Raw genomic sequence first — 52,047 nt, 5'->3', positions numbered from 1 at the left:
TCGCTTCCTTTGTACTCACCCTCTCGGGCTTTCCTCCGGGCGCTTCCCTTCGGTCTTGCGTTTCCGACTCTATCAGATCTTTTCTCGACCCGATTCCCTGTCGGCGGGATTTGCCGATCGCCCTTGGCTTTCGCTCGTCGGCCTTTCGACATTCACTACGTTAACCGATTCGCCGTCCAACTCATAATCGAGTCCGTCGGCGCCGAATTCAGGCATGCGGGCACGCCGAATTCGCCCCTGCTGAGGGGAGTCGCTAGGTAGTGGGTTGGCCGCTTCCGGCTGCTGGCGTATGCCGTACCCGGGTCAAGCGGCTCGGGCTACATTACGCATCCTGCGGAGACACGTCAACTTCGGCGACGCCTCGGGACATGGGCCCGATAGGGGCTCACCGTCGGATCGTTGGCGATCCAGAAGCGCCAGGGGTGGATGTCGCCATTGCCCCCGGCGCCCGCGACTCCGGTACGCGGGCCGTTGCGCACCTGGTCACGGAGTACGGGCGTGCCCGCGAGAACCTTCAGGGGCGTGGCACCGGAGGTGCAGGCGTCCGTGCCGTTCAGGGAGCGGTCCACGTCGAGGGCCGTGGCCAGGCGGGCCGGCCCTTTGGCCAGTTCCTTGTCGTTGCGGGCCGAGAGTCGACGGGTGCGGGCCAGTTCGGCGCCCTCGATGATCTCGCCGGCGCGGAGCAGGACCGCGCTCGCCTTGCCCTCGGGACCACACACCAGGTTCATGCAGAACCACATGCCGTAGGTGAAGTAGACGTAGACGTGCCCGGGGGGACCGAACATCACGTCGTTGCGGTCCGTGCGGCCGCGATAGGCGTGGGAGCCGGGGTCGTCCGCACCGTCGTAGGCCTCGACCTCTGTGAGGCGCAGGGCGATCGGACCGTCCGGGGTGGTGCGTACCAGGATGCGGCCGAGGAGGTCGGGGGCGACATCGAGGACGGGCCGGTCGAAGAACTCCCTCGGCAGGGGCGTACGGTCGGGGGTCGCGATCATGCCGTCCGAGGGTACTGGAGACGGGTGGTGCGGCGGGGTGGCCTCAGGGCACCGGCCTTGCCAGGGTGAGGGCGTGGAACCGGCCACGGCCGGATCGCGTTTGTAGGGATCAGGGATTCACCCGTAGTGGGCGAGAGGGAGAGACATGGCGTTCAAGAAGCTGCTCGCGAGCCTGGGGGCCGGCGGGGCTTCGGTCGAGACGGTGCTGCATGAGGTCAACGTCGTCCCGGGCGGTGTCGTCCAGGGTGAGGTGCGGATCCAGGGCGGGTCCGTGAACCAGCAGATCGAGGGGCTCTCGGTCGGGCTCCAGGCCAAGGTCGAGGTGGAGAGCGGCGACCAGGAGTACAAGCAGGACATCGAGTTCACGAAGTCCCGGCTGGGCGGGGCGTTCGAGCTTCAGGCGAACGCGGTGCACGCGGTCCAGTTCGGGCTGGAGATTCCGTGGGAGACGCCGATCACGACGATCGACGGGCAGGAGCTGCGCTCGATGCACATCGGGGTCTCCACGGAGCTGGAGATCGCGCGGGCGGTGGACTCCGGCGACCTGGACCCGATCAAGGTGCATCCGCTGCCGGCGCAGAAGGCGATCCTGGACGCCTTCATCCAGCTGGGCTTCCGGTTCAAGAACGCGGACATGGAGCGCGGGGTCATCCGGGGTACGCGGCAGAAGCTGCCGTTCTACCAGGAGATCGAGTTCTACCCGCCGCAGCAGTACCGGGGGCTGAACCAGGTGGAGCTGAGCTTCGTGGCCGATGCCCACGCGATGGACGTGGTGCTCGAGATGGACAAGAAGCCGGGGCTGTTCAGCGAGGGCAGCGACACCTTCCGGTCCTTCCAGGTGGGTCTCAACGACTACCAGGGAACCGACTGGGTGGCGTACCTCAACCAGTGGCTCTCCGAGGTCGGCAGCAAGCGCAACTGGTTCTAGGACACCCCCTAGGCTCGGGAATCAACTGCAAGAACCGATCAGGAGGTACCGAGGTGACCGAGCTCAAGCGGCGGCCGCTCCCCCACGACTTCCATCCGCCCGTGCCGTCGTTCACGGTGACGAGCGAGGACGTCCAGGAAGGGGCGACGCTCAAGGACGCTCAGGTCCACGCGGCCGGCAACACCTCGCCGCAGCTGCGGTGGGAGGGCTTCCCGCCCGAGACCAAGAGCTTCGCCGTGACCTGCTACGACCCCGATGCCCCGACGGGCAGCGGGTTCTGGCACTGGGTGCTGTTCGACATCCCGGCGTCGGTGACCGAGTTGCCGGCGGGCGCGGGCAGCGGCAAGTTCGAGGGTCTGCCCGCGGGTGCGGTCCACGCTCGTAACGACTACGGCGGCAAGGAGTTCGGTGGGGCCGCGCCGCCGCCCGGGGACGGGCCGCACCGGTACGTGTTCACGGTGTACGCCGTGGACCAGGAGAAGCTCGGTCCGGACGCGGACGCTTCGCCTGCCGTCGTGGGCTTCAACCTGCGGTTCCACACGATCGCGCGGGCTCAGTTGATCGGTGAGTACGAGGTGCCCGCCGAGGGCTGACGAGCCGCCCCCGCGATCCCGGCGTTCACGGAACGTTTGCCCGCTCCTGGTCTTGGAATTGATCAGGAGCGGGCATTTTTGTTGCCGGGGGTCGCGGGGGTCACCCCCCGTAGGAGCAGCAGATATTGCGTTGTCCATCTCGGCGTGCCCGGCCAGAGTTGATCCCAGCCCGCCAGGGGGTGGGCCGGTGCACACGGGAGGTGGGCTGGTATGCGGGACACGCTGGTACTCAACGCGAGCTTCGAGCCGCTGTCGACGGTGACGCTGAACCGAGCCGTCGTTCTGGTGCTTCAGGACAAGGCCGTCGTCGAGCAGGCCCACCCCGAACTGCGGATGCGGGGAGCCGCGGTCGACATACCCGCGCCCCGTGTGATCAGGCTCTGCCAGTACGTACGGGTGCCTTTCCGAAGACGAGCGCCGTGGTCGAGGCGGGGTGTGCTGGTCCGGGACCGGCACCGGTGCGCGTACTGCGGGAGGCGGGCGACGACCGTCGACCATGTGGTGCCGCGGTCGCAGGGTGGTCAGGACACGTGGCTGAACACGGTGGCCTCGTGCGCTGAGGACAACCACCGCAAAGCGAACCGGACTCCGGAGCAGGCGGGGATGCCGCTGATGCGGCAGCCGTTCGAGCCGACTCCGGCCGACGCGATGCTGCTGGCGCTGGGGCAGGACGACTTCGACGCGCTGCCGGAGTGGCTGGCCCAGCCCGCGGCCTAGTTGTCTTGTGGTCGGTTGTCGTCGTGCGAAGGGGGCCCGCTTCCCTGGGAAGCGGGCCCCCTTCGTGCGTGCGGGGTCAGTCGTCGTGTGAGGTCAGTCGATGGACGGCTTCTCGCGGCGTTCCTGGGCGGGGACGACGCCTCCGGACGCGCCGCCGTTGCCGCCGGAACCACCGCCCATGCCGCCGAAGTTGCCCATGGCGCCGGAGAGGCCCTTGAGGGCGTCGCCGATCTCGCTGGGGACGATCCAGAGCTTGTTGGCGTCGCCTTCGGCGATCTTGGGGAGCATCTGGAGGTACTGGTAGGAGAGCAGCTTCTGGTCCGGGTCGCCGGCGTGGATGGCCTCGAAGACCGTACGGACGGCCTGGGCCTCGCCCTCGGCGCGCAGGGCGGCTGCCTTGGCCTCACCTTCGGCGCGCAGGATCTGGGACTGCTTCTCACCTTCGGCGCGCAGGATCTCCGACTGCCGGACACCTTCGGCCTGGAGGATCGCGGCGCGCTTGTCGCGGTCGGCGCGCATCTGCTTCTCCATCGAGTCCTGGATGGAGGTGGGCGGCTCGATCGCCTTGAGTTCCACGCGGTTGACGCGGATGCCCCACTTGCCGGTGGCCTCGTCGAGGACGCCGCGCAGGGCCGCGTTGATCTCCTCGCGGGAGGTCAGGGTCCGCTCCAGGTCCATGCCGCCGATGATGTTGCGGAGCGTGGTGACGGTGAGCTGCTCGATCGCCTGGATGTAGCTGGCGACTTCGTAGGTCGCGGCGCGGGCATCGGTCACCTGGTAGTAGATGACCGTGTCGATGTTGACCACCAGGTTGTCCTGGGTGATCACCGGCTGCGGCGGGAACGGGACGACCTGTTCGCGCAGGTCGATGCGGTTGCGGATGGTGTCGATGAACGGGACGACGATGTTGAGGCCGGCGTTCAGCGTCCGCGTGTAGCGGCCGAAACGCTCGACGATGGCCGCGCTGGCCTGTGGGATGACTTGGATCGTCTTGATCAGGGCGATGAAGACCAACACCACCAGAATGATCAGGACGATGATGACCGGTTCCATCGTCGTTCCCCGTACCCTTCTCCGCCTCGGCGACTTCGGCAGATCTTATGGTTGTCGAAGATCTTGCTGGTCGAGTCTGTCAGACCGTCGCGTAGCTGGCGAGGAGTTCACTCCAGTTACGTCTTGCGAGGTCACATGACGATCGCAGTGGCTCCCTCGATGTCCACGACGTCCACTTCCTGGCCCACTTCGTAAGCACGGTCGGTGTCGAGGGCGCGGGCCGACCAGACCTCTCCGGCCAGCTTGATCCGGCCGCCGGAGGCGTCGACGCGCTCCAGGACGACGGCTTGTCTGCCCTTCAGCGCGTCCACACCGGTGGCGAGTTGGGGTCGCTGGGCGCGATGTCGGTTGGCGATGGGCCGCACGACGGCGATGCCCGCGGTCGAGATGACGGCGAAGACGACGACCTGGGCGACGGCTCCGCCGCCGAAGAGGCCGTTGACCACCGCGGCGCCGATGGCGCCCACCGCGAGCATGCCGAGTTCCGGCATCGCGGTGACCACGAGCGCGATGCCGAGCGCTGCCGCGCCGATCAGCCACCACAGCCATGCGTCGATGTCCACAGGGGCATGGTAGGTCCGACGGCCCGGTCGCCGACAGGGCGCCCAGCGTGTAAATGCCCTTCTTGCTTTGGGATTTGTGGGGCGAGGTGCCGGATCAGGACAGCGGGAGGCCCTGGGCCGTCCAGCGCTCGCCCGCCTGTTCGACGACGAGGGGGAGGCCGAAGCAGAGGGAGAGGTTGCGGGAGGTGAGTTCGAGCTCCATCGGGCCGGCGGCGAGGACCTTGCCCTGGCGGATCATGAGGACGTGCGTGAATCCCGGGGGGATCTCCTCGACGTGGTGGGTGACCATGAGCATCGAGGGGGCGATCGGGTCGCGGGCCAGCCGGCCGAGGCGGCGGACGAGGTCCTCGCGGCCGCCGAGGTCGAGGCCGGCGGCGGGCTCGTCGAGGAGGAGCAGCTCGGGGTCGGTCATCAGGGCGCGGGCGATGAGGGTGCGCTTGCGCTCGCCCTCGGAGAGCGTGCCGAACTTGCGCTCCAGGTACTCGCTCATGCCCAGGCGGTCGAGGAAGGCCCGGGCGCGCTGTTCGTCGATCTCCTCGTAGTCCTCGTGCCAGGTGGCGGTCATGCCGTACGCGGCGGTCAGTACCGTCTCCAGGACCGTCTGGCGCTTGGGGAGCTTGTCGGCCATGGCGATGCCGGCCATGCCGATGCGCGGGCGCAGCTCGAAGACGTCGGTGCCGGGCCGGCCGAGGGTCTCGCCGAGGATGGCGGCAGTGCCCGAGCTGGGGAAGAGGTAGGTGGAAGCGAGGTTGAGGAGGGTGGTCTTGCCGGCGCCGTTCGGGCCCAGGATGACCCAGCGCTCGCCCTCCTTGACCGACCAGGAGACCTGGTCCACCAGAGCCCGGCCCTCGCGGACCACGGATACGTCCTGAAGCTCCAGAACATCGCTCATGAGCGCGTTGTCTCCCCTTGCAGTGTGGCCGGTCTCGGCTGTCGCGTAAGCCTGTGGCTCGGTCCGCCGCGCCGGTGGGCGCAGCCCTCCATGAAATCTACGCCACCGGTCGGCCCGGACATTCCCTCGGTCCGGTCCTTGGAGGGTCCTAGGGTGGGGACATGCTCACGGAACCACGCGCTGGACGTCTCGCTGCATGGGGAAATGCCCTTTTGGCCGGACTTGTCTCACCGGATGACGCCGTGCTCGCCATCGTCGGCGAGGACGCGGTGCATCGGGTGGAAGGGCTGCCGGGAGAGTCGGGCCAGGTCGGGCTGACGCTCGCGCTGGGGCGGCTGCGGACGCTCGGGGTGACCGGGCTGCGGGTGGCACTGCCCGCGCCGGGGCATCCGCTGGGGCTGAGCGGGCCGCCGGAGTTCAACGCGCGGGCGCTGGAGGCCGAGGAGGCGGTGGTCTGCTACGGGGCAGCCCTCGGGTTGGTGCCGGACGTGTACGAGGCCGGGCCTGAGGGCGTGCAGGACGAGGTGGTGTGGCATGTGCTGCCCGTGCGGGAGGCGCCGCCGGCGGATGTGCCGTCGCTCGGTGAGGCGGAGCGGGAGCTCGCCGAGGCCCTCCGGGACGCGACCGAGGTGCTGACACGGCTGGATGTGGCCGGGGCGGGGCCGATGGCGGAGACGGCGGTCGACGCGTATCGGGCGCGGGCCGAACGGGGGCGGGAGGTGCTGGCGCCCGGGTATCCGGCGCGGGCCGTGCGGGTGCTGGAGTTGGCGCAGCGGGTGGGGGTGCTCATCGCTGTGGCGACCGAGAGTGGGCACGGGGGTGCGGTGAGTGCGGGCGAGATGGCGGCGCGGGGGGAGGCGTTGCGGCCGGTGGAGCGGACGGCTCGGCGGGCGCAGGTCGCGGCGTACAACTCCGTTGTGGAGGAGCGGGAGCGGGGGGTGCGGTGACTGTCGGTTGTGTGGTGCTGGGCGTTGCTGCCCGGGGCAGGTGGGTGCGCGGCCCGGCGTAGCGGGGTGCCGCCTGCGCCCACCCGTGCCGCCCCAGCGGCACGACTGCCCGCAGGCTGGGATGACCGGCCTCCCGGGTGGGGCCGGGAGGCCGGTGTTACCTCCGGCTCGGAGACGGAGGTGGGGCGTCAGTGGTTGACGGCGAGGTTGCCGAAGGCGGGGTTCAGGACGCCCACGACGTTCACACTGTTGCCCGAGACGTTGACCGGGACGTGCACCGGGGCCTGGACGACGTTGCCCGAGCCGACGCCCGGGGAGCCCACGGCCTGGCCGTCGGCGTGCGCGCTGGTGGCGGAGGCGATGCCCGCGCCCGCGGCCAGCAGGCCACCCGTCACCATCGTCACGGCAGCGGCCTTCTTCAGGTTCTTCACTTCTGAGCCCTCCTTGCGATTGCCGCGGCAGGCGCCGCAGCACGCACTGGAGAACGGCGGAGGTCCGCCGAGGTTGCGCCATATGAGGGACGTTCCCACGACAGTATGAATCTCATCTGGGAATGGAACCCTCCGCGTTGCCGCGGGATGAGCGTGTCAGCCGGTCACGCCATGGCGAACGGCCCACAGAGCAGCCTGCGTTCGGTCGGACAGGTCGAGTTTCATCAGGATGTTCGAGACGTGGGTCTTGACGGTCTTCTCGGAGAGGACGAGGGCGCGGGCGATCTCCCGGTTGGAGCGGCCGTCCGCTATCAGGCCGAGCACCTCGCGCTCCCTGTCGGTGAGCGAACCTGCCCTTCCCGGGCCCGAGTTGGCCTCCTCCTGGGACAACAGGGCGTCGGCGACCTCCGGCTGGAGGAGGATGTGCCCGGCGTGGACGGAGCGGATGGCGCCGGCGAGGGCGTCGGGGTCGACGTCCTTGTAGACGTAGCCGGCGGCACCCGCGCGCAGGGCCGGGACCACCGTGCGCTGCTCGGTGAAGCTGGTGACGATCAGCACGCGCGCGGGGTTGTCCCGTTCGCGGAGTCCGCGCAGGGCGTCGACGCCGTCCATGCCCGGCATCTTGACGTCCATGAGGATGACGTCGGGCCGCAGCTCCTCCGCGCGGTCGACTCCCTCGGCGCCGTCCGCCGCCTCGCCGACGACCTCTATGTCGTCCTGGACCTCCAGGAACGTGCGCAGGCCCCGGCGGACGACCTGGTGGTCGTCGACGATCAGCACCTTGATTGCGTCAGCCACCGGGGACCTCCATCTCGATCGTGGTGCCCTTGCCGGGCGCCGATTCCACGGTCAGCGTGCCGCCCGCCCCGCTCGCCCGGTCCCGCATCGAGACCAGGCCCAGATGGCGCCCCGCGCGGCGGACCGCCTTCGGGTCGAATCCGCTGCCGTCGTCCGTGACGCGCAGAACGGCTCCGCTGCCGCGGCGGTCAAGGGTCACGGCGACGTGGTCGGCGTCGGAGTGGCGCAGGGCGTTGTGCAGGGCCTCCTGGGCGACCCGCAGGACGGCCTCCTCCTGGGAGGCGGGCAGGGCCTTCACACCGCGGCCCGCGAAGGTGACGCGGGCGGAGTGGGCGCGGTCGAGGACCTGGACCTGTGTCCGGAGGGTGGCCACGAGGCCGTCCTCGTCGAGGGCGGCGGGGCGCAACTCGACGACGGCGGCGCGCAGTTCGTCGGCTGCCTCGGCGGCGAGGGCCGCCACCTGCTGGAGTTCGCCCTTGGCGCGGGAGGGGTCCCGGTCCACCAGGCGGGCGGCGGCCTGGGCGGTCAGACGCAGGGAGAAGAGCTTCTGGCTGACCGCGTCGTGCAGTTCGTGGGCGAGGCGGGAGCGTTCCTCGGCGATGGTGAGTTCACGGCTGCGTTCGTACAGGCGGGCGTTGGTGAGGGCGATCGCCGCGTGCTGGGCGAGGATGCCGAGCAGTTCCTCGTCGTCCTCGGTGAAGCCGCACGTGCCTTCGGGCTTGGGGCAGTTCTTGTTGGCGAGGAAGAGCGCGCCGATGACCTCGTCGCCGTCGCGGACGGGCAGGCCCAGGAAGTCGACCATGTCGGGGTGTGCGCTCGGCCAGCCCTCGAAGCGGGGGTCCATGCGGACGTCGGCGAGGCGCTCGGCCCTGGCCTCGTGGAGCATCGCGGCGAGGATGCCGTGCTGGCGCGGGAGCGGGCCGATGGCCTTCCACTGCTCGTCGCTGACGCCGTCGACCACGAACTGGGCGAAGCCGCCGTGGTCGTCCGGGACGCCGAGCGCGGCGTACTGCGCGTCGAGCAGCTCGCGGGCCGAGGCGACGATCGTCTTGAGGACATCGCGCACCTCTAGATGCCTGCTCATGGCCAGCAACGCGGAGCTCACCGCGGCGAGGCCGGACCGGGGACCGTGGCTCATGACCTCACGGTACCGGCGGGCTGTGACAGCGCGGATCGGACCGGTGTCGGTGGACGCCTGGGCCTGTGGGCCTAGGTCGTGTCCGCAAAGTCCCGTCGTCCGCCCGGAGGGCGGGCGCCGCGGCGTCTGGTGCGTGCTCTCGGTGCGCCGGGCGGAGTCCCTCGTACTGGATGTACTCGGGGCTTCGTCCGGTGCGGCGAGAGTACGTGCCAGGCGTCGCGGGGCAGGCGGGACTTTGCGGACACGGCCTAGGTCGCGGGGCCGACACGCCCTCGGTCCTGGGGCGCCGGGCCGGTGGCGTAGGGCGAAGGGACCCGGTGGGCTGGGGCCCGCGTCCGAGGCGATCCGGGTGTCCCTGTTCCTACGTTGAGGGCACACGATCAGGGCGAGGGAGCGGATCATGCCGGTTGCGATCATCACGGGAGCCTCGAAGGGTCTGGGCCGGGCACTCGCGGAGGCACTGGCCGGGCGGGGCTGGGATCTGGTACTCGATGCCAGGGGCGCCGAGGCACTGCGGGACGCGGCAGAGGCCGTCTCCGCGCACGGCACGCGCGTGACCGCCCTGCCGGGGGACGTCACGGACGCCGCGCACCGGGCGGCCCTGGTGTCGGCGGCGTCGCGGCTCGGCGGCGTCGATCTGCTGGTGCACAACGCGAGCGCGCTGGGCGCCGAGCCGCTGGTACGGCTGGAGGAGCTGTCCCTGAAGGGGCTGCGGCGGGCGCTGGAGGTGAACCTGGTGGCGGGTCTCGGCCTGGTGCGGGAGGCGCTGCCGCTGCTGCGGGCCTCGCGGTCCGGCACCGTCATGGCGGTCAGTTCGGACGCGGCCGCCGAGGCGTACGAGACCTGGGGCGGCTACGGGGCGTCCAAGGCCGCCTTGGACCAGCTGATGGCGGTGCTCGCCGTGGAGGAGCCGGGGTTGCGGGTCTGGGCGGTGGACCCCGGGGACATGGCCACGGACCTGTATGCGGCGGCCGTACCGGACGATCACGACCCGCGGCCCGAGCCGGCAGCTGTGGTGTCGGGGTTCCTGCGGCTGCTGGACGAGCGGCCGGAGAGCGGGCGGTACGGGGCCCCGGCTCTGGTGGACGGGGTCCGATGACGCCGGCCGTACGGGTACCGGAGGAACTGTCGGCCCGGGTGCCGGTCGAGCAGCGGGGGCCCGGGCTGGACCGGGATGCCGTGCGGATGCTGGTGTCCCGGGGTGTGGAGGTGGCGCATCACACGTTCACGGAGCTGCCGCGGCTGTTGCGGGCCGGGGATCTGCTCGTGGTCAACACCTCGGCCACGCTGGCCGCGGCCGTGGACGGGTGGATCGGGCACGCGCGCGTGGTGGTGCACTTCTCCACGCGAGGGGACGACGGCCGCTGGGCGGTGGAGCTGCGGGAGCCCGACGGGCGGGGCACCACGCGCGCGCGTGCGGGTGGGCCCGCGGGGACGGAGGTGTGCCTGCCGGGAGGTGGGTGGCTGGTTCTGGAGGAGCCGCTGAGCGGGCGGAGCGAGCGGCTGTGGTGGGCGCGGGTCGCCGGACCGGGGGTGCCGGGGCTGCTGCGGGAGCACGGGCGGCCCATTCGGTACGCGTACACGGAGCGCGACCAGCCGTTGTCCGTCTACCAGACGGTGTTCGCGCTGCCGTCCGCGGACGGGGCGGGCAGTGCGGAGATGCCGAGTGCGGCGCGGCCCTTCACGACGCGGCTGGTGGCGGAGCTGGTGAGCCGGGGCGTGCAGTTCGCGCCGGTCACGCTGCACACGGGGGTGGCGTCGGCGGAGGCGCACGAGCCGCCGTATCCGGAGCGCTTCGCGATGCCCGAGGCGTCGGCGCGGCTGATCAACGCCGCGAGGGCCGGTGGGGGCCGGGTCGTGGCGGTCGGGACGACGGCGGTGCGGGCCGTGGAATCGGCGGTGGGTGCCGACGGGAGCGTACGCGCGCGTGCGGGGTGGACGGATCTCGTCGTCACGCCGGAGCGCGGGGTGCGTGTGGTGGACGGGCTGCTGACCGGGCTGCACGAGCCGGAGGCCTCGCATCTGCTGATGCTGGAGGCGGTCGCCGGGCGGGAGGCGGTCCGGCGCGGGTACGAGGCGGCGGTGCGGGGCCGCTACCTGTGGCACGAGTTCGGGGACGTGCACCTCGTCCTGCCGTAGCAGGAGTGCGGCAGAGCCCTCACACAGAGCATCGCTTGTGCAACCAGCGGTGAGACCGCGCCCCGCCCGGTGTGAGCCCGCGCATAGGACCCACGTCACGTACGAAAGTGCATAGGAGACAAAGCCCCACCTTTTGAGCGGCACAGATAGTCCAATCTGCCCCGATTTACCCCTCCCTGATCCACTATCGGGCATCGTACGTCACACCTTTGCCACGCCATTTTGCGGCCGCTAAGAATTGCTGGCGTCGCTCAGCGCCGTGGGTTCACCTCCGCGGCGTTCGTGTCGGAAACACACCGAGTCCAACGCCGGACGCCGAGCGACTCCCGCGCTATTCGAAGAGGTCCAACCACCATGCCCAAGAACATCTTCAGCCGTGGCCGCAGTCGTACCCTGACCCGTCACCACAAGATCGCCATGGCGGGTGTCGCCACCCTCGGCGCCGCCGCCATCGGCTTCTCCGCGGTGCCGAGCGGTGCCTCGACCAAGACCACGACCGAGGCCGCTCAGCCGGCTGCGGTGGCGTTCAGCACCGAGCAGATCAAGGACGTCAAGGCGAGCGTCACCGACCAGATGGCCAGTGCCAGCCTGAAGGCCGAGCAGATCGCGGCGAAGAAGAAGGCCGACGCCGCGGCCGCCGCCAAGAAGAAGGCCGCCGCCGAGGCCGCGAAGAAGAAGGCCGAGGCCGCGCGCAAGGCCAAGGAGGCCGCGAGCCGCGACGCCAAGCGCGCCCAGGTCAAGAAGGCCGCCGTCAAGAAGTACCCGAACAACCTCGACGGCTGGATCCGCGAGTCGCTCGACGTCATGAAGAAGCACGGGATTCCCGGCTCCTACGACGGCATCAAGCGCAACATCATCCGAGAGTCCTCGGGTAACCCGAAGGCGATCAACAACTGGGACATCAACGCCATCAACGGCATCCCGTCGAAGGGCCTGCTCCAGGTCATCCCGCCGACCTTCAAGCACTGGCACGTCCCCGGCACCTCCTGGGACATCTACGACCCGGTAGCCAACATCACCGCCGCCTGCAACTACGCGGCTGACAAGTACGGCTCGATGGACAACGTCAACAGCGCGTACTGAGGCTGGCGCGGACCTCTCTGCTTCGCTGAACGAACGCCGAAGGGCGGCACCCTCCTGACGGGGTGCCGCCCTTCGGGCGCGGTGGAGCGGTGACTACTTGCGCATGACCTCGGGCTCGTGACGACGCAGGAAGCGGGCCACGAAGAAGCCGCAGATCACGCCGAGCGCGAGAAGCGCGCCCATGTCCATGGCCCAGGCCCCGACCGTGTGCTCCCACAGCGGGTCGGTGTCGCCGGGCGTCTCGGGCGGGCTGATCTTGTTGAAGTCCAGCGTGGCACCGGAGGCGGCGACCGCCCACCGCGACGGCATCAGGAACGAGAACTGGTTGACGCCGATCGAGCCGTGCAGCGTGAACAGGCAGCCGGTGAAGACGACCTGGATGATGGCGAACATCACCAGCAGCGGCATGGTCTTCTCGGCGGTCTTGACCAGCGAGGAGATGATCAGGCCGAACATCATCGAGGTGAAGCCCAGCGCCATGATCGGCACGGACAGTTCCAGCAGCGTGGCGCTGCCGAAGACCAGGCCCTCCTCGGGGATCTCCCGGCTGGAGAAGCCGATGACGCCGACCAGCAGGCCCTGCAGGACGGTGATCATGCCGAGCACGAACACCTTCGACATCAGGTACGCCGACCGCGACAGGCCGGTCGCGCGCTCCCGCTCGTAGATGACCCGCTCCTTGATCAGCTCGCGGACCGAGTTCGCCGCGCCCGCGAAGCAGGCGCCGACCGCGAGGATCAGCAGGACCGTGGTGGCCGTGCCGTTCGGGATGATCCGGCCGGTCTGCGGGTTGGCCGGGTTGGGCAGCAGGCCCCGGTCCGCGTCGATGAGCAGGCTCACCGCGCCGAGCACGGCCGGCAGGATCACCATCAGGGCCAGGAAGCCCTTGTCGGACGCGATCACCGAGACGTAGCGCCGCACGAGCGTGACGAACTGGGACATCCAGCCCTGCGGCTTCGGCGGCTTCATCGCCTGCATCGGCGAAACCTGTACGGACTGCGGCGCAACGGCGTCGATGTCCGCGGCGTACATCTGGTAGTGCTGCGAGCCCTTCCAGCGGCCCGCCCAGTCGTAGTCGCGGTAGTTCTCGAAGGCGGAGAAGACATCGGCCCAGGTGTCGTAGCCGAAGAAGTTCAGCGCCTCCTCGGGCGGGCCGAAGTAGGCGACCGAGCCGCCCGGCGCCATCACCAGCAGCTTGTCGCACAGCGCCAGCTCCGCCACCGAGTGGGTGACGACGAGGACCGTACGGCCGTCGTCCGCGAGGCCGCGCAGCAGCTGCATGACATCACGGTCCATGCCCGGGTCGAGGCCGGAGGTCGGCTCGTCCAGGAATATCAGCGATGGCTTGGTCAGCAGCTCCAGGGCCACGGAGACGCGCTTGCGCTGGCCGCCCGACAGGGACGTGACCTTCTTGTCCTTGTGGATGTCCAGCTTCAGTTCGCGCAGCACCTCGTCGATACGGGCGTCGCGCTCGGCGGCCGTGGTGTCGGCCGGGAAGCGGAGCTTGGCCGCGTACTTGAGGGCCTTCTTGACGGTCAGCTCCTTGTGCAGGATGTCGTCCTGCGGGACCAGACCGATGCGCTGGCGCAGCTCGGCGAACTGCTTGTAGAGGTTCCGGTTGTCGTAGAGAACCTCGCCCTGGTCGGCCGGGCGGTAACCGGTGAGCGCCTTGAGCAGGGTGGACTTGCCGGATCCGGACGGGCCGATGACCGCGATCAGCGACTTCTCCGGGACGCCGAAGGAGACGTCCTTGAGGATCTGCTTGCCGCCGTCGACGGTGACGGTCAGGTGGCGCGCGGAGAAGGACACCTCACCGGTGTCGACGAACTCCTCGAGCCGGTCGCCGACGATCCGGAACGTCGAGTGGCCGACGCCGACGACATCGGTCGGGCCGAGCAGCTGCGTGCCGCCCTTGGCTATCGGCTGACCGTTGACGTACGTGCCGTTGTGCGAGCCCAGGTCGCGGATCTCCATACGCCCGTCGGGCGTCGAGTGGAACTCGGCGTGGTGCCGGGAGACCTGGAGGTCGGAGACGACCAGCTCGTTCTCCAGGGCACGGCCGATGCGCATCACGCGGCCGAGGGAGAACTGGTGGAACGTGGTCGGGCTGCGGTCACCGTAGACCGGCGGCGCCCCCGCGACGCCGCCGGGACCCTGCTGCTGCGGGATGTGCGCCGCGTGCTGCTGCGGCTGCTGCTGCCAGCCGGCCTGGGCCTGCTGCTGCGGGGCCTGGGGCTGCTGGTGGGGTGCCTGCTGGGCAGGGGCCTGCTGGGCCCAGCCGGGGTTCGCGCCCTGCGCGGCGTACGGCTGCTGCTGCGGCTGGGCCTGCGGTGTGGCGACGGAGGCGGCGGCGCCGGAGAAGTCCAGGCGCGGGCCGTCGGTCGCGTTGCCGAGGTTGACCGCCGAGCCCGGGCCGAGTTCCAGCTGGTGGATCCGCTGCCCCTGCACGAACGTGCCGTTGGTGCTGCCATGGTCCTCGATGACCCAACTGCGGCCGTTGAAGCTGACCGTGGCGTGACGCCAGGAGACCCTGGCGTCGTCGAAGACGACGTCCCCCTGCGGATCACGTCCGAGGGTGTATGCCCTGGACGGATCGAGCGTCCAGGTACGTCCGTTTGATTCCAGTACGAGTTCCGGCACTCCATGCCCCACTGAGTTGTCCCCCGAGTTACCCCCGACATGGGGAGTCTAGGGATGTCGAACATCGGGGGGAACTATTTCAGTAGCGGCCGCCTGACCGAAAGTCGGGCCTTGCGAAGGCCGCGTCCGGACGCATCAGCCGTTTCCGTTGACGGGGTTGAAAACCGGCCGGAGAGTGGTATTTCGACGCGAGGGGGACATGCGCGGTGTTCCCGCCGCACAGCGGATCGGGGGGTCTGCCATGGGTGCCGGTACAGGTGTCGGGACGGCGAGGGACGGCACGCGGATGCCGTGGGGAGACGTGCTGATGTCCGCCGTCGCCGCCGTGAGCTGGGCGTTGATCGGGATGGCGGGTACGGCGGCCCTGGGTCTGCGGCTGCTGGAGGCGGACGCGGCGGGCTCGTTGGGGCCGATGACCGCGGCGGTGGTGGCCCTTGGGGCGGGTGGTTCGGTCACGCCGTCCGGTGATGTGTCCGCGTTCGGCCTCACGGGTGCGCAGGCGGACACGGCCATCGAGATCACGCCACTGGGGGTGAGCCTGGTCGGGGCGGTGCTGCTGTCGCACTTCTTCCTACGGTCCTTGCGGGCGGCGGGAGTTGTGATAGCACCGGCCGAACTCCTCGCGCGTGCGGGCGCGGTGGTCGCGCTGTTCGTGGCGATGCTGGGCGGGCTGGCGTGGGCGGGGCACGACGTCATCACGATCGACGGCGGCGCGCTGGGCCTGGACGACTTGACGGGCGGGGGCGGTGGAGGTGGAGACGGCCTGGAGATTCCCGGGCTCGGGGACATCGGGGACATCGGGGACATCGGCGGGCTGCTGCCGGACCGGCTCGGCGACCTGGTCGACGCGCGGGCGGCGGTCGGTTTCACGGTCGACACCGCGCCCACGCTGCTCGGCGGGGCCGGCTGGTCGGCCGGGATCCTCCTCATCGCCCTGCTGGCCTCGCGCCGTACGCCGCTGCCACGGGGCTGGGAGGCCGTGCACCGGGTCGTGCGGCCCGCCGTCTCCGCTGTGGTGACCGTGCTGCTGGTCGCGGTGGCGGCGGGGCTCGCGGCGGCGGCGTACGCGGCGACCGGCGACGACCATCCCCGGCGCATCGCCGGTGCGGCGCTGCTCGGCGCGCCGAACGGAGTGTGGCTGGGCGTCCCGCTCGGCCTGCTCGTGCCGTGGGACGGCCAGGCCACGGGTGAACTGACCCGCCTCTTGCCGGACCCCCTGGACGACCTGCTCGCGGTCCGTTCCGACCAGGCGGTGACGCTCGGGCGGCTGGCCGAGCTGGACGGGCGGGTGTGGCTGCTGGGGGTGGCGGCGGGGTTGATGATGCTGCTGGCGGGGGTGTTGGCGGCGGTGCGTACGCCCGTGTCTGGCCCTGGGGACGCACGGGGTCCGGGTGCGCTCGGTTTCGCGGGACGGTGTGCGCTGCGGCTGGGGGTCGTGACCGGACTTGCCCTGCCGCTGCTCGCCTGGCTGACGGACGTGTCCGTGACCGCCTCCCTGTCCGTCCTCGGCTTCGACGCGTTCGGCGCGGGCATCGAACTGCACGGCCACCTCGGCATGGCCCTGCTGCTGGGCGCGGTGTGGGGTACGGGGGCCGGGGCGGTGGGGGCGTTGCTGGCGTGGGCGAGCGGGGGTGCGGGGCGGCGGGCTTCGGCTTTGGCTCGGGGGGCGGGGGTGGCCGGGGCCGGGGTGGCTGGGGTCGGCGCGTCTGTGGCCGGTGGAGCAGGGAGCCAGTCGGGGGTTGGGTGGGCTGGGCACGGGGAGGGGGCCGGGCCGGGAGCCGACCCGAGACAGGCCGGACACGAGGCCGGCACCGGGCACGCGGCCGGGCCGGGGACCGGCACGGGGCAACCCGGGTACGACGCCAGTGCCGGACGGTCCAGGCGCTGGGGCGCGGCCGGCGCCGAGCGGGCGTCGTCGTACGGGGAGGAGGCCGGGCCGTACGCGCCGGGAGTGCCGTACCGGCCGCCGAACCCGGCCACCAACCCGTACCTTCGGGTGCCGGACGAACTGCGAGAGCCGGAGGACGCGCGGCCGGACGGCGAGGAACGGCCCTCCCTTGGGCCGCTGGAGCGCGGACGGCAGACCAGTGAGGACCGGCAGCGGGACGAGAGCCGCCGGCCGCCGGGCGAGGTCCCCGGGCCCGGCCGATTCCCGCGGCCGAACCAAGCCCCCCCACCCGGTCGAGCCCCGCGCCCCGGCCAGGCCCCTCGACCTGGCCAACCACCATCCCCCGGCGACCCCAAGGCGCCTCACGAACCGCCGTCGGGCGGTGGCCCCGCAGCTCACCGGGACGGGGACGTGTACGGTGCGCCCACCGTGGCGCGGCCGGTCGGGCCGCCGCCGCGTGGGCCCCGGCAGCCGCCCGGGCCGAAGGGCGGGAAGCGGCCGTCGGCCCGGCCGGACGACGGGCCGCCGCCTCCGCCGCCTCCTCCCCCACCGCCGCGGAAACCACGTGGGGGGAAGTAGGCCCCTCGGGGAGACAGGGGAGACAAGGGAGACAGGGGACGCAAGGTCCGCGCCACCCACGCGTCGCCCAGTGTTCGCTGTCCGCCAGGCGGACCTGACGGGCGGTGTGACCTGCCCGCCGGATACGGTGGAACCACCATGAGCGCTTCGCAGACCTCGTCCTCCGACGTTCCCACCCTCCTTGTCAAGATCTTCGGCAAGGACAGTCCGGGCATCACCGCCGGCCTCTTCGACACCCTCGCCGCCTACTCCGTCGACGTCGTCGACATCGAGCAGGTCGTCACCCGGGGCCGAATGGTGCTGTGCGCGCTCGTGACCGAGCCCCCCAAGGGGCTCGAGGGCGACCTGCGGGCGACCGTCCACAGCTGGGCCGAGTCGATGAAGATGCAGGCGGAGATCATCTCCGGCCTCGGCGACAACCGCCCGCGCGGGCTGGGCCGCTCCCTGGTGACCGTGCTCGGGCATCCGCTCACCGCGGAGGCGACGGCGGCGGTCGCCGCGCGGATCACCAAGACCGGCGGCAACATCGACCGTATCTTCCGGCTCGCCAAGTACCCCGTCACCGCCGTCGAGTTCGCGGTGTCCGGCGTGGAGACCGAGCCGCTGCGCACCGCCCTGGCGCCCGACGCGGCGAAGCTCGGCATCGACGTGGCGGTCGTCGCCGCCGGTCTGTACCGGCGCGCGCAGCGTCTGGTCGTGATGGACGTCGACTCGACGCTCATCCAGGACGAGGTCATCGAGCTGTTCGCCGCGCACGCCGGCTGCGAGGACCAGGTCGCCGAGGTGACGGCGGCCGCGATGCGCGGCGAACTGGACTTCGAGCAGTCCCTGCACGCGCGCGTGGCGCTGCTGGAGGGGCTGGACGCCTCGGTCGTGGACAAGGTGCGCAGCGAGGTGCGGCTGACGCCGGGCGCCCGCACCCTGATCCGTACGCTGAAGCGGCTCGGCTACCAAGTCGGCGTCGTCTCCGGCGGTTTCACCCAGGTCACCGACGATCTGAAGGAGCGGCTCGGGCTGGACTTCGCCCACGCCAACACGCTGGAGATCGTCGACGGGAAGCTGACGGGCAAGGTCACGGGCGAGATCGTCGACCGTGCCGGCAAGGCCCGGCTGCTGCGCCGGTTCGCCGCCGAGGCGGGTGTACCGCTGTCGCAGACCGTGGCGATCGGTGACGGTGCCAACGACCTGGACATGCTGAACGCGGCCGGTCTGGGCGTCGCCTTCAACGCCAAGCCGGTGGTGCGCCAGGCCGCGCACACCGCGGTGAACTTCCCCTTCCTGGACACCGTGCTGTACCTGCTGGGCATCACGCGCGAAGAGGTCGAGGCGGCGGACACCCTCGACACGGTCTGAGCCGGCCAGGCAGGCCCGGCACCGTACCGGTGCCGGGCCCCGGTCACCCGGAGTCGGTCGGGGAGTCGGTCACTCGGTCGGCGCCCAGTAGTCCTGCAGCGTGGCCGCGCCCGGCTCCAGGCTCTTCCACGAGCCGGTGAAGGACAGGAGCGCGAAGGCGGCGGCCGGGAACCCGCGGCGGCTCATGCGGTCGCGGGCGTCGCCCTCGGCCGTGCCCGCCAGGATGTCGGCGAGGCCCTGGATGGCCGGGTTGTGGCCGATCACGAGGATGTTCTGCGCGTCGTCGGGGGTCTCGTTGAGCAGGGCGATCAGTTCGCCCGGCGAGGCCTCGTAGATCCGCTCTTCGTAGACGGTTTTCGGCCGCTGCGGGAACTCCTGGACTGCGAGCTTCCAGGTCTCCCGGGTCCGGACCGCGGTGGAGCACAGGGCCAGGTCGAAGGCGATGCCGGTGTCGGCCAGCCTGCGCCCGGCCTCCGCCGCTTCTTTTCGGCCCCGGTCAGCGAGCGGACGCTCGTGATCGCTCACCTGTGGCCAGTCGGCTTTCGCATGGCGGAAGAGGACAATCCTGCGGGGTTCTGCGACGCTCATAAGATCCAGCTTCGCATGAAACAGGCCACGGGGCGCAGGGAGTTGACCACCGGTTTCTGGCGTGCTCAGCGGGCTGTCAGTTGCCGGAGCCACGCGAAGAGGTGGGTGATCAGGGGGTCACCGGTGGCCGCCTGGGCATCGGACGGGTTGAGGATCAGCACGAGCAGCGTGACGAAGGCGAGCGTGGGCAGGGCGAGGGCCCACCAGGGCAGCCGGCTGTCGACGCCGGCCCGGGTCGCCGGACGGGGCCGGGTGTGCGTAGGAGCCGACATGGGTGCCTCCGCTCTTCGAATGGTCCGTGGCCCGCGTCTCGCGGTCACACGTCGAAGCTACGGAATCCGAGGCGGCCAACCCATCCGGTGATCCACCCACTTGACCCTGACCCGCACCCCCTAGGGGACAGGGGGGCTAACCCCACCATGGGCGGGGCGGGCCCGGTCATGGCGAGGCGATGGTCGCGATGACGCCGATGATGATGAAGATCGCGAAGAAGGCGCCGAACACGAGCAGCATCTTCTTCTGACCGTGCTGGGGATTCGGGTCGAGCACTGGCATGGGGCAAGTCTCGCACCCACCCCGGGCGCCTGACGCCCGGGGGTGTCCCCCGAGCCCCCAGGGAGGGCTCAGCGGCCCGCCTCGTCCTCCACCGTGCGGTCCCGGCCCGCCAGGAAGCCGACCGCCATCTGCGGGATCATCAGGGCGCTCATGAGCGCGATCGGCAGGCCCCAGCCGCCGCTGTGCTGGTAGAGGACGCCCACCAGGAGCGGCCCCGGGATGGAGATCAGATAGCCGGTGCTCTGCGCGAACGCCGACAGCTGGGCCACGCCCGGGCCGGTCCTGGCCCGCATGCCGACCATGGTGAGGGCGAGTGGGAAGGCACAGTTGGCGACGCCGAGCAGCAGCGCCCAGGCCCAGGCGCCGGCGGCCGGCGCGAGGTACAGCCCGGCGTAACCGGCCAGGCCGCAGACGCCCAGGGCGAGCACGATCGGGCCCTGGTGCGGCAGCCGTGTGGCCAGGCGCGGTATGACGAAGGCCAGGGGCACGCCCATCACCATGGTGACCGCGAGCAGCAGCCCCGCGGTGCCCGCGGGCACGCCGGCGTCCCGGAAGATCTGCGCCATCCAGCCCATGGTGATGTAGGCGGCGGTCGCCTGGAGCCCGAAGAAGACGGCCAGGGCCCAGGCAGTGCGGCTCCGGGTGATCCGCAGCCGCGGCGTCTCCCCGGCGGCGGACCCGGCGGGAGCCGAGCCCGGCGTCTCCCGGTCCCGCGCCGACCGGTCGCCGTCGGGCTCCGGGCCTACGGCCCGCTCCCCGGGCCGTGTCCCCGAGCCCCCGGCCCGCTCCGGCCCGGTCTCCGCGCCCCGGCCCCGCTCCCCCGGCCCGGGCGCGACTCCGCCCCGCTCCCCCGGCCCGGACACCGCCGTGCTGGCCCCACGCCCCCGAACGAACGGCAGCCACGGCAGCACAGCCGCCACGGCCAGCCCCGCCCACAGGGCGAGGCCCGACTGCCAGCTGCCGCCCAGGGCGTCGGTCAGGGGCACCGTGACCGCGGCCGCGAGGGCTGTGCCCAGGGCGAGCGCCATGGAGTACAGGCCGGTCATGGAGCCCACGCGGTCTGGGAACCAGTGCTTGACGATGACCGGCATCAGGACGTTGCTGACCGCGATGCCCATGAGGGCGAGAGCGCTGGCGGCCAGGAAGCCGGCCGTGCCGCCGGCGTACGGCCGGACCGCCAGGCCGGTGGCGATGGCGGCCATGCCGGCGCACACCACGGCGCCGGCGCCGAAGCGGCGGGCGAGCCGCGGGGCCATGACGCCGAAGACGGCGAAGCACAGCGGCGGCACGGAGGTGAGCAGCCCGGCCACGCTGCCGCTCATGCCGAGTCCGTCGCGGACCTCCTCCAGGAGGGCGCCGAGGCTGGTGATGGCGGGGCGGAGGTTCAGCGCGGACAGCACGATGCCGAGGACGAGCAGCCGCGTCGTCCACGCGCGCGTGGCGGAGCCGCCGGGTTCCCGGGCATCGTGCGCGGCCGAGCCGCGTACGGTCGGGGGCGTCATCGTCCGGGTTTCCTCACTAGCCATGCGGCCCATCATAGAATCATAGGATGATTGACTGTCCACTCCGCTCCCTGCCGGGCCGCGCTCCGGCGCCCCGGCCGTGCCAAGGTGTGCCATGCCCCTGAGCCATCCCCGACGTTCGGCCCTCTCCGAGCAGGTCATCGCCGCCCTCCGGGCCCAGATCACCTCCGGCGAGTGGCCGGTCGGCTCCCGCATCCCGACCGAACCCGAGCTCGTCGAGCAGCTGGGTGTCGCCCGCAACACGGTCCGCGAGGCCGTCCGCGCCCTGTCGCACAACGGCCTGCTGGACATCCGCCAGGGCTCCGGCACGTATGTCGTGGCGACGAGCGAGCTGGCGGGGGTGATGCAGCGGCGGTTCGCCGGTGCCGACCCCCGGCACATCGCCGAGCTGCGCTCCACGCTCGAGTCGGCGGCCGCCCGGCTGGCCGCCGAGCGGCGCACGGAGAAGGACCTCAAGCAGCTCGACGCGCTGCTGCTGCGGCGTGAGGAGGCCTGGGAGTCGGGTGACGCGGAGGCGTTCGTGACGGCGGACGCGACCTTCCACCTGGCCGTGGTGTCCGCCTCCCACAACGACGTGATGACGGCCATGTACGCGGACCTGGGCGAGGTCCTGCGGGACTGGCTGCGCGAGGACGTCGGCGAGGAGCTGACGCCGGAGACCTACCTGGAGCACGGGCGGCTGCTCGACGCGATCCGCGCGGGTGACGCGGCGCAGGCGGCGGCGGAGGCCGCGCGCTATCCGTTCCTGTGCCGCCTGGGCGGGATCAGCGCGCCCGCCGGTGACTGATCCACACGTCGCCGACTTCCTTCCAGCAGCGTCCCGTCAGCCGTACGGTCTGCGCGGGCCCGGCCTCCACCGGGGTGCTGTCGGTGTCGATGTCCCACCAGCGGGCGCACTCGACGTGCAGGCTCACACGGTCGGCCTCGGGGTACGGGTTGTGGCAGTACACGGTCACCTTGGAGCCGGTGACGCGGACCCGGCACGCGGCGCCGAAGGGATCGGCCGACTCGTGATCGTCGGCGGGCACGTGCGCGTGGGGCACCGCTTCGTACGCCAGGGTCAGCACGAGGGCGACGGCGAGGGACACTGAGGCCGTTCGGCGGGACAAGCGCACAAGGGGACCTCCTCGGCCGTGCTGGGGAGGGGATCGCGTGGTGAACGCGTACTCCAGGGTGCCCGGTTGTGTGCCTCCCCCGCCCGGCCGGATGAGCCGAACGGGTGACGCCCCGCTCCCCGCGCACTGCGGGGAATCGGGGCGCCTTCGGTGTACGAGAGATCAGACTCCTACGGGAGATCAGACTCCTACGGAGGTCAGGCTCCGATGGCGTGCAGACCGCCGTCCACGTGGATGATCTCGCCGGTGGTCTTCGGGAACCAGTCGCTCAGCAGCGCGACGATGCCGCGGCCGGCCGGCTCCGGGTCCTTCAGGTCCCACTCCAGCGGGGAGCGGGAGTCCCACACCGAGGCCAGCTCGCCGAAGCCCGGGATGGACTTCGCGGCCATGGAACCGATCGGGCCCGCCGAGATCAGGTTGCAGCGGATGTTCTGCTTGCCCAGGTCACGAGCCATGTAGCGGCTGGTGGCCTCCAGGGCGGCCTTGGCCGGGCCCATCCAGTCGTACTGCGGCCAGGCGTACTGCGCGTCGAAGGTCAGACCCACGACGGAGCCGCCGTTCTGCATCAGCGGCAGGCAGGCCATGGTGAGCGACTTCAGGGAGTACGCCGAGACGTGCATGGCCGTGGCGACCGACTCGAACGGCGTGTTGAGGAAGTTGCCGCCGAGGGCGTCCTGCGGGGCGAAGCCGATGGAGTGGACGACGCCGTCGAGGCCGCCGAGCTCCTCGCCGACGATGTCGGCCAGGCGGCCGAGGTGCTCGTCGTTGGTCACGTCGAGCTCGATGACCTTGGTGGGCTTGGGCAGCTTCCGGGCGATCCGCTCGGTCAGCGTGGGCCGCGGGAACGCGGTCAGGATGATCTCGGCGCCCTGCTCCTGGGCCAGCTTGGCGGCGTGGAAGGCGATGGAGGACTCCATCAGCACACCGGTGATCAGGACGCGCTTGCCCTCGAGAATTCCGCTCATGGTGATCAGTGACCCATTCCCAGTCCGCCGTCAACGGGAATGACGGCTCCAGTGATGTACGAGGCGTCGTCCGAGGCGAGGAACCGCACCGTCGCGGCGATCTCCTCCGGCTGCGCGTACCGGCCGAGCGGGACCTGCTTCACGATGCCGGCGCGCTGCTCGTCGGAGAGCACCGCGGTCATGTCGGTCTCGACGAAGCCGGGCGCGACGACGTTGAAGGTGATGTTGCGCGAGCCCAGCTCACGGGCGAGGGAGCGCGCGAAGCCGACGAGGCCGGCCTTGGAGGCGGCGTAGTTGGCCTGCCCCGCGGAGCCGAGCAGCCCGACGACCGAGGAGATCAGGACGACGCGGCCCTTCTTGGCGCGCAGCATGCCGCGGTTGGCGCGCTTGACCACACGGAAGGTTCCGGTGAGGTTGGTGTCGAGGACGGACGTGAAGTCGTCCTCGGACATGCGCATCAGGAGCTGGTCCTTGGTGACACCGGCGTTGGCGACGAGGACCTCGACCGGGCCGTGGGCCTCCTCGATCTCCTTGTAGGCCTGCTCCACCTGCTCGGCGTCGGTGATGTCGCACTTGACGGCGAGGAAGCCCGCCGGGGGCTCACCCGAGCGGTACGTGATGGCGACCTTGTCGCCGGCATCGGCGAAAGCACGGGCGATGGCGAGGCCGATGCCCCGGTTGCCTCCGGTGACGAGAACCGAGCGGCTCAACGGATCACCCTTTCGGTAGCGGTCTGATACCCCGCCCGGGCGCCTGGACGACAGGCGGCGATGACAGGCGGCTTCTCCGAAAACCTATCGGTCCGGGCACGCCCGCGGACAATCGGGCACCGACAGTGGCGTAGGGGACTCACTGTCGGGTCCCTACAGAAACCCGTGCACCCGGGTCGGGAAACTCATGGCCCGCGCGCGGGCCGAGACGACATGATCGGAACAGTCACCAAGTACGGCGACCACGCTCACCTCGACAGAAAGAGACGGCGGTGCCTCATACCATCGACGAGGCCTTCACGGCCCTCCCCCTACGCGCCCTCGCCGACGCGGCCCTCGCACGCGCGCGTGCACTGGGCGCCGAGCACGCGGACTTCCGGTTCGAGCGGGTGCGGGACGCCTCCTGGCGGTTCCGGGACGCCAAGCCCGCCGGGTCCTCGGACACCACCGACCTCGGGTACGCGGTGCGCGTCGTGCACGGCGGCACGTGGGGTTTCGCCTCGGGGGTGGACCTCACTCTGGACGCCGCCGCCAAGGTGGCCTCCCAGGCGGTGGCCATGGCGAAGCTCTCGGCGCAAGTGATCAAGGCGGCGGGGTCCGACGAGCGCGTGGAGCTGGCCGACGAGCCCGTGCACGCCGACAAGACATGGATCTCGTCGTACGAGATCGATCCGTTCACCGTGCCCGACGAGGAGAAGGCCGGGCTGATCGCGGACTGGAGCGCGCGGTTGCTGGCGGCGCGGGGGGTGGACCATGTCGACGCCTCGCTGCTCACCGTCCACGAGAACAAGTTCTACGCCGACACCGCCGGGACCGTGACCACACAGCAGCGGGTGCGGCTGCACCCGGTGTTCAACGCCGTGTCGGTGGACGAGTCGAGCGGCGAGTTCGACTCGATGCGCACCCTCGCCCCGCCCGTGGGACGCGGCTGGGAGTATCTGCGCGGCACCGGCTGGGACTGGGAGAGCGAGCTGGAGCAGATCCCGGAACTGCTCGCCGAGAAGATGCGGGCACCGAGCGTCGAGGCGGGCCTGTACGACCTGGTCGTCGACCCGTCCAACCTGTGGCTGACCATCCACGAATCCATCGGGCACGCCACCGAGCTGGACCGGGCCCTCGGCTACGAGGCCGCGTACGCGGGCACCTCCTTCGCCACCTTCGACCAGCTGAACAAGCTGCGCTACGGCTCGGAGCTGATGAACGTCACCGGCGACCGCACCGCCGAGCACGGGCTCGCCACCATCGGATACGACGACGAGGGCGTCCAGGCGCAGTCCTGGGACCTGGTGAAGGACGGCACGCTGGTCGGCTACCAGCTGGACCGGCGGATCGCGAGACTGACCGGCTTCGAGCGGTCCAACGGCTGCGCCTACGCCGACTCCCCCGGGCACGTGCCGGTGCAGCGCATGGCCAACGTCTCACTGCGGCCGGACCCGGCCGGGATGTCCACCGAGGACCTGATCGGGGGCGTGGAGCGGGGCATCTACGTCGTCGGCGACCGGTCCTGGTCGATCGACATGCAGAGGTACAACTTCCAGTTCACCGGGCAGCGCTTCTACCGGATCGAGAACGGGCGGCTCGCCGGGCAGCTGCGGGACGTGGCCTACCAGGCGACGACGACCGACTTCTGGGGCTCGATGGCCGCCGTCGGCGGGCCGCAGACCTACGTCCTGGGCGGCGCCTTCAACTGCGGAAAGGCCCAGCCGGGCCAGGTCGCGGCCGTGTCGCACGGCTGCCCTTCGGCCCTCTTCAAGGGCGTCAACATCCTCAACACGACCCAGGAGGCCGGTCGATGAGCGGGCGTATCAGCAAGCCGCACGAGATCGTCGAGCGGGCCCTCGAACTGTCCCGGGCGGACGGCTGTGTCGTCATCGCCGACGAGCGGTCCACCGCCAACCTGCGCTGGGCGGGCAACGCGCTGACCACGAACGGGGTCACGCGCGGACGCACGCTCACCGTCATCGCCACGGTCGACGGCAAGGAGGGTACGGCCTCGGGGGTCGTGTCACGGTCCGCCGTGACGGCCGACGAGCTGGAGCCCCTGGTGCGGTCCGCCGAGGCCGCCGCGCGCGGCGCCGGGCCCGCCGAGGACGCGCAGCCGCTGGTCACGGGTGTGGCACAGGCGCCGGAGTTCACGGAGGCGCCGGCCGAGACCTCCTCCGCCGTGTTCGCCGACTTCGCTCCGGCTCTCGGCGAGGCCTTCGCACGCGCGCGTGCGGGCGGCCGGGAGCTGTACGGCTTCGCCAACCACGAACTGGTGTCGACGTATGTGGGGACGTCCACGGGGCTGCGGCTGCGGCACGACCAGCCGAACGGGACGCTGGAGGTGAACGCCAAGTCGCCGGACCGGACCCGGTCCGCCTGGGCCGGTCGCTCCACGCGGGACTTCAAGGACGTCGACCCGGCGGCGCTGGACGCGGAGCTGGCCGTGCGCCTCGGGTGGGCCGAGCGGCGTGTGGAGCTGCCCGCGGGCCGGTACGAGACGCTGCTGCCTCCGACGGCCGTCGCGGACCTGCTGATCTACCAGATGTGGTCGGCGTCGGGCCGGGACGCGGTGGAGGGCCGCACGGTGTTCTCCAAGCCGGGCGGCGGTACGCGGGTCGGCGAGAAGCTGACCGACCTGCCGCTGACGCTGCGCAGCGACCCGAACGAGCCCGGTCTGGAGTCGGCGCCCTTCGTGATCGCGCACTCCTCCGGTGGCGACCAGTCGGTGTTCGACAACGGGCTGCCGCTCGGGGCCACCGAGTGGATGAGCCGGGGCGAGCTGCGGCATCTGACGACCAGCCGCCACAGCGCCGGGCTGACCGGGCTGCCTGTGGCGCCGAGCATCGACAACATCGTCCTGGACGGGGGCGAGGACCGCTCCCTGGAGGAGATGGTCGCGAACACCGAGCGCGGGCTGCTGCTGACGTGCCTGTGGTACATCCGGGAGGTCGACCCGGCGACGCTGCTGCTCACCGGTCTGACCCGGGACGGCGTCTACCTGGTCGAGAACGGCGAGGTGACCGGCGAGGTGAACAACTTCCGCTTCAACGAGTCGCCGGTCGGTGTCCTCGGCCGGGCCACGGAGGCCGGGCGGACCGAGAAGACGCTGCCCAGGGAGTGGAGCGACTGGTTCACCAGGGCCGCGATGCCCGCGCTGCGCGTTCCCGATTTCAATATGAGCTCTGTCAGTCAGGGCGTATAACCTCGTAGTCGGCTGTCACCCGACTGCCCGAAGATCATCAAGGAGACACGAGAACCGTGACGGACATCGTCGACGAGCTGAAGTGGCGCGGGCTGTTCGCCCTGTCCACTGACGAGGACGCTTTGCGCAAGGCGCTCGCGGACGGTCCCGTCACGTTCTATTGCGGCTTCGACCCGACGGCCCCGTCGCTGCACGTGGGGCACCTGGTGCAGGTGCTGACCGTGCGCCGGCTCCAGCAGGCCGGTCACCGGCCGCTGGCGCTGGTCGGCGGTGCCACGGGCCTGATCGGCGACCCGCGTCCGACCGCGGAGCGCACGCTGAACGACCCGGAGACGGTCCGCGGCTGGGTCGACAAGCTGCGTGGCCAGATCGAGCCGTTCCTCTCCTTCGAGGGTGAGAACGCCGCCGTGATGGTCAACAACCTCGACTGGACCGAGAGCCTGTCCGCGATCGAGTTCCTCCGGGACATCGGCAAGCACTTCCGCGTCAACAAGATGCTGACCAAGGACTCCGTCGCCCGGCGCCTGGAGTCCTCCGAGGGCATCAGCTACACGGAGTTCAGCTACCAGCTCCTCCAGGGCATGGACTTCCTCCAGCTGTACCGGAGGTACGGCTGCACCCTTCAGCAGGGTGGCAGCGACCAGTGGGGCAACCTCACGGCGGGCCTGGACCTGATCCACCGGCTGGAGCCGGACGCCACGGTGCACGCCATGGCGACACCGCTGATGACCAAGGCGGACGGCACCAAGTTCGGCAAGACCGAGGGCGGCGCCGTCTGGCTCGACCCGGAGATGACGACGCCGTACGCGTTCTACCAGTTCTGGCTGAACGTGGACGACCGGGACATCTCCACGTACATGCGCATCCTGTCCTTCCGCTCCCGCGAGGAGCTGGAGGAGCTGGAGAAGCAGACCGAGGAGCGTCCGCAGGCCCGTGCCGCGCAGCGTGCGCTGGCCGAGGAGCTGACGACGCTGGTGCACGGCGCCGGCCAGACGGCCGCCGTGATCGCCGCGTCCAAGGCCCTCTTCGGGCAGGGCGAGCTGGCGGAGCTCGACGAGCGGACGCTGGCCGCGGCCCTGTCGGAGGTGCCGCACATCCAGGTCGCCGAGCTCGGCCCGGTCGTCGATCTGTTCGCCGAGGTCGGCCTGGTGGCCAGCAAGTCGGCCGCGCGCCGCACGGTCAAGGAGGGCGGTGCCTACGTGAACAACGTCAAGGTCGCCGGCGAGGACGCGGTCCCCGCCAAGGAGGACCTGCTGCACGGCCGCTGGCTGGTGCTGCGCCGGGGCAAGAAGAACCTGGCGGCGGTGGAGGTCACCGGCGCCTGAGCGCGCGAGAACGCGAGCGAGGGGGCGGTCTCCGGTGCCGGAGGCCGCCCCCTCGCCATGTGCCCCGTTGTGCCCTGCTAGGCCCTTCGTCTGCTTCCCCTGGCCGCCGTCCAGGCCCGGTCGCCGAGACCGACGAGGATGACCGCCATCACCAGCTGGAAGACATGCCGCCACCAGTCGATGCCCGCTGTGGCGTCGACGCCGGCCGCCCGGGCGATGGCGTTGCCCGCGATGGCGCCGATCATGCCCAGGATGACGGTCAGCCACAGGGGGACGTGCTGCTTGCCCGGAATGATCGCCTTGGCGAGCAGACCGAGTACCAATCCCACGATGATCGCCCACAACCAGCCCATCGCTGCCTCCTCGTACGGCTCGACGTGAGCACTACGCCCAGTGTCGGCCCAGGTGCCCTGCGCCGCATGCCGGGGATGGCCGTACGTAGCACGGCGCAGGCCGTTCGCCCGGGCCGGACCGGCCCCGGTCTCGTAGCCGACGCAGGCGCGGCGTAACGTGGTAGCTGCCCTGGGCAGGGTCCCCGACCGGCCGAGGGCGGCTACGGGGCGGGGAGAGGCCTATACGGGCGGATGGTGGAATGCGATGCGGAAGCAGCATGGCGGCGGACACCCCCAGGTTTTCCGGATCACCGGCGCCCGGGCCGGACTTCAGGAGGACGTCCGCGGGCGGCAGCGCCGGTACGTGATCTCGATGACGGTCCGCACGATCTCGGTGATTCTCGCGGCCACACTGTGGAACGTCGAACGGCACGTCGCCGTCGTGGCGTTGGTGCTCGGGCTGGTGCTGCCGTACATCGCCGTGGTGATCGCGAACGCCGGGCGCGAGAACGCGCCGTCCCTGCCGTCCACGTTCGTGGTACCGCCGGTGCGGCCGATGATCGCGCCGCCGGACACGCAGGACGGCCCCGCGGAATCCGTCGCGGAAGACGCCGTGTCCGGGACGGTACCGGGGGCGCGGGCCGAGTCGCCGGAGCGGTAGGGGCCCTCGGGGGCGGGTCGCGAGCGACGTCATCTTCCCGCCAAGCTCAAGAAAAGCTCAGATCAATCATGTGGTTCCGGTGCCGGGCGCGGGGTTACCCGTGACATACTTCGTACGCGCTCCGCATCCCCCGTCGGAGCGACGGACCGACGCCGGGCAGCTCCCCCCGTGGCTGCTCGGCGTCGCCTTTTCTGTGTGCAGTGGTGAGACGAAGCTGTGAGTGACGAGACGCCCATCTGTTCCGCGAAGGGCTGCCGTGCGGCTGCCGTGTGGGTGCTGGCGTGGAACAACCCGAAGATCCATACGCCGGAGCGGCGCAAGACGTGGCTCGCGTGCGAGGAGCATCGCGAGCATCTGTCGCAGTTCCTCGGGGTGCGGGGATTCTTGAAGGACGTGGTTCTGCTGAAGGAATGGGAGTCCTCGCAGAAGCCTTAGCCACCGATCGCTGACATGGGGCGGTCCGGCTGCACGAAGGACGGGTCGTCCAGGCCCGCTCCCGCCTTCTTGCCCCACATCGCCAGGCGCCAGATGCGGGCGATCTCCTCGTCCGGGGCGTCCGAGCGGAGGGCGGCGCGCAGGTCGGTCTCCTCCTGGGCGAACAGGCACGTGCGGATCTGTCCGTCGGCGGTGAGGCGCGTGCGGTCGCAGGCCGCGCAGAAGGGGCGGGTGACGGAGGCGATCACGCCGACGACATGCGGGCCGCCGTCGACCAGCCAGCGCTCCGCCGGTGCCGAGCCGCGTGCCTCGTCGCCCTCGGGGGTCAGCTCGAAGCGCGTGCGCAGCGAGGTCAGGATGTCGCCTGCCGTGATCATGCCGTCGCGCTTCCAGCCGTGCTGGGCGTCCAGGGGCATCTGCTCGATGAAGCGCAGCTCGTAGTCGTGCTCCACGGCCCAGGCCAGCAGGTCCGGGGCCTCGTCGTCGTTGAGGCCGGGCATCAGGACCGAGTTGACCTTGACCGGGGTCAGGCCGGCGTCGCGCGCGGCGTGCAGGCCCTCGATGACGTCCTTGTGGCGGTCGCGGCGGGTGAGGGTCTTGAAGACGTCCGGGCGGAGCGTGTCGAGGGAGACGTTGACCCGGTCCAGGCCCGCCGCCTTCAGGGCCGCCGCGGTGCGCTTGAGGCCGATGCCGTTGGTCGTGAGGGACATCTGGGGGCGCGGCTCCAGGGCCGCGACGCGCTCGACGATGCCGACCAGGCCGGGGCGCAGCAGGGGCTCACCGCCGGTGAAGCGGACCTCCTCGATGCCGAGGGAGGTGACCGCGATGTCGATCAGGCGGACGATCTCGTCGTCCGTGAGGAGGTCCGGCTTGGCCAGCCACTGCAAGCCCTCCTCGGGCATGCAGTACGTACAGCGCAGATTGCACCGGTCGGTCAGCGAGACCCTCAGGTCGGTGGCCACTCGGCCGTAGGTGTCGATGAGCACGTGGGCCCCCTCCCTCGACGCGGATCGTGCCCGGAGCACTTCTTCTCCACACCTGAGAGCCTACGTGACACCACTGACATCACCACAGGCCCGATCCCACGACGCGGGACGCGGCCGCACCGCAGGGACCTGGAGGTTCCTACGACGCGGCCGCGCGAGGGGGTTCGTGCTCAGTGGGCTCCGGTGCCGGTCAGGGACCGGACCTCCAGCTCGGCGTACTTCTTGACGTCCGGTTCTTCCTTGGACAGGACCGTGCCGAGCCAGCCCATGAGGAAGCCGAACGGGATGGAGATGATGCCCGGGTTCTTCAGCGGGAACCAGGCGAAGTCGACGTCGGGGAACATCGCCTTGGGGTCGCCGGAGACCACGGGCGAGAACAGCACCAGGCCGACGGCGACGATCAGACCGCCGTAGATCGACCACAGGGCGCCCTGGGTGGTGAACCGCTTCCAGAACAGGCTGTAGAGGATCGTCGGCAGGTTGGCGGAGGCCGCGACGGCGAAGGCGAGCGCGACAAGGCCGGCCACGTTCAGGTCGCGGGCCAGGGCGCCGAGCCCGATGGAGATCACGCCGATGAAGACGGTCGCCCAGCGGGCCGCGCGCACCTCCTCGGCGCCGGAGGCCTGCCCCTTGCGGATGACGTTGGCGTAGATATCGTGCGCGAAGGACGACGACGAGGCGAGGGTCAGGCCGGCGACGACGGCGAGGATCGTCGCGAAGGCCACCGCCGAGATCGTGGCGAGCAGGATCGCGCCCCAGGTCGAGTCGACGCCGCCCAGGTGCAGGGCGAGCAGGGGTGCCGCCGTGTTGCCAGACGGGTTGGAGGCGATGATCTCCTCCTGCGAGATGAGCGCGGCGGCGCCGAAGCCGAGCGCGATCGTCATCAGGTAGAAGCCGCCGATGATGCCGATGGCCCAGTTCACGGACTTACGGGCGGCCTTGGCGTCGGGCACCGTGTAGAAGCGGATCAGGATGTGCGGCAGGCCGGCGGTGCCGAGCACCAGGGCGATGCCGAGGGAGATGAAGTCCAGCTTGGAGGTGCCGGTCGCGCCGTACTGGAGGCCGGGCTCCAGGAAGGCGGCGCCTTTGCCGCTGTTCTCGGCGGCCGTGCCGAGCAGGTCGGAGATGTTGAAGTTGAACTTGAGCAGCACCAGGAACGTAATGAGGATCGTGCCGCCGATGAGCAGCACGGCCTTGATCATCTGGACCCAGGTGGTGCCCTTCATACCGCCGATGGAGACGTAGACGATCATCAGGACGCCGACGAGGGCGACGATGAGGATCTTGCCGGCGTCGGAGGTGATGCCGAGCAGCAGCGAGACGAGGACGCCCGCGCCGGCCATCTGGGCCAGCAGGTAGAAGATCGACACGACGATGGTGGACGTGCCGGCTGCGGTGCGGACCGGGCGCTGGCGCATGCGGTACGCGAGCACGTCGCCCATGGTGTAGCGGCCGGAGTTGCGCAGCGGCTCGGCCACCAGGAGCAGGGCGACCAGCCAGGCGACGAGGAAGCCGATGGAGTAGAGGAAGCCGTCGTAGCCGAAGATGGCGATCGCGCCGGCGATGCCGAGGAACGACGCGGCCGACATGTAGTCGCCGGAGACGGCGAGGCCGTTCTGGAAGGCGCTGAACTGGCGTCCGCCCGCGTAGAAGTCGGCGGCGTCCTTGGTCTGCCGGCCCGCCCAGATGGTGATGCCGAGGGTGGCCAGGACGAACAGCGCGAACAGGGTGATGATCAGCGGGCGGTGCTCGCTGGCCTCGTTCGCGGCGAGAAGGGTCTGCTGTGCGGTGCTCATGCGCCGCCCTCCATCCGGGACTTGATGGCCTCGGCCTTGGGGTCGAGCTTCGCGGCGGCGTGCTTCGAGTACCACCAGGCGATGAGGAACGTGGTGACGAACTGGGCGACGCCGAAGACGAGGGCGACGTTGATGTTGCCGAACAGCTTGGTGCCCATGAAGCCGCCCGCGTAGTTCGACAGCAGGACGTACAGCAGGTACCAGGCGATGAAGGCGACGGTCAGCGGGAAGGCGAAGGAGCGGTAGGAGCGGCGCAGTTCACCGAACTCCGCGCTCTCCTGCACCTCGCTGAACTCCTCGGGTGAGGGGAGTTTGTGTTGCTCTTTCGAGGGGGGCGGTGCGTCGGTGGCCACGGAGAGTCTCCTCGCGATGACGGAAGCGGTTGTGAACAGGGACGGAGGCGAGTGTCCTCGCGCTCCTTGTCCAACGTCACGGCGGCACGCGAGAACCGGTTCAACCGCGCGGCGTTCTTTCCGAAGTCGTTTCGACAAAACGTTGCTGGCCAGCGAGAGCGCGGGATAGCTTCGCCCTGCACCACCTCGTCATGTACCTGCCCGAGCACCACCTGTGCCTCGGGCCGGTTTCGTTTCCGGAGGATGTGGAGACCCCATGTCTCACTTGCGTTCCAGACGCCGGCTCGCCCTCGCCGTGCCCGTCGTGCTGTCTCTGACGGCCTCGCTCGGCTTCCTGCCCGCCGCCGCGTCGGCGGCCCCGCAGGCGGAGTCGGCCACCCGGACGGCGGACGCGCCGACCCTGGCGTACGTCGTCAACACCAAGACGGACCGGCACACGATCGCGTCGGTGAAGAAGGCGATCGGAGAGGCCGGCGGCTCGGTCGTGGCCACGTACGAGCGGATCGGCGTGATCGTCGTCCACTCCTCGAACGCCGACTTCGCCAAGACCGTACGCAAGGCCCGCGGGGTCCAGTCGGCGGGTGCCACGCGTACGACGCCCCTGACGGCCGCGGGGACCAAGGAGGAGGGCGCGGTCGAGTACCTGACGGCCGCTCAGGCCAAGCGCACCGAGGCGGCCTCGGCGAAGACACCCGAGAGCGAGCCCCTCGAGGCCGACCAGTGGGACCTGCGCGCGATCGGCGCCGACAAGGCCGCGAAGATCGACCCGGGCAGCCGCAAGGTGACCGTCGCCGTGATCGACACCGGCGTGGACGACACCCACCCCGACATCGCCCCGAACTTCTCCGCGTCCCAGTCCGCCAACTGCGCGGGCGGCAAGCCCGACACCAGCGAGGGCGCCTGGCGGCCGTACACCGCCGAGGACTACCACGGCACGCATGTCGCGGGTGAGATCGCCGCCGCGCGCAACGGAATCGGCGTGGCCGGCGTCGCACCTGGTGTGAAGGTCTCCAGCATCAACGTGACCGACCGGGCGAACGGTCTCTTCTACCCGGAGAGCGTGGTGTGCGCCTTCGTGTTCGCCGCCGACCACGGCGTCGAGATCACGAACAACAGCTACTACGTCGATCCGTGGCTCTACAACTGCATGGACGACCCCGACCAGCGGGCCATCGTCGACGCGGTCAACCGGGCGCAGCTGTACGCGCAGAAGAAGGGCACGCTCAACGTCGCCGCGGCGGGCAACTCCAACCACAACCTGGACGCGGACGCGATCGTCGACGATTCCAGCCCGGACGACTCCACCCCCGTCGAGCGCACCATCGACCCGCACGAGTGCTTCGACGTGCCGAACCAGCTGCCGGGTGTCGTCACGGTCAGCTCGACGGGCGTCGACAACGTCAAGTCGTACTTCTCGACGTACGGCAAGGGCGTCGTCGACGTCGCGGCGCCGGGTGGCGACCGGCGCTACCAGATACCCGACACGCCCTCGAAGGACGGCCGCATCCTGTCCACCCTGCCCAACGGCGCGTACGGCTTCCTCCAGGGCACCTCGATGGCCTCCCCGCACGCCTCCGGCGTCGCCGCGCTGCTGAAGTCCAAGCACCCGTGGGCGTCCCCGGCCCAGCTCCAGGCCCTGCTCAAGGCACAGGCCGACCGGACGGCCTGCCCCGAGTCGTACGACCAGGACGGTGACGGCACGCAGGACGCGGTGTGCGAGGGCGGCGAGCGCGTCAACGGCTTCTACGGGTACGGCATCGTCAACGCGCTGCGCGCCGTCGAGTGACGCGCGTTTCCCGGACTTTCCGCACAACCCGCTCGTACCGCGAACGAACTGGAGACACCATGACTGCGCCGCACGCGCGCTACCGCCGCGCCGTCGCGATCCCGGCCGGGATGGCCGTGGCCACGGCCCTCGCGTTCCTGCCGAGCACCACGGCCACGGCCGCCGACGAGGCGCCCGCGCCGGTCTCGGCCGACGCGACCTCGCTCAGCTACGTCGTCAACGTCAAGCCGGGCCACGGCACTTCGGCGTACGTGAAGAAGGCCGTCGGCAAGGCCGGGGGCACGATCGTGACGTCGTACGACCAGATCGGCGTCATCGTCGTCCACTCCTCGAACCCCGACTTCGCCAAGAGCATCCGCAAGGTGCGCGGGGTGCAGTCGGCCGGTGCCACCCGTACCGCGCCCCTGCCCACGGCGGTGACGGCCGACCTGGGCACGCCGAAGGCGCTGAGCGCGGCCGAGGTCGCCAGGGCCGAGGCCCCGGCCGGCCAGGACCCGCTGGAGCCGCAGCAGTGGGACCTGCCCGCCATCAATGCGGACAAGGCGCACGAGAAGTCGCTGGGCAGCAAGAAGGTCACGGTCGCCGTGATCGACACCGGTGTCGACGACACCCACCCCGACATCGCGCCCAACTTCGACCGCAAGGCATCGGTCAACTGTGTCTCGGGCAAGCCGGACACGTCCGACGGGGCCTGGCGGCCGGGCGCCGCGGAGAGCCCGCACGGGACGCACGTGGCGGGTGAGATCGCCGCCGCGAAGAACGGCGTCGGCATGACCGGTGTCGCCCCCGGGGTGAAGGTCTCCGGCATCAAGGTGTCCAACCCGGACGGCTTCTTCTACACGGAGGCCGTGGTGTGCGGCTTCGTGTGGGCGGCCGAGCACGGGGTCGACGTGACGAACAACAGCTATTACACCGACCCCTGGTACTTCAACTGCAAGAACGACCCGGACCAGAAGGCGCTGCTGGACGCGGTCGGCCGGGCTTCGCGGTATGCGGAGAAGAAGGGCGCGGTCAACGTCGCGGCGGCCGGCAACGAGAACTACGACCTGGCCTCCGACGAGATCACCGACCCGTCGTCCCCGAACGACTCCACCCCGGGCGACCGGGTCGTCGACCCCTCCAAGTGCCTCGACATCCCGACCCAGCTGCCGGGTGTCGTCACGGTCGCGGCGACGGGCGCGAAGGGCATCAAGTCCTCCTTCTCCAACTACGGTCTGGGCGTGGCCGACATAGCCGCCCCGGGCGGCGACTCGACCGCCTACCAGAAGCCGGACGCGCCGGCCACGAGCGGCCTCATCCTGGGCACGCTGCCCGGCGGCAAGTGGGGTTACATGGCCGGTACGTCGATGGCGTCCCCGCACGTCGCGGGCGTCGCCGCCCTCATCAAGTCGACGCACCCGTACGCCTCTCCGGCCCTGGTGAAGGCCCTCCTGTACGCCGAGGCCGACGCCACGCCGTGCACGGACCCGTACGACATCGACGCCGACGGCAAGATCGACGCGGTGTGCGAGGGCTCGAAGAACCGCAACGGCTTCTACGGCTGGGGCATCGCGGACGCGCTGGACGCGGTGACCAAGTAGAGCTCGTGTGGAGGTAGTCCGGGCCGGGCGGGGGCACCCGCCCGGCCCGCTTCCTGTCTGGGGCAGGATTCCTTGTCATGGACGTGTACGAGGACCCGGCGACCTGGACGGCTCAACCGGTCCGGCCGAGATGGCAGTTGGCCCTGCGGTTCGCCGGGAGTGTGGTGTGGTTTCCGGTGGTGTGTGTGCTGTGGGCGGCGGTGGCGGCTGCGTTCCTCGTCGTCGGCATGTTCGCCGAGGTGATCACGGTGTTCAGCAACACCCTCGAACGCGGCTACCTGCGCGCCATGGACGTGATGCTGAACCGGGTCGCTCGCCTGGCCTCCTGGTGTGTGTCCTGGCCGGAGCTGCGCCATGAGGGAGATGCCGAGTACTACAAGGCGCGCGTGGACAAGGCGGTCGCGAAGCGGACCGCCCGGGCCTCGGCTCCGATCGAGCCGAACAAGCCGCGGCCGCCGGTCGAGTGCGCGATACCGCTGCGGGCCTACCGGGGCGTCGGCGGGTGGTACGTGGCCGAGGTCGCGCTCGCGCAGGGATGGGAGCTGCGGCCGACGGACGTGCGCAAGGAGGTCCGGTTGTGGTGGTCGGCCGCGTCGAAGGCCGCCTGAGTTCGTCCCCGGGGATTTGCCGAGCCATGTGAAGGCTGGTGAAGATCTCGGGGTGACTTTGACAAGACCCGTCGCCGTCCTGGTGCTGGTGGCACTGGCCGCGCTGATACCGCTGTTCGGCCCCTCCTCCGCGCTGCACGGCACCGGGGAGGCCGCCGCCCCCGGCGCCGGCGGCAGCGCCCTGCTGCGCACGGTGCTGTTCGCGGCGCTGTGCGTACCGATCGGCGAGCTGTTCGTGAACCGGCTGGCGCGTTCCGTGCCGGGCACGGAGGAAGCCGTCGGCCACCCGGTCGTGCCGCGCAGCTGGTCACCGTTCGCGGCCGCCGCCGGTTTCGTCGCCGCGTTCGGGCTCGCCTCGGTCGTGGCCACGGGCAATCTCGTCCCTGACAGCCCGTCGGACGTCGACGTCGGCGGGCTCTACGCGTCCCGGGACGGCAAGCTCGCCCTGCTGGAGGTCAACGCGTTCCTCGTGGCGGGGCTGTGTGCCGTCTCGCGCCGGCCGGCCACGCAGCTGTGGCCGCTGGGCGCCGTGGTCGTCGCCGAGGCCCTGCGCGCGCACCCCGCGACCGAGCACACCCCGCTGACCGGCTCCGGGCTGACGCTCGTCCACCTGACCTGTGCGGCACTGTGGGCGGGCGGTCTGCTGCACGCGCTGCGGACCCTGCGGCTGTGGCACGGCCGGTACGGCATGCAGGCGGGCGCGGCCCTGCTGGGTCTCTACGCGCGCATGGCGGCCGTTCTGCTCGCTGCCATCACCGCGACGGGCGTGTGGAGTTCGCTGCGCCGGATGCGGCCGGAGACGGTCCTGGAGCAGCTGACGACGACGGCGTACGGGCGGACCCTGCTCGCCAAGGTGCTCCTCGTGGCCGCCGTCGCCGCCCTCGCCCTGTGGGCCCGGCGGCGGCTGCGCCGGGCGGCCGACCCGCTGACCGCCTGTACGCCGGCGTGGGCGGAGGTCGTCGCGCTGGGCCTGGTGGTCGCCGTGTCCGGACTGCTGACGGCCCTTCCGCTCCCGATCCGCTGGTGACGCTCCCCCGCCGCCGCTGATCCTCAGGCGGCGCGCATCTCTCCGTACGTCGCGGCCGGTGCCCTGCGCGCGTTGAGTGCCCCGAGCGTGCCGCCGGCCAGCAGGGCCTGGGCGGCGACGTACGTGAGCATGATCCAGAAGTCCGGCCGGGGCGGCTGCGGCCAGTCGGCGACGCCGGTCACGATGAGCGTGTCGGACAGCAGGAAGAGCGCACCTCCGAGTCCGGTGAAGAGGCCGAGCCGGAGGGCGGCCCGGTACGCCATGGCCGTGAGCAGGAGGCTGTACCCGGCGACGGGCAGGCGCAGGTCCGCGGGCAGGTCCGGCCACAGCAACGCGAGCGTCGTGACGAGGGCGGTGGCGTAGCCCAGGGCGAGGAGGGCCGCACGCGCGCGTGGGACCGCGTACCGGCTGCCGTGCCGTGCGAAGAGGACGAGGTAGCAGACGTGCCCCGCCGCGAAGCAGCCCATGCCGGCGAGGAAGGCGGGCTCGGCGTCGGACAGCAGCAGCACGTCCCCGCCCCAGCCGGACAGCAGGGCGGCCACGAGCGGCCGGGGCGCCCGGCGCAGGACGGCCCAGAGCGCCAGGAGCGGCAACAGCAGCGGCTTGGCGAGGGCGTGCCCGGCGTCGAAGCCGGCCGCGAGACAGACGAGGTCGACGACGACGGCGAGACCGAAGGCGCCGAGGAGGAGCCGGGAGTGGCTCACGCCGACGCGTTTTCAGCGGCCGTACCGGCGGTGGACACCGGGGCCGCGGCCGGCGCGGGCCCCCACCCCGGCCCCCGGAACACGCGCCCCGCGCGCTCACGCCAGTCGCGCGCCGCCTTCAGGTCCCTCGCGATGGACACGTACTCGTGGGTCGCCACCTTCAGCGGGTTGTACGTGTCGATGTTCTTGGTCAGTCCGTACACGGGCCGCACGGTCTCGGCGACGAAGGACCCGAACAGCCGGTCCCAGACGATGAGGATGCCGCCGAAGTTGCGGTCGAGGTAACCGCCCTGGGAGGCGTGGTGAACCCGGTGGTGCGACGGGGTGTTGAAGACGAACTCGAACCAGCGGGGCATCTTGCCGATCCGCTCGGTGTGGATCCAGAACTGGTAGACGAGGTTCGCGGAGGAGCAGAACGCCAGCGCGGCCGGGTGGACTCCGGCGGCGATGAGGGGGACGTAGAACGGCCACACCGTCAGGGACGTCCAGGGCTGGCGCAGCGCGGTGGTGAGGTTGAACTTCCGGCTGGAGTGGTGGACGACATGGCAGGCCCACAGGATGCGGATGACGTGGTGGCCGCGGTGGGACCAGTAGTAGAAGAAGTCCTGCGCGAGCAGCATCAGCGGGACGGTCCACCACAGGACGGGGACGCGCAGGGGCGTGAGTTCGTAGAGGGCCGTGTAGAGGGCGACGATCGGGATCTTCCAGACGAAGTCGAAGACGATACTGCCGAGTCCCATGCCGACGCTCGTCGCGGCGTCCTTCGCCTCGTAGCCCGCCGCGTCCTCGTCGGGGTGGAGACGGCAGCTCACCATCTCGACCACGGTGAGCAGCACAAATGCGGGTATCGACCACAGCACGACATCGGGCAGGTTCGGCATGCCTGAACCGTAGGGCGGCCGTCCCGTCCCGGCCAGACGTTGTTACCGACAAGTATTACCGACGGTACGCGCTTGCTTCTTGGCGATCTCCGCCAAACCGAGCGGAACGACTGTCCCTGAGCCTCGGTCAGACGTACGCCTCACGAACGGACAGACCAGACAAGGTGCCTGAAGGGGTATCGGAAGAGCGGAGCGCGCGCACCTGGCGGACGGCGGTGTCAGTCGCGGCCCGTATCCTCAGTGACCATGCTGGAAGACCTGACGACCGCAGCGTTCTCTCCCACGGCGTGGCCGGCCGCGTACCCCAAGGGGTACGCGGTCGTTGACGTGGAGACCACGGGCCTCGCCCGGGACGACCGCATCATCTCGGCGGCCGTCTACCGGCTGGACGCGCGCGGTGAGGTCGAGGACCACTGGTACACGACGGTCAACCCGGAGCGCGACCCCGGCCCCGTGTGGATCCACGGACTGACGAGCGAGGCGCTCGAGGGCGCGCCCCTCTTCCAGGACATCGCCGAGGAGTTCACGGCCCGGCTCGAGGGGCGGGTGCTCGTCGCGCACAACGCCGTCTTCGACTGGCAGATGATCGCCCGGGAGTACGCGCGCGCGAAGTGCGAGGCGCCGGTGCGGCAGCGGCTGTGCACCATCGCGCTCTCCAAGGAGCTGGGGCTTCCCTTGCCCAACCACAAGCTGGAGTCGCTCGCCGCGCACTTCGGCGTCGTCCAGCGGCGGGCGCACCACGCGCTGGACGACGCGCGCGTGCTGGCGGAGGCGTTCCGCCCCAGCCTCAGGGCCGCGGCGGCGAGCGGCGTACGGCTGCCGCTGCACGAGTGCCGGCCGCTGACGGAGTGGTCGGACCGCCCCGTCACGCCCCGCATCGGGCAGCAGGCCGGCCCGCGCGGCTACGGCGGCTACCGCCAGAGCAGTTGGCGCCCCGCCCGGAAGCGCCCCGCCTGCCCCTACCCCAACCCGGGGCGCTACGAGGCGGGCGGGCGGCTCAAGCAGGGCATGCGGGTCGCCTTCTCCGGCGACACCTCGACCGAGCGGGAGCTGCTGGAGGACCGGGCGACCGAGGCCGGGCTGCATGTGGCCACCAGCCTGTCCCGGCTGACCAGCCTGCTCGTCACGAACGACCCGGATTCGGGCACGTCCAAGGTGGTCAAGGCCCGGCAGTTCGGCACGCCGATCGTGGACGAGGCGGCGTTCGGGCAACTCCTCGCGGATGTGGAGCCGGCGGCGGAGGCGTGACCGTACGGACGGGTGATTGGCGGGCGACTCGCCCGGCGGCCGCTCGCCCCGGCCAGCGTGACGGCTCACCCTGTGGCGCATGGCGACTTGTGAGGTATGTGGCAATCAGTACGGAATGACCTTCGAGGTGCATGCGCAGGGGGCGGTGCACGTCTTCGACTGCTTCGCCTGCGCGATCCACCGCATGGCCCCCATCTGCGAGCACTGCAGGGTACAGATCATCGGCCAGGGCGTCGAGGTCGAGGGCCACTGGTTCTGCGGAGCCCACTGCGCCCGCGCGGAGGGAAAGGTGGGAATTGTCGACAAGGTCTGAACCCGTACCCGCCTGAGAACACCCCACGACCGAGTTGTACGGTCGTGGGGTGTACCGCTTCCTGATGTCCCGGCAGTGGGTGATCCTGACGCTCATCGCCCTGCTTCTCATCCCCACGATGATCAGGCTGGGCATCTGGCAGATGCATCGCTACGAGGAGCGCACCGCCCGGAACCAGCTGGTCACCGACGCGCTTGCGGCCGAACCGGTGCCCGTGGAGAAGCTCACCGCGCCCGGGCACACCGTCACCAGCACCGAGCGGTACCGGACCGTGACCGCGAAGGGCCGCTTCGACACGGAGGACGAGGTCGTCGTCCGTCGCCGCACCAACTCCGACGACGAGGTCGGTTACCACGTCCTGACCCCGTTCGTCCTCGACGACGGCAAGGTTCTGCTGGTCAACCGGGGCTGGATCCCCTCGGACGGCCCGAGCCAGACCACGTTCCCGAAGGTCCCCGCACCGCCGGGCGGCGAGGTGACCGTCAAGGGGCGGCTGATGCCGAGTGAGACGACCGCGGCGAGCGGGATCAAGGACCTCAAGGGCCTGCCGGACCGGCAGATCATGCTGATCAACAGCGAGCAGGAGGCCCGGCGCCTGGACGCGCAGGTGCTCGGCGGCTACATCGCGCAGACGGCTCCCGAGCCGAAGGGCGACACCCCCGAGCTGCTCGGCGACCCCGGCAAGGAGGACGCGGCGCTGAACTACGCGTACGCCATCCAGTGGTGGCTGTTCTCCGCCGCCGTCCCGGTCGGCTGGGTGGTCCTGGCCCGCCGCGAGGCCCGCGACCGGGCGCAGGCGGCGGCCCGGGAAGCCGACGCGAGTGAGACGGAGCCGGCGGCGGTGTGACCTCCGCCGGCCCTCCCCGGCCGCGTCAGCAGCAGCGCCCCTGCCGGCACTCCTCCCGGTGCGACCGGTTCAGCACCTGAGTCAGTTCCCGCACGTACCAGCGCACCGCCCGTGCCCAGCGCACCGCCCTCACGTCCGGGCCCCCGCCAGCGGCTCGTCCGGCACGTCGAGGCGGGACTCGACGTACGGCGCCTCGGTGACCGGAGCCGAGCCCGGGGCCCGTATCGCCCGCACGCAGACCACCGCGGCGTTGCCGATCACGACGGCCACCAGCAGCAGGAACAGGGCGATCAGCACACCGTCGACCGTGGAGTTGGTGACCACGGTGTGCATGTCGTCGAGGTTCTTGGCGGGCGGCAGGACCTGACCGGCGTCGAGGGCGTCGGCGTACCGCGCGCGCTGGGCGAAGAAGCCGATCTTCGGGTCGGCGGAGAAGATCTTCTGCCAGCCCGCGGTGAAGGTGATGGCCACGACCCAGGCGAGCGGGACGCCCGTGACCCACGCCCAGCGCAGCCGGCCGGACTTGATCAGGATCGTGGTGCAGACGGCGAGGGCGATCGCGGCGAGGAGCTGGTTCGCGATGCCGAAGAGCGGGAAGAGCTGGTTGATCCCGCCGAGCGGGTCGGTGGCGCCGGAGTGGAGGAAGTAGCCCCAGGCCGCCACGACGAGGGCGCTGCACACCCAGATGCCCGGCTTCCAGTTGACCCGGCCGGCCTGCTTCCACACGTTGCCGAGCATGTCCTGGAGCATGAAGCGGCCGACGCGGGTGCCCGCGTCCACCGTGGTCAGGATGAACAGCGCCTCGAACATGATGGCGAAGTGGTACCAGAAGGCCTTCATCCCGGCACCGCCGAAGACCCCGGAGAAGATCTCCGACATGCCGACGGCCAGGGTCGGGGCCCCTCCGGAGCGAGCGATCAGCGTCTGCTCCTCCACGGCCTTGGCTGCCTGGGTGAGCTGGTCGGGGGTGATGGTGAAGCCGAGGCCGGCGACGGCGTGGGAGGCCGACTCGGCGGTCGTGCCGAGGAGGGCCGCCGGGGCGTTCATGGCGTAGTAGAGGCCCGGTTCCAGGGTCGCCGCGGCGATCAGCGCCATGATCGCGACGAACGACTCCATCAGCATGGCGCCGTAGCCGATCATCCGGACCTGGGACTCCTTCCGGATCAGCTTCGGTGTGGTCCCGGAGGAGACCAGCGCGTGGAAGCCGGACAGCGCTCCGCAGGCGATGGTGATGAAGAGGAACGGGAACAGCGCCCCGGCGAAGACGGGCCCGGCACCCGACGAGGCGAAGTCGCTCACCGCGTCCGTGCGCAGGACCGGCGCCGCGACGACCACGCCGACCGCGAGCAGGGCGATAGTGCCGATCTTCATGAAGGTGGAGAGGTAGTCGCGCGGGGCGAGCAGCATCCACACCGGCAGGACGGAGGCGACGAAGCCGTAACCGACGAGGCAGAACACCAGGGTCGTGGGACTGAGCGTGAAGGCGGAGGCCAGCGAGGACTCCTGGATCCAGCTGCCGCCGACGATGGCGAGCAGCAGCAGGACCACGCCGATCAGGCTGGTCTCGACGACCCGGCCCGGACGGATGACGTGCAGCCAGAAGCCCATGAACAGGGCGATGGGGATGGTCATCGCGACGGAGAAGGTGCCCCAGGGGCTGTGGGCGAGGGCGTTGACGACGACCAGCGCCAGCACCCCCAGCAGGATGATCATGATGGCGAACACGGCGATCAGGGCGGCGGCCCCGCCGGCCCGGCCGATCTCGTCGCGGGCCATCTGCCCGAGCGAGGTGCCGTCCCGTCGCATCGACAGGAACAGCACGACCATGTCCTGCACCGCGCCCGCGAAGATCACCCCCGCGACGATCCACAGGGTGCCCGGCAGGTAGCCCATCTGGGCCGCGAGCACCGGCCCCACCAGCGGCCCGGCGCCGGCGATGGCGGCGAAGTGGTGCCCGAGCAGCACCCGGCGGTCGGTGGGGTGGTAGTCGACGCCGTCCTCGAGGCGTTCGGCGGGGGTGGCCCGGCGGTCGTCCGGCTGCAGGACACGGCGGGCGATGAACCGGGAGTAGAAGCGGTAGGCGATGGCGTACGACCCGAGCGCGGCGATCACCAGCCAGACCGCGGAGATCCGCTCGCCACGCGCCAGGGCGAGCACGCCCCAGGCGACCGCGCCGAGGAGGGAGACGGCCGTCCAGAGCAGAATCGGCCGAGTTCTGGACTTTTCCGGCACTTCTGGTCCGGATTCGGGCAGGGCTGATGCGGGCATGGCGGCTCCTCACCTCGACGGGTGTGCACAACAGGGAGTGCGGATCAGCGGTGCCGATCCGTCAGCGCGTACGCGGCGAGCAGGCACAGGCCGCAGCCCGGCACCCAGGCGAGCTGGTACCAGTAGAAGAACGGCGTCCCCGCGAGGCGCGGACCGGCACCGGCGTACAGCGGGACCCACAGCAACCCGGCCGCGGGTGCGAGCAGCAGCAGGGCGACGGCGACGCGCCGTAGCCGGGGGTGCCCGGTGCGTGCCATGGCCTGTGCTCCTCTCCCGCTCGCTGTCAGTCTGTGCAAGAGTTGCGCACTCGCCGGAAGTGGTTGACAGGGCGTTCGAGAAAGATTTCCCGCCGGTTTCCTGTCCTCCGGACGGGCCGTCCGCGCAACTCTCGCGCGAGGGCACAGGCACACCAAGGACGGTGACCCATGGCTGACGACGCCATGACCGCGACGTTCCTCGCCGTGATCGGCGGGGCGTCACTGCTCGCCGTCACCGCGCGGCGGCTGCGCCCGGTCGACCGGCTGCCCTCCCTGGAGGGGTGGGCCCTGGCCGACCGCTCCCTCGGCCCCGGCTGGACCTGGCTGCTGCTGGGCGGCACGATCTTCACCGCGTACACCTTCACCGCCGTACCCGGACTGGCCTACGGCAACGGCGCGCCCGCCTTCTTCGCCGTGCCGTACACGGTGATCGTCTGCCCGCTCGCCTTCGTGCTGCTGAGCCGGCTGTGGAGCGTGGCCCGGCGGCACGGCTACATCACCGCCGCCGACTTCGTGCGCGGCCGGTACGGGTCGCCGCCGCTGGCCCTGGTGGTGGCGCTGACCGGGATCCTCGCCACGATGCCGTACCTGGCGCTGCAACTGCTGGGCATCAGGGCGGTCCTGACGGCCGGGGGCGTGTACCCGCGGGGCGCTGCCGGGGACCTGGTGCTGGTCGGGCTGTTCGCGGGGCTCGCGGTGGCGACGTACCGGCACGGGCTGCGGGCGCCGACCGTCATCTCCGCGCTGAAGGCGGTGGCGGTGTTCGTCTCGCTCACCGCGGTGACCTGGCTGGTCCTCGCACGGCTGGGCGGACCGGGGCCCGTCTTCGAGGGCGCGGCGCAGCGGCTGGGCGGCCCGGCGCTGCTGCTGTCCCCCGCGCAGCAGCCGGCCTACGCCTCGCTCGCCCTCGGCTCAGCCCTCGCCCTGCTGATGTACCCGCACGTGCTCACCGCCGGTTTCGCCGCCGACGGACCGCGCACCCTGCGCAAGGTCTCGGTGGCGCTGCCCGCCTGGACCGGGCTGCTCGCGCTGTTCGGGTTCCTCGGCATCGCCGCCCTCGCGGCGGGGGTGCGGGCGCCGCGCGGCGGAGCCGAGGCGGCCGTGCCGATGCTGGTGGACCGGCTGATGCCGGCGCCGCTGGCCGGCCTGGTGTTCGCCGCGATCACCGTGGGGGCGCTCGTCCCGGCGGCGGTGATGTCGATCGCCGCGGCCACCGGCTTCGTCCGGAACGTGTACGTCGAGTACGTCCATCCGACGGCCACGCCGAAGCGGCAGGTGCGGATCGCCAAGGCGGTGTCGCTCACCGCGAAGGTGGGGGCCGTGGCGTTCGTGTTCGGGCTGCGCGACCAGGACGCCGTCAACCTCCAGCTGCTCGGCGGCGTGTGGATCCTGCAGATCTTCCCGGCCGTCGCCGTCGGGCTGTTCACCGGGTGGCCGCACCCGCGGGCGCTGCTCGCCGGGTGGGCCGTGGGCATGGCGTCGGGGACGTACCTGGTGGTGCGCGAGGGGTTCTCCCCGATCGTGCCGCTCGGCACGGGCGCCCGGCCGCTGGAGATCTACGCCGGGCTCGCCGCCCTGCTGCTCAACCTGACCGTCGTGGTGGCCGGCACCGCGTTGCTGACCCGCCTCGGCGTCCCGCGCCCCGCCGACACGACCGACCTGCCGTCCCGCCTGACCGTCCGGCGACGCCCGGAGACCGGAGCGAACAACCCGTGAGACGCAGACAGAACCCCACACTGCCACCAGCAACGGCACCGGCACCGGCACCGGCACCGGCACCGGCCGAGCCTCTCGCTCCCCCGGCCGGCGACTCCGCCGACCCGGAGCGCGAGGCCGACGTCGCCCACCTCTTCGAGCTGCACTACTCCTCGATGCTGCGCCTCGCCGTCCTGCTCGGCGCCGACGACCCGGAGAACGTCGTGGCCGAGGCGTACTACCAGATCTACCGCAAGTGGCGGCGGCTGCGGGACGCGGCCGCGGCGGAGGCGTATCTGCGCTCCACCGTCTGCAATCTGACGCGGATGCGGATCCGGCACCTCCAAGTCGCCCGCAGACACGAGGAGAACGCGCCGGACGACACGGTCGCCTCCGCCGAGCACGCCGCGCTGCTGCGGGACGACCAGCGCGTGCTGATCGACGCGCTCCAGCAGCTGCCGCCCCGGCAGCGCGAGGCGCTGGTGCTGCGGCACTGGCTCGGTCTCAAGGAGAGTGAGATAGCCGCCGCGATGGGCATATCCGGCGGTTCGGTCAAGACGCACACGGCGCGCGGCATCGCCGCCCTGACCCAGGCGATGGAGGCCCGGCGATGACGCATCGAGACGCGACTCCGTCGCATGACACCAGCCCGGACCGAGCCGGTCACGACCGCACCGAGGAGGAACTGCGCGAGGCGCTCCGGGTGCTGGCGGGCGGGGTGCTTCCCGACCCCGACGCGTACCGCACGGCGCGCGGTGAGTGGCTGCGGCGCGAGCGCCGGCGGCGGCTCGTGCTCGCCGTGCTGATCGCCGTCGTCTTCACGCTGGCCACCCTGATCGGCCTGTGGGTGCTCAATCAGGCCCCGTCGGACCCGGGGGTGATTTTCTCGGGCACGCCCGCTCCCGTCGCCGACGGCACGTCACTCCCCCGGCCCTCGCCCTGATTGCAGCGCCGACTTGCCGGGAACCCGCACTCCGTGGACCCGAGCATCGAGGACTACGCACTCATCGGCGATGAACAGACCGCCGCACTGGTCGGCACGGACGGATCCGTGGACTGGCTGTGCCTGCCCCGCTTCGACTCGGCCGCCTGCTTCGCCAAGCTGCTCGGTGACGAGGACAACGGCTACTGGCGCATCGCCCCCATGGGGGCCGGCCGGTGCACCCGGCGCGCCTACCGCCGCGACACCCTCGTCCTGGACACCGAGTGGGAGACCGGGCACGGGACGGTCCGCGTCACCGACCTGATGCCGCAGCGCGACCAGGCCCCCGACCTCGTACGCGTCGTCGAGGGCCTGGACGGCGAGGTGACGCTGCACAGCGTCCTCAAGCTGCGCTTCGACTACGGCTCGATCATCCCCTGGGTGCGCCGGGCCGACGGCCACCGCGTCGCCGTCGCCGGCCCTGACTCGGCCTGGCTGCGCAGCGAGCCTGAGGTGCGCAGCTGGGGCGAGGACTTCGGAACCCACGCGGAGTTCACGGTCCGCAAGGGCGAGAAGGTCGCGTTCGTCCTCACCTGGCACCCCTCCCACGAGGAGCGCCCGGCGCTCGTCGATCCGTACGAGTCGCTGCGGCACAGCGTCGAGGACTGGCGGGCGTGGGTGGCGCGCTGCCGCTACGACGGACCGTACCGGGACGCCGTCGTCCGCTCCCTGATCACCCTCAAGGCACTCACCTACGCCCCGACCGGCGGCATCGTCGCCGCCGCGACCACCTCACTGCCCGAGGAGCCGGGCGGGGTGCGCAACTGGGACTACCGCTACTGCTGGCTGCGCGACTCCACCCTCACCCTGGGCGCGCTGCTGGCCGCGGGCTACCAGGAGGAGGCGGAGGCCTGGCGGAACTGGCTGCTGCGCGCGGTCGCGGGCGACCCGGCGGACCTCCAGATCATGTACGGCGTGGCGGGCGAGCGGCGGCTGCCCGAGTTCGAGCTGCCGTGGCTGTCCGGCTTCGCCGGGTCCGCCCCCGTACGCGTCGGGAACGACGCCGTGAACCAGCTCCAGCTGGACGTCTACGGCGAGGTCATGGACTCCCTGTCGCTGGCCCGTGAGTCGGGCCTGTCCGCCCAGCCGGACGTGTGGGCGTTGCAGACGGCTCTGATGGACTTCCTGCGCGTCCACTGGCGGCAGCCGGACGAGGGGCTGTGGGAGGTGCGCGGCGGCCGGCGTCAGTTCGTGCACTCGAAGGTGATGGTGTGGGTCGCCGCCGACCGTGCCGTACGCACCCTGGAGCGCCATCCGGAGCTGGACGGCGACCTGGACGGCTGGCGCGCGCTGCGCGAGGAGGTGCACCGCGAGGTGTGCGAGAAGGGCTACGACCCCGGACGCAACACCTTCACGCAGTCGTACGGCTCGCGCGAACTGGACGCCGCGCTGCTGCTCATCCCGCGCGTCGGTTTCCTGCCGCCCGACGATCCACGGGTGATCGGCACCATCGACGCGGTCCGCGAGGAGCTGGACCACGGCGGCTTCCTGCGCCGCTACAGCACCGACGACACGGACGACTCGGTCATCGACGGACTGCCCGGCTCCGAAGGTGCCTTCCTGGTGTGCTCGTTCTGGCTCGCGGACGCCCTGCACATGACGGGCCGTACGAAGGAGGCCCGGGAGCTGTTCGAGCGGCTGGCGGGACTCGCCAACGACGTCGGCCTGCTGTCCGAGGAGTTCGACCCGGTGACCGGCCGGCAGCTCGGCAACGTCCCGCAGGCGTTCAGCCATATCGGCCTGGTGAACACCGCCCTCGCCCTGTTCGGGGCGGAGGGGGCAGGATAGGGACCATGGATCTTGGACTGAAGGACCGGGTGTACGTCGTCACCGGGGCCACCCGGGGCCTCGGCAACGCCACCGCGCGGGAGCTCGTCGCGGACGGGGCGAAGGTGGTCGTCTCGGGGCGGGACGAGAAGAGCGTCGCCGACGCGGCGGCCGTGCTGGGCCCGAACGCGGTCGGGGTGGCCGTCGACAACGCCGACCCCGACGCGCCGGCCCTGCTGATCAGGGCCGCGCGGGAGCACTTCGGCCGCTTCAACGGTGTCCTCGTCAGCGTGGGCGGGCCGCCGGCCGGGTTCGTCTCCGACAACACCGACGAGCAGTGGCAGGCCGCGTTCGAGTCGGTGTTCCTGGGTGCGGTGCGGCTGGCGCGCGCCGCGTCGGCCGAGTTGGAGGCAGGGGGTGTCATCGGGTTCGTGCTGTCCGGGTCGGTGTACGAGCCGATTCCGGGGCTGACGATCTCGAACGGGCTGCGGCCGGGGCTGGCCGGGTTCGCCAAGTCGCTGTCCGACGAACTGGGGCCGCGGGGGATCCGCGTGGTCGGTGTGCTGCCCGGACGCATCGACACGGACCGCGTGCGCGAGCTGGACGCGTTGTCGGCGGATCCCGAGGCGACCAGGGCGGCGTCGGAGTCGCGTATTCCGTTGCGGCGGTACGGGGCGCCCGAGGAGTTCGGGCGGGTGGCGGCGTTCCTGCTGTCTCCGGCGGCTTCCTATCTGACCGGGGTCATGGTGCCGGTGGACGGTGGGGCCCGGCACGGCTTCTGAGCGCTGCTTCCTCCGGGACAGTCAGCTCACCCTCCCCGCACCGTGCTTGACCCCCCGCAGGCGTACCTCCGCCGGCAGTGACGTGAGGCCCGCCGATGTTCTGGCGTGGGTCAGGGCTCCGGTCGTCAGGTCGTGCAGGGCCGTGCCCGGGTCCACGTTCGGTTCCAGGGCGAGCCGTACGCGGGCCTCGGGGGCGCTGCGGCGGCCCCTCAGATGGGCGTGGGCCCGGTCGACGCCGTCGATCCGGGCCGCCTCCTCGGTGAGGGCGTTCTCCAGGGCCCGGCCGCGCAACAGGGCGCCGTCGCCGTCGCCGGTGTCCACCAGGATCTCGGCGAGTCTGCGCCGGCGCAGTACCGCGACCAGCCACCACAGGGCGAGCAGCATCAGTACGGCGAGGACGGCGATGACGACCGGCCACCACCAGCCGTCGTCCCGCCAGCGGGTGCGTTCGGCGTTGCTCAGCAGCACGTCGTGGCGGCTGTGGTGGATCCACCAGGAGGGTGCCGGAGCGCCGAGGCCGACGGCCAGCACGGAGCCGCCCAGCACCAGCAGGACGAGGCCGACGAGCCCCAGGAACACACGGTTGACGACCCTGAGCATCGCGGTCACTCCTTCCGGCCGGGCCGTCGGACGCGCACCGACAGCGCGGGCGGCCGGGAGAGTCCCAGTCCGCGGATCGCGTCGGTGAGCACGGCGTCCAGGTCGGTTCGTACGTCGTCCAGTTCACGGAAATGGGACACGGCGCGGGCCTTCGCCCGCCTGCGGCGCACCCGCACCTGTGCCGACTGCACGCCGGCCACCTCCATGGCCCGGTCGCGCAACGCGGTCGCGGCGGCGTCCCGGTCCAGTCCGGCGCGTACGTCGGGGTGCGTCCGCCGCATCGGGAGCACGTGCCGCAGGCCGGGCGTGGCGGCCAGGGCCAGCAGCCAGAGCCCGAGGGCGGCGGCGACCCCGGCCCCGACGAGCACCCAGGTGTCGTCGAGGGGCCGTTCGGCGAGCCCTCGGGCCAGTTCCCGGCGCCAGCTCATGACGGGCCGGTCGGCGCGCACGGAGGCGATGTCGTAGAGGAACAGTCCGGCAAGTCCCAGGAGCAGCAGAGCGACGATGCCCGCCGGGATGCGGCGTGCCGACCAGAAACGTCCTTCGCGGCCGCCCTCGCTCTCGGACACGGGCGGCGTTCCGTCCCCGCTCGCCTGTGCGGACCGGTCGGGTCCGGTGCCGGTGTCCGGCTTCTGGAGGACGGGCAGCCGCTGTGTGGTGTTTTCGGGCTCGGGCGGCTCGGTGCCCCGGGGTTCGCTCATCGCGTCCTCCCCTGTACCGCGCCGGGCCCGGCGGTCAGATGCAGCCGCTCCACCTGGACGACGACCTCCAGCACCTGCATTCCCACCAGGGCGCCTACCCGTTCGACGACTCGGTGACGCACCTGGCGGCAGCGCGCGCCGACGTCGCAGGGGTAGTCGAGTTCGACGTGGACCCGGACATGCGCGACCTCGTGGCGGACGACGACGGTGGCGGACGGACGGTCGGCGTCGCGTGGCAGCGTTCCGACGGCCTCGAGGGCCGCCTGCGAAGCGATCTTCGCGACGACCCGGTCGGCGATCCGGGTGGCGCCCCGCTCGCCCGGCGGGACGACGGTCAGGGGTCTGTCGAGCTCACCGGCCCCCACGCTCACGGCCGTCACCGCCGCCGTTCACGGGGACGGAAGAAGTCGCCGAAATCCATGTCCCCCTCCAGGAACCGGCCGACGACGTAGCCGACGGCGCCCAGCGCCGCCACCAGCAGGAAGGCGCCGAATCCGCCGAAATACCCGGCGAATGCCAGTGCCATGCCGGCGATCATGCCGACGACGGCCATGCTCATGCTGCGCTCCTCAGCTCCTCATTGGCTGCGATGTCCGGTGGCCGGCGGCTCACTGGATCCGGCGCTCCGGTTCCTCTTCCTCCTCGTCCGGCAGCTTCACGTCGCTCACCGCGATGTTGACCTCGACGACCTCGAGGCCCGTCATCCGCTCGACGGCGGTGATGACGTTCTCCC

At 71.1% G+C, this 52,047-nt stretch carries 55 protein-coding genes (1 of these 55 cut by a window edge); 27 read left to right on the top strand and 28 right to left on the bottom strand.

The window, feature by feature from the left end:
• Nucleotides 1-344: 344 nt before the first annotated feature.
• Nucleotides 345-995, bottom strand: coding sequence for a DNA-3-methyladenine glycosylase (locus AC07F0_RS15890; RefSeq protein ID WP_478979099.1), 651 nt, complete (start codon nt 993-995; stop codon nt 345-347).
• Between the two features lie 145 nt (nt 996-1,140).
• Here AC07F0_RS15890 and AC07F0_RS15885 point away from each other — a divergent pair, with 145 nt between their 5' ends.
• From AC07F0_RS15885 to AC07F0_RS15875, 3 genes are all read left to right on the top strand, one after another.
• Nucleotides 1,141-1,923: a sporulation protein gene (locus AC07F0_RS15885; RefSeq protein ID WP_467369900.1), complete on the top strand. Its 783-nt coding sequence runs from the start codon at nt 1,141-1,143 to the stop codon at nt 1,921-1,923.
• 53 nt (nt 1,924-1,976) lie between these two features.
• Nucleotides 1,977-2,516: a YbhB/YbcL family Raf kinase inhibitor-like protein gene (locus AC07F0_RS15880; RefSeq protein WP_478979097.1), complete on the top strand. Its 540-nt coding sequence runs from the start codon at nt 1,977-1,979 to the stop codon at nt 2,514-2,516.
• 210 nt (nt 2,517-2,726) lie between these two features.
• Entirely contained in the window at nt 2,727-3,233 is a 507-nt protein-coding gene (locus AC07F0_RS15875; protein ID WP_478979094.1) for an HNH endonuclease, read from the top strand.
• A gap of 93 nt (nt 3,234-3,326) precedes the next feature.
• Here AC07F0_RS15875 and AC07F0_RS15870 read toward each other — a convergent pair whose 3' ends face one another.
• From AC07F0_RS15870 to AC07F0_RS15860, 3 genes are all read right to left on the bottom strand, one after another.
• Nucleotides 3,327-4,286, bottom strand: coding sequence for an SPFH domain-containing protein (locus AC07F0_RS15870; protein WP_306968239.1), 960 nt, complete (start codon nt 4,284-4,286; stop codon nt 3,327-3,329).
• 131 nt (nt 4,287-4,417) lie between these two features.
• Entirely contained in the window at nt 4,418-4,849 is a 432-nt protein-coding gene (locus tag AC07F0_RS15865) for an NfeD family protein (protein WP_478979091.1), read from the bottom strand.
• Nucleotides 4,850-4,943: 94 nt separating this feature from the next.
• Nucleotides 4,944-5,741, bottom strand: coding sequence for an ABC transporter ATP-binding protein (locus AC07F0_RS15860; protein ID WP_020272309.1), 798 nt, complete (start codon nt 5,739-5,741; stop codon nt 4,944-4,946).
• 161 nt (nt 5,742-5,902) lie between these two features.
• On the opposite strand from AC07F0_RS15860, the gene AC07F0_RS15855 reads away from it, so the two are divergent.
• Entirely contained in the window at nt 5,903-6,688 is a 786-nt protein-coding gene (locus AC07F0_RS15855) for a hypothetical protein (RefSeq protein ID WP_478979088.1), read from the top strand.
• 188 nt (nt 6,689-6,876) lie between these two features.
• Here the strand turns inward: AC07F0_RS15855 and AC07F0_RS15850 are convergent, their stop codons facing one another.
• The 3 genes from AC07F0_RS15850 to AC07F0_RS15840 all read right to left on the bottom strand — a co-directional run bounded on the left by AC07F0_RS15850 (nt 6,877) and on the right by AC07F0_RS15840 (nt 9,055).
• Entirely contained in the window at nt 6,877-7,119 is a 243-nt protein-coding gene (locus AC07F0_RS15850) for a chaplin (protein ID WP_086847493.1), read from the bottom strand.
• A gap of 156 nt (nt 7,120-7,275) precedes the next feature.
• Complete coding sequence (locus AC07F0_RS15845; protein WP_478979085.1) at nt 7,276-7,917, bottom strand: response regulator; 642 nt, start codon at nt 7,915-7,917, stop codon at nt 7,276-7,278.
• Nucleotides 7,910-9,055, bottom strand: a complete 1,146-nt coding sequence (locus tag AC07F0_RS15840) for a GAF domain-containing sensor histidine kinase (RefSeq protein WP_436730858.1) — start codon at nt 9,053-9,055, stop codon at nt 7,910-7,912. Before AC07F0_RS15840 ends, AC07F0_RS15845 begins: the two co-directional genes overlap by 8 nt.
• Nucleotides 9,056-9,455: 400 nt before the next feature.
• Here AC07F0_RS15840 and AC07F0_RS15835 point away from each other — a divergent pair, with 400 nt between their 5' ends.
• The 3 genes from AC07F0_RS15835 (at nt 9,456) to AC07F0_RS15825 (ending at nt 12,277) form a co-directional block, all read left to right on the top strand.
• Nucleotides 9,456-10,154: an SDR family NAD(P)-dependent oxidoreductase gene (locus tag AC07F0_RS15835; protein WP_478979083.1), complete on the top strand. Its 699-nt coding sequence runs from the start codon at nt 9,456-9,458 to the stop codon at nt 10,152-10,154.
• On the top strand, nt 10,151-11,194 hold the full coding sequence (locus tag AC07F0_RS15830) for an S-adenosylmethionine:tRNA ribosyltransferase-isomerase (RefSeq protein WP_478979080.1): 1,044 nt from the start codon (nt 10,151-10,153) through the stop codon (nt 11,192-11,194). The genes AC07F0_RS15835 and AC07F0_RS15830 overlap by 4 nt, the downstream gene beginning before the upstream one ends.
• 354 nt (nt 11,195-11,548) lie before the next feature.
• Complete coding sequence (locus AC07F0_RS15825; RefSeq protein ID WP_478979077.1) at nt 11,549-12,277, top strand: transglycosylase SLT domain-containing protein; 729 nt, start codon at nt 11,549-11,551, stop codon at nt 12,275-12,277.
• A 93-nt stretch (nt 12,278-12,370) separates the two neighbouring features.
• Here AC07F0_RS15825 and AC07F0_RS15820 read toward each other — a convergent pair whose 3' ends face one another.
• Entirely contained in the window at nt 12,371-14,917 is a 2,547-nt protein-coding gene (locus AC07F0_RS15820; RefSeq protein WP_478979074.1) for an ABC transporter ATP-binding protein/permease, read from the bottom strand.
• A gap of 241 nt (nt 14,918-15,158) precedes the next feature.
• Between AC07F0_RS15820 and AC07F0_RS15815 the strand changes: the two genes are divergently transcribed.
• Both AC07F0_RS15815 and serB read left to right on the top strand, forming a co-directional pair.
• Nucleotides 15,159-17,384 carry a streptophobe family protein gene (locus AC07F0_RS15815; protein WP_478979071.1) on the top strand — a complete coding sequence of 742 codons (2,226 nt, stop codon included), beginning with the start codon at nt 15,159-15,161 and terminating at the stop codon, nt 17,382-17,384.
• 138 nt (nt 17,385-17,522) lie between these two features.
• Complete coding sequence (gene serB / locus AC07F0_RS15810; protein WP_478979068.1) at nt 17,523-18,737, top strand: phosphoserine phosphatase SerB; 1,215 nt, start codon at nt 17,523-17,525, stop codon at nt 18,735-18,737.
• 69 nt (nt 18,738-18,806) lie between these two features.
• Here serB and AC07F0_RS15805 read toward each other — a convergent pair whose 3' ends face one another.
• From AC07F0_RS15805 to AC07F0_RS15790, 4 genes are all read right to left on the bottom strand, one after another.
• Nucleotides 18,807-19,325, bottom strand: a complete 519-nt coding sequence (locus tag AC07F0_RS15805; protein ID WP_356923301.1) for a SixA phosphatase family protein — start codon at nt 19,323-19,325, stop codon at nt 18,807-18,809.
• A gap of 65 nt (nt 19,326-19,390) precedes the next feature.
• Complete coding sequence (locus AC07F0_RS15800; protein WP_436731684.1) at nt 19,391-19,597, bottom strand: hypothetical protein; 207 nt, start codon at nt 19,595-19,597, stop codon at nt 19,391-19,393.
• A gap of 166 nt (nt 19,598-19,763) precedes the next feature.
• Complete coding sequence (locus AC07F0_RS15795) at nt 19,764-19,880, bottom strand: SGM_5486 family transporter-associated protein (protein ID WP_086012488.1); 117 nt, start codon at nt 19,878-19,880, stop codon at nt 19,764-19,766.
• A gap of 68 nt (nt 19,881-19,948) precedes the next feature.
• Complete coding sequence (locus AC07F0_RS15790) at nt 19,949-21,418, bottom strand: MFS transporter (protein WP_478979065.1); 1,470 nt, start codon at nt 21,416-21,418, stop codon at nt 19,949-19,951.
• A gap of 79 nt (nt 21,419-21,497) precedes the next feature.
• Between AC07F0_RS15790 and AC07F0_RS15785 the strand changes: the two genes are divergently transcribed.
• Nucleotides 21,498-22,190 (top strand): FadR/GntR family transcriptional regulator, encoded by a 693-nt coding sequence (locus AC07F0_RS15785; RefSeq protein WP_436726716.1) that lies wholly within the window; start codon nt 21,498-21,500, stop codon nt 22,188-22,190.
• Here AC07F0_RS15785 and AC07F0_RS15780 read toward each other — a convergent pair.
• The 3 genes from AC07F0_RS15780 to fabG form a co-directional block, all read right to left on the bottom strand.
• Nucleotides 22,168-22,518, bottom strand: coding sequence for a hypothetical protein (locus AC07F0_RS15780; protein ID WP_478979063.1), 351 nt, complete (start codon nt 22,516-22,518; stop codon nt 22,168-22,170). The genes AC07F0_RS15785 and AC07F0_RS15780 overlap by 23 nt on opposite strands.
• Nucleotides 22,519-22,715: 197 nt before the next feature.
• On the bottom strand, nt 22,716-23,483 hold the full coding sequence (gene fabI, locus AC07F0_RS15775) for an enoyl-ACP reductase FabI (protein WP_010037733.1): 768 nt from the start codon (nt 23,481-23,483) through the stop codon (nt 22,716-22,718).
• A 5-nt stretch (nt 23,484-23,488) separates the two neighbouring features.
• The gene (gene fabG / locus AC07F0_RS15770) at nt 23,489-24,193 is read right to left on the bottom strand and encodes a 3-oxoacyl-[acyl-carrier-protein] reductase (RefSeq protein ID WP_392046017.1); all 705 of its coding nucleotides are present in this window, start codon (nt 24,191-24,193) and stop codon (nt 23,489-23,491) included.
• A gap of 272 nt (nt 24,194-24,465) precedes the next feature.
• Here fabG and AC07F0_RS15765 point away from each other — a divergent pair, with 272 nt between their 5' ends.
• From AC07F0_RS15765 to tyrS, 3 genes are read left to right on the top strand one after another with little or no spacing between them, the layout of a single operon-like run.
• The gene (locus AC07F0_RS15765; RefSeq protein ID WP_478979060.1) at nt 24,466-25,989 is read left to right on the top strand and encodes a TldD/PmbA family protein; all 1,524 of its coding nucleotides are present in this window, start codon (nt 24,466-24,468) and stop codon (nt 25,987-25,989) included.
• Nucleotides 25,986-27,380: a metallopeptidase TldD-related protein gene (locus tag AC07F0_RS15760; protein WP_478979058.1), complete on the top strand. Its 1,395-nt coding sequence runs from the start codon at nt 25,986-25,988 to the stop codon at nt 27,378-27,380. The genes AC07F0_RS15765 and AC07F0_RS15760 overlap by 4 nt, the downstream gene beginning before the upstream one ends.
• 56 nt (nt 27,381-27,436) lie before the next feature.
• Complete coding sequence (tyrS, locus tag AC07F0_RS15755; protein ID WP_478979055.1) at nt 27,437-28,705, top strand: tyrosine--tRNA ligase; 1,269 nt, start codon at nt 27,437-27,439, stop codon at nt 28,703-28,705.
• 77 nt (nt 28,706-28,782) lie between these two features.
• Here the strand turns inward: tyrS and AC07F0_RS15750 are convergent, their stop codons facing one another.
• Nucleotides 28,783-29,058, bottom strand: coding sequence for a GlsB/YeaQ/YmgE family stress response membrane protein (locus tag AC07F0_RS15750; protein WP_150480061.1), 276 nt, complete (start codon nt 29,056-29,058; stop codon nt 28,783-28,785).
• Between the two features lie 244 nt (nt 29,059-29,302).
• Here AC07F0_RS15750 and AC07F0_RS15745 point away from each other — a divergent pair, with 244 nt between their 5' ends.
• Nucleotides 29,303-29,698 (top strand): DUF3099 domain-containing protein, encoded by a 396-nt coding sequence (locus AC07F0_RS15745; protein ID WP_478979052.1) that lies wholly within the window; start codon nt 29,303-29,305, stop codon nt 29,696-29,698.
• Nucleotides 29,699-29,914: 216 nt separating this feature from the next.
• Nucleotides 29,915-30,133 carry a hypothetical protein gene (locus tag AC07F0_RS15740; protein ID WP_478979050.1) on the top strand — a complete coding sequence of 73 codons (219 nt, stop codon included), beginning with the start codon at nt 29,915-29,917 and terminating at the stop codon, nt 30,131-30,133.
• Here the strand turns inward: AC07F0_RS15740 and moaA are convergent.
• The 3 genes from moaA to AC07F0_RS15725 form a co-directional block, all read right to left on the bottom strand.
• Entirely contained in the window at nt 30,130-31,119 is a 990-nt protein-coding gene (gene moaA / locus AC07F0_RS15735) for a GTP 3',8-cyclase MoaA (protein ID WP_436726723.1), read from the bottom strand. The two genes, AC07F0_RS15740 and moaA, sit on opposite strands and share 4 nt — an antisense overlap.
• 170 nt (nt 31,120-31,289) lie before the next feature.
• Entirely contained in the window at nt 31,290-32,915 is a 1,626-nt protein-coding gene (locus AC07F0_RS15730) for a solute symporter family protein (RefSeq protein WP_436726724.1), read from the bottom strand.
• Nucleotides 32,912-33,268 carry a DUF485 domain-containing protein gene (locus AC07F0_RS15725; protein WP_436726725.1) on the bottom strand — a complete coding sequence of 119 codons (357 nt, stop codon included), beginning with the start codon at nt 33,266-33,268 and terminating at the stop codon, nt 32,912-32,914. Before AC07F0_RS15725 ends, AC07F0_RS15730 begins: the two co-directional genes overlap by 4 nt.
• A gap of 256 nt (nt 33,269-33,524) precedes the next feature.
• On the opposite strand from AC07F0_RS15725, the gene AC07F0_RS15720 reads away from it, so the two are divergent.
• From AC07F0_RS15720 to AC07F0_RS15705, 4 genes are all read left to right on the top strand, one after another.
• On the top strand, nt 33,525-35,054 hold the full coding sequence (locus AC07F0_RS15720; RefSeq protein ID WP_478979047.1) for a S8 family peptidase: 1,530 nt from the start codon (nt 33,525-33,527) through the stop codon (nt 35,052-35,054).
• 59 nt (nt 35,055-35,113) lie between these two features.
• Nucleotides 35,114-36,634 carry a S8 family peptidase gene (locus AC07F0_RS15715; protein WP_478979044.1) on the top strand — a complete coding sequence of 507 codons (1,521 nt, stop codon included), beginning with the start codon at nt 35,114-35,116 and terminating at the stop codon, nt 36,632-36,634.
• A 77-nt stretch (nt 36,635-36,711) separates the two neighbouring features.
• Nucleotides 36,712-37,242, top strand: a complete 531-nt coding sequence (locus AC07F0_RS15710; protein WP_478979041.1) for a hypothetical protein — start codon at nt 36,712-36,714, stop codon at nt 37,240-37,242.
• 52 nt (nt 37,243-37,294) lie between these two features.
• Entirely contained in the window at nt 37,295-38,269 is a 975-nt protein-coding gene (locus AC07F0_RS15705; RefSeq protein WP_478979038.1) for a CopD family protein, read from the top strand.
• A gap of 23 nt (nt 38,270-38,292) precedes the next feature.
• Here the strand turns inward: AC07F0_RS15705 and AC07F0_RS15700 are convergent, their stop codons facing one another.
• Both AC07F0_RS15700 and AC07F0_RS15695 read right to left on the bottom strand, forming a co-directional pair.
• A complete protein-coding gene (locus tag AC07F0_RS15700; RefSeq protein WP_478979035.1) occupies nt 38,293-38,973 on the bottom strand; it encodes a lysoplasmalogenase in 681 nt (226 codons plus the stop codon).
• The gene (locus AC07F0_RS15695) at nt 38,970-39,854 is read right to left on the bottom strand and encodes a sterol desaturase family protein (protein WP_478979032.1); all 885 of its coding nucleotides are present in this window, start codon (nt 39,852-39,854) and stop codon (nt 38,970-38,972) included. Before AC07F0_RS15695 ends, AC07F0_RS15700 begins: the two co-directional genes overlap by 4 nt.
• 246 nt (nt 39,855-40,100) lie before the next feature.
• Here AC07F0_RS15695 and AC07F0_RS15690 point away from each other — a divergent pair, with 246 nt between their 5' ends.
• The 3 genes from AC07F0_RS15690 (at nt 40,101) to AC07F0_RS15680 (ending at nt 42,262) form a co-directional block, all read left to right on the top strand.
• Nucleotides 40,101-41,102: a DEDDh family exonuclease gene (locus AC07F0_RS15690; protein WP_478979029.1), complete on the top strand. Its 1,002-nt coding sequence runs from the start codon at nt 40,101-40,103 to the stop codon at nt 41,100-41,102.
• Between the two features lie 79 nt (nt 41,103-41,181).
• Complete coding sequence (locus tag AC07F0_RS15685) at nt 41,182-41,415, top strand: hypothetical protein (RefSeq protein ID WP_082319948.1); 234 nt, start codon at nt 41,182-41,184, stop codon at nt 41,413-41,415.
• 49 nt (nt 41,416-41,464) lie between these two features.
• Nucleotides 41,465-42,262 (top strand): SURF1 family cytochrome oxidase biogenesis protein, encoded by a 798-nt coding sequence (locus AC07F0_RS15680; protein ID WP_467369837.1) that lies wholly within the window; start codon nt 41,465-41,467, stop codon nt 42,260-42,262.
• Nucleotides 42,263-42,391: 129 nt separating this feature from the next.
• Here the strand turns inward: AC07F0_RS15680 and AC07F0_RS15675 are convergent, their stop codons facing one another.
• A complete protein-coding gene (locus AC07F0_RS15675; protein WP_478979026.1) occupies nt 42,392-44,530 on the bottom strand; it encodes a carbon starvation CstA family protein in 2,139 nt (712 codons plus the stop codon).
• Between the two features lie 44 nt (nt 44,531-44,574).
• Nucleotides 44,575-44,787, bottom strand: a complete 213-nt coding sequence (locus tag AC07F0_RS15670) for a DUF3311 domain-containing protein (protein ID WP_086852193.1) — start codon at nt 44,785-44,787, stop codon at nt 44,575-44,577.
• A 168-nt stretch (nt 44,788-44,955) separates the two neighbouring features.
• Between AC07F0_RS15670 and AC07F0_RS15665 the strand changes: the two genes are divergently transcribed.
• Genes AC07F0_RS15665 through AC07F0_RS15645 form a run of 5 tightly spaced genes read left to right on the top strand, consistent with a single transcriptional unit; the run spans nt 44,956 to nt 50,013 of the window.
• Complete coding sequence (locus tag AC07F0_RS15665; RefSeq protein WP_478979023.1) at nt 44,956-46,503, top strand: sodium:solute symporter family protein; 1,548 nt, start codon at nt 44,956-44,958, stop codon at nt 46,501-46,503.
• Nucleotides 46,500-47,096 (top strand): sigma-70 family RNA polymerase sigma factor, encoded by a 597-nt coding sequence (locus AC07F0_RS15660; RefSeq protein WP_478979021.1) that lies wholly within the window; start codon nt 46,500-46,502, stop codon nt 47,094-47,096. The genes AC07F0_RS15665 and AC07F0_RS15660 overlap by 4 nt, the downstream gene beginning before the upstream one ends.
• Complete coding sequence (locus AC07F0_RS15655; protein WP_478979018.1) at nt 47,093-47,425, top strand: hypothetical protein; 333 nt, start codon at nt 47,093-47,095, stop codon at nt 47,423-47,425. Before AC07F0_RS15660 ends, AC07F0_RS15655 begins: the two co-directional genes overlap by 4 nt.
• Before the next feature lie 33 nt (nt 47,426-47,458).
• Nucleotides 47,459-49,252, top strand: coding sequence for a glycoside hydrolase family 15 protein (locus tag AC07F0_RS15650; RefSeq protein ID WP_478979015.1), 1,794 nt, complete (start codon nt 47,459-47,461; stop codon nt 49,250-49,252).
• Between the two features lie 5 nt (nt 49,253-49,257).
• Nucleotides 49,258-50,013, top strand: a complete 756-nt coding sequence (locus tag AC07F0_RS15645; protein ID WP_478979012.1) for an SDR family oxidoreductase — start codon at nt 49,258-49,260, stop codon at nt 50,011-50,013.
• 21 nt (nt 50,014-50,034) lie between these two features.
• On the opposite strand, the gene amaP is transcribed toward AC07F0_RS15645, so the two are convergent.
• The 5 genes in view from amaP to AC07F0_RS15620 are tightly spaced (at most 49 nt apart) and all read right to left on the bottom strand, a layout consistent with a single transcriptional unit that may run on beyond the window.
• A complete protein-coding gene (gene amaP, locus AC07F0_RS15640; RefSeq protein WP_478979009.1) occupies nt 50,035-50,613 on the bottom strand; it encodes an alkaline shock response membrane anchor protein AmaP in 579 nt (192 codons plus the stop codon).
• Between the two features lie 5 nt (nt 50,614-50,618).
• Complete coding sequence (locus tag AC07F0_RS15635; RefSeq protein WP_478979006.1) at nt 50,619-51,314, bottom strand: DUF6286 domain-containing protein; 696 nt, start codon at nt 51,312-51,314, stop codon at nt 50,619-50,621.
• Complete coding sequence (locus AC07F0_RS15630) at nt 51,311-51,694, bottom strand: Asp23/Gls24 family envelope stress response protein (protein WP_478979003.1); 384 nt, start codon at nt 51,692-51,694, stop codon at nt 51,311-51,313. Before AC07F0_RS15630 ends, AC07F0_RS15635 begins: the two co-directional genes overlap by 4 nt.
• Complete coding sequence (locus tag AC07F0_RS15625) at nt 51,691-51,873, bottom strand: hypothetical protein (protein ID WP_478979000.1); 183 nt, start codon at nt 51,871-51,873, stop codon at nt 51,691-51,693. Before AC07F0_RS15625 ends, AC07F0_RS15630 begins: the two co-directional genes overlap by 4 nt.
• 49 nt (nt 51,874-51,922) lie before the next feature.
• Nucleotides 51,923-52,047 carry the 3' portion of an Asp23/Gls24 family envelope stress response protein gene (locus AC07F0_RS15620; protein WP_478978997.1) on the bottom strand. 349 nt of this gene lie beyond the right edge of the window, so the window shows 125 of its 474 coding nt (coding positions 350-474); the start codon falls outside the window, past its right edge; it ends in the stop codon at nt 51,923-51,925.

Source organism: Streptomyces sp. NPDC045955 (assembly GCF_056430805.1).
Note: the sequence above shows the minus strand (reverse complement) of the source record. Positions and strands in the feature narration are given on the sequence as shown.

Coding starts and splice junctions, on each gene's coding strand:
- AC07F0_RS15890 (WP_478979099.1), bottom strand. CDS start 995: ATGATCGCGACCCCCGACCGTACGCCCCTGCCGAGGGAGTTCTTCGAC.
- AC07F0_RS15885 (WP_467369900.1), top strand. CDS start 1,141: ATGGCGTTCAAGAAGCTGCTCGCGAGCCTGGGGGCCGGCGGGGCTTCG.
- AC07F0_RS15875 (WP_478979094.1), top strand. CDS start 2,727: ATGCGGGACACGCTGGTACTCAACGCGAGCTTCGAGCCGCTGTCGACG.
- AC07F0_RS15870 (WP_306968239.1), bottom strand. CDS start 4,286: ATGGAACCGGTCATCATCGTCCTGATCATTCTGGTGGTGTTGGTCTTC.
- AC07F0_RS15860 (WP_020272309.1), bottom strand. CDS start 5,741: ATGAGCGATGTTCTGGAGCTTCAGGACGTATCCGTGGTCCGCGAGGGC.
- AC07F0_RS15855 (WP_478979088.1), top strand. CDS start 5,903: ATGCTCACGGAACCACGCGCTGGACGTCTCGCTGCATGGGGAAATGCC.
- AC07F0_RS15840 (WP_436730858.1), bottom strand. CDS start 9,055: ATGAGCCACGGTCCCCGGTCCGGCCTCGCCGCGGTGAGCTCCGCGTTG.
- AC07F0_RS15835 (WP_478979083.1), top strand. CDS start 9,456: ATGCCGGTTGCGATCATCACGGGAGCCTCGAAGGGTCTGGGCCGGGCA.
- AC07F0_RS15830 (WP_478979080.1), top strand. CDS start 10,151: ATGACGCCGGCCGTACGGGTACCGGAGGAACTGTCGGCCCGGGTGCCG.
- AC07F0_RS15825 (WP_478979077.1), top strand. CDS start 11,549: ATGCCCAAGAACATCTTCAGCCGTGGCCGCAGTCGTACCCTGACCCGT.
- AC07F0_RS15815 (WP_478979071.1), top strand. CDS start 15,159: ATGGGTGCCGGTACAGGTGTCGGGACGGCGAGGGACGGCACGCGGATG.
- serB (WP_478979068.1), top strand. CDS start 17,523: ATGAGCGCTTCGCAGACCTCGTCCTCCGACGTTCCCACCCTCCTTGTC.
- AC07F0_RS15805 (WP_356923301.1), bottom strand. CDS start 19,325: ATGAGCGTCGCAGAACCCCGCAGGATTGTCCTCTTCCGCCATGCGAAA.
- AC07F0_RS15800 (WP_436731684.1), bottom strand. CDS start 19,597: ATGTCGGCTCCTACGCACACCCGGCCCCGTCCGGCGACCCGGGCCGGC.
- AC07F0_RS15795 (WP_086012488.1), bottom strand. CDS start 19,880: ATGCCAGTGCTCGACCCGAATCCCCAGCACGGTCAGAAGAAGATGCTG.
- AC07F0_RS15790 (WP_478979065.1), bottom strand. CDS start 21,418: ATGATGGGCCGCATGGCTAGTGAGGAAACCCGGACGATGACGCCCCCG.
- AC07F0_RS15785 (WP_436726716.1), top strand. CDS start 21,498: ATGCCCCTGAGCCATCCCCGACGTTCGGCCCTCTCCGAGCAGGTCATC.
- fabI (WP_010037733.1), bottom strand. CDS start 23,483: ATGAGCGGAATTCTCGAGGGCAAGCGCGTCCTGATCACCGGTGTGCTG.
- AC07F0_RS15760 (WP_478979058.1), top strand. CDS start 25,986: ATGAGCGGGCGTATCAGCAAGCCGCACGAGATCGTCGAGCGGGCCCTC.
- AC07F0_RS15750 (WP_150480061.1), bottom strand. CDS start 29,058: ATGGGCTGGTTGTGGGCGATCATCGTGGGATTGGTACTCGGTCTGCTC.
- AC07F0_RS15745 (WP_478979052.1), top strand. CDS start 29,303: ATGCGGAAGCAGCATGGCGGCGGACACCCCCAGGTTTTCCGGATCACC.
- AC07F0_RS15730 (WP_436726724.1), bottom strand. CDS start 32,915: ATGAGCACCGCACAGCAGACCCTTCTCGCCGCGAACGAGGCCAGCGAG.
- AC07F0_RS15720 (WP_478979047.1), top strand. CDS start 33,525: ATGTCTCACTTGCGTTCCAGACGCCGGCTCGCCCTCGCCGTGCCCGTC.
- AC07F0_RS15715 (WP_478979044.1), top strand. CDS start 35,114: ATGACTGCGCCGCACGCGCGCTACCGCCGCGCCGTCGCGATCCCGGCC.
- AC07F0_RS15710 (WP_478979041.1), top strand. CDS start 36,712: ATGGACGTGTACGAGGACCCGGCGACCTGGACGGCTCAACCGGTCCGG.
- AC07F0_RS15695 (WP_478979032.1), bottom strand. CDS start 39,854: ATGCCGAACCTGCCCGATGTCGTGCTGTGGTCGATACCCGCATTTGTG.
- AC07F0_RS15690 (WP_478979029.1), top strand. CDS start 40,101: ATGCTGGAAGACCTGACGACCGCAGCGTTCTCTCCCACGGCGTGGCCG.
- AC07F0_RS15685 (WP_082319948.1), top strand. CDS start 41,182: ATGGCGACTTGTGAGGTATGTGGCAATCAGTACGGAATGACCTTCGAG.
- AC07F0_RS15675 (WP_478979026.1), bottom strand. CDS start 44,530: ATGCCCGCATCAGCCCTGCCCGAATCCGGACCAGAAGTGCCGGAAAAG.
- AC07F0_RS15670 (WP_086852193.1), bottom strand. CDS start 44,787: ATGGCACGCACCGGGCACCCCCGGCTACGGCGCGTCGCCGTCGCCCTG.
- AC07F0_RS15665 (WP_478979023.1), top strand. CDS start 44,956: ATGGCTGACGACGCCATGACCGCGACGTTCCTCGCCGTGATCGGCGGG.
- AC07F0_RS15655 (WP_478979018.1), top strand. CDS start 47,093: ATGACGCATCGAGACGCGACTCCGTCGCATGACACCAGCCCGGACCGA.
- AC07F0_RS15645 (WP_478979012.1), top strand. CDS start 49,258: ATGGATCTTGGACTGAAGGACCGGGTGTACGTCGTCACCGGGGCCACC.
- amaP (WP_478979009.1), bottom strand. CDS start 50,613: ATGCTCAGGGTCGTCAACCGTGTGTTCCTGGGGCTCGTCGGCCTCGTC.
- AC07F0_RS15635 (WP_478979006.1), bottom strand. CDS start 51,314: ATGAGCGAACCCCGGGGCACCGAGCCGCCCGAGCCCGAAAACACCACA.
- AC07F0_RS15625 (WP_478979000.1), bottom strand. CDS start 51,873: ATGAGCATGGCCGTCGTCGGCATGATCGCCGGCATGGCACTGGCATTC.